Origin of the sequence: Corallococcus sp. AB011P, assembly GCF_003611605.1 — a bacterium.
Lineage (GTDB): Bacteria > Myxococcota > Myxococcia > Myxococcales > Myxococcaceae > Corallococcus > Corallococcus coralloides.
The window spans coordinates 279378-337048 of the sequence record NZ_RAVX01000005.1; the positions used below are offsets into that span (position 1 = coordinate 279378).

General features: G+C 68.8%; 31 protein-coding genes (1 of these 31 only partly in view). 20 read left to right on the top strand and 11 right to left on the bottom strand.

Annotated elements, in window-relative coordinates:
- From D7X30_RS16950 to D7X30_RS16965, 4 genes are all read left to right on the top strand, one after another.
- Positions 1 to 21342 (top strand): non-ribosomal peptide synthase/polyketide synthase (locus D7X30_RS16950; protein WP_120563968.1); only part of this gene is annotated, 21342 nt, incomplete at its 5' end.
- On the top strand, positions 21339 to 21788 hold the full coding sequence (locus D7X30_RS16955; RefSeq protein WP_120563969.1) for a hypothetical protein: 450 nt from the start codon (positions 21339 to 21341) through the stop codon (positions 21786 to 21788). The genes D7X30_RS16950 and D7X30_RS16955, both read left to right, overlap by 4 nt.
- Positions 21789 to 21966: 178 nt before the next feature.
- A complete protein-coding gene (gene rpmE / locus D7X30_RS16960) occupies positions 21967 to 22215 on the top strand; it encodes a 50S ribosomal protein L31 (protein ID WP_120563970.1) in 249 nt (82 codons plus the stop codon).
- 232 nt (positions 22216 to 22447) lie between these two features.
- Entirely contained in the window at positions 22448 to 23326 is an 879-nt protein-coding gene (locus tag D7X30_RS16965; protein WP_120563971.1) for a site-specific DNA-methyltransferase, read from the top strand.
- Between the two features lie 9 nt (positions 23327 to 23335).
- Here D7X30_RS16965 and D7X30_RS16970 read toward each other — a convergent pair whose 3' ends face one another.
- Complete coding sequence (locus tag D7X30_RS16970; RefSeq protein ID WP_120563972.1) at positions 23336 to 25090, bottom strand: M1 family metallopeptidase; 1755 nt, start codon at positions 25088 to 25090, stop codon at positions 23336 to 23338.
- Positions 25091 to 25218: 128 nt separating this feature from the next.
- Here D7X30_RS16970 and D7X30_RS16975 point away from each other — a divergent pair, with 128 nt between their 5' ends.
- Together D7X30_RS16975 and D7X30_RS16980 are read left to right on the top strand one after the other, a co-directional pair.
- A complete protein-coding gene (locus D7X30_RS16975) occupies positions 25219 to 27609 on the top strand; it encodes a 3-hydroxyacyl-CoA dehydrogenase/enoyl-CoA hydratase family protein (RefSeq protein WP_120563973.1) in 2391 nt (796 codons plus the stop codon).
- 81 nt (positions 27610 to 27690) lie between these two features.
- The gene (locus D7X30_RS16980; RefSeq protein ID WP_120563974.1) at positions 27691 to 28863 is read left to right on the top strand and encodes a thiolase family protein; all 1173 of its coding nucleotides are present in this window, start codon (positions 27691 to 27693) and stop codon (positions 28861 to 28863) included.
- Between the two features lie 53 nt (positions 28864 to 28916).
- Here D7X30_RS16980 and D7X30_RS16985 read toward each other — a convergent pair whose 3' ends face one another.
- Positions 28917 to 31382 (bottom strand): SIR2 family protein, encoded by a 2466-nt coding sequence (locus D7X30_RS16985; protein ID WP_120563975.1) that lies wholly within the window; start codon positions 31380 to 31382, stop codon positions 28917 to 28919.
- A 41-nt stretch (positions 31383 to 31423) separates the two neighbouring features.
- The gene (locus D7X30_RS16990) at positions 31424 to 33262 is read right to left on the bottom strand and encodes a DNA mismatch repair protein MutS (protein ID WP_120563976.1); all 1839 of its coding nucleotides are present in this window, start codon (positions 33260 to 33262) and stop codon (positions 31424 to 31426) included.
- A 405-nt stretch (positions 33263 to 33667) separates the two neighbouring features.
- Between D7X30_RS16990 and D7X30_RS16995 the strand changes: the two genes are divergently transcribed.
- Together D7X30_RS16995 and D7X30_RS17000 are read left to right on the top strand one after the other, a co-directional pair.
- Positions 33668 to 35227, top strand: coding sequence for a DUF4215 domain-containing protein (locus D7X30_RS16995; protein ID WP_233591631.1), 1560 nt, complete (start codon positions 33668 to 33670; stop codon positions 35225 to 35227).
- Positions 35228 to 35330: 103 nt separating this feature from the next.
- Positions 35331 to 36248, top strand: a complete 918-nt coding sequence (locus D7X30_RS17000) for a hypothetical protein (protein WP_120563977.1) — start codon at positions 35331 to 35333, stop codon at positions 36246 to 36248.
- Between the two features lie 97 nt (positions 36249 to 36345).
- On the opposite strand, the gene mrpC is transcribed toward D7X30_RS17000, so the two are convergent.
- From mrpC to D7X30_RS17015, 3 genes are all read right to left on the bottom strand, one after another.
- On the bottom strand, positions 36346 to 37092 hold the full coding sequence (gene mrpC, locus D7X30_RS17005) for a Crp/Fnr family transcriptional regulator MrpC (RefSeq protein WP_014395195.1): 747 nt from the start codon (positions 37090 to 37092) through the stop codon (positions 36346 to 36348).
- Between the two features lie 265 nt (positions 37093 to 37357).
- Positions 37358 to 38827, bottom strand: a complete 1470-nt coding sequence (locus D7X30_RS17010) for a sigma-54 dependent transcriptional regulator (RefSeq protein WP_120563978.1) — start codon at positions 38825 to 38827, stop codon at positions 37358 to 37360.
- A gap of 7 nt (positions 38828 to 38834) precedes the next feature.
- On the bottom strand, positions 38835 to 39821 hold the full coding sequence (locus D7X30_RS17015; protein ID WP_120563979.1) for a sensor histidine kinase KdpD: 987 nt from the start codon (positions 39819 to 39821) through the stop codon (positions 38835 to 38837).
- 76 nt (positions 39822 to 39897) lie between these two features.
- On the opposite strand from D7X30_RS17015, the gene D7X30_RS17020 reads away from it, so the two are divergent.
- From D7X30_RS17020 to D7X30_RS17030, 3 genes are all read left to right on the top strand, one after another.
- Complete coding sequence (locus D7X30_RS17020; RefSeq protein ID WP_233591616.1) at positions 39898 to 42747, top strand: fused MFS/spermidine synthase; 2850 nt, start codon at positions 39898 to 39900, stop codon at positions 42745 to 42747.
- Between the two features lie 174 nt (positions 42748 to 42921).
- Positions 42922 to 43185 (top strand): hypothetical protein, encoded by a 264-nt coding sequence (locus tag D7X30_RS17025; protein WP_120563981.1) that lies wholly within the window; start codon positions 42922 to 42924, stop codon positions 43183 to 43185.
- Positions 43186 to 43317: 132 nt separating this feature from the next.
- On the top strand, positions 43318 to 44199 hold the full coding sequence (locus D7X30_RS17030) for a hypothetical protein (RefSeq protein ID WP_233591632.1): 882 nt from the start codon (positions 43318 to 43320) through the stop codon (positions 44197 to 44199).
- On the opposite strand, the gene D7X30_RS17035 is transcribed toward D7X30_RS17030, so the two are convergent.
- Together D7X30_RS17035 and D7X30_RS17040 are read right to left on the bottom strand one after the other, a co-directional pair.
- Positions 44166 to 45674, bottom strand: a complete 1509-nt coding sequence (locus tag D7X30_RS17035) for a hypothetical protein (protein WP_120563982.1) — start codon at positions 45672 to 45674, stop codon at positions 44166 to 44168. The genes D7X30_RS17030 and D7X30_RS17035 overlap by 34 nt on opposite strands.
- Positions 45675 to 45690: 16 nt before the next feature.
- Positions 45691 to 46896 carry a hypothetical protein gene (locus D7X30_RS17040; RefSeq protein WP_120563983.1) on the bottom strand — a complete coding sequence of 402 codons (1206 nt, stop codon included), beginning with the start codon at positions 46894 to 46896 and terminating at the stop codon, positions 45691 to 45693.
- An 86-nt stretch (positions 46897 to 46982) separates the two neighbouring features.
- On the opposite strand from D7X30_RS17040, the gene D7X30_RS17045 reads away from it, so the two are divergent.
- From D7X30_RS17045 to D7X30_RS17085, 9 genes are all read left to right on the top strand, one after another.
- A complete protein-coding gene (locus tag D7X30_RS17045) occupies positions 46983 to 47372 on the top strand; it encodes a hypothetical protein (protein ID WP_120563984.1) in 390 nt (129 codons plus the stop codon).
- A 247-nt stretch (positions 47373 to 47619) separates the two neighbouring features.
- Complete coding sequence (locus D7X30_RS17050) at positions 47620 to 47967, top strand: hypothetical protein (protein ID WP_120563985.1); 348 nt, start codon at positions 47620 to 47622, stop codon at positions 47965 to 47967.
- A gap of 61 nt (positions 47968 to 48028) precedes the next feature.
- Positions 48029 to 48598 (top strand): hypothetical protein, encoded by a 570-nt coding sequence (locus tag D7X30_RS17055; RefSeq protein ID WP_120563986.1) that lies wholly within the window; start codon positions 48029 to 48031, stop codon positions 48596 to 48598.
- A gap of 1 nt (position 48599) precedes the next feature.
- Entirely contained in the window at positions 48600 to 49208 is a 609-nt protein-coding gene (locus D7X30_RS17060) for a hypothetical protein (protein ID WP_120563987.1), read from the top strand.
- An 85-nt stretch (positions 49209 to 49293) separates the two neighbouring features.
- Entirely contained in the window at positions 49294 to 50622 is a 1329-nt protein-coding gene (locus tag D7X30_RS17065; protein WP_120563988.1) for an amidohydrolase family protein, read from the top strand.
- Between the two features lie 14 nt (positions 50623 to 50636).
- Positions 50637 to 51623 (top strand): class I SAM-dependent rRNA methyltransferase, encoded by a 987-nt coding sequence (locus D7X30_RS17070; RefSeq protein ID WP_120563989.1) that lies wholly within the window; start codon positions 50637 to 50639, stop codon positions 51621 to 51623.
- Between the two features lie 33 nt (positions 51624 to 51656).
- Positions 51657 to 52877 carry a serine/threonine-protein kinase gene (locus D7X30_RS17075; protein ID WP_120563990.1) on the top strand — a complete coding sequence of 407 codons (1221 nt, stop codon included), beginning with the start codon at positions 51657 to 51659 and terminating at the stop codon, positions 52875 to 52877.
- 25 nt (positions 52878 to 52902) lie between these two features.
- Positions 52903 to 53700, top strand: a complete 798-nt coding sequence (gene truA / locus D7X30_RS17080; protein WP_120563991.1) for a tRNA pseudouridine(38-40) synthase TruA — start codon at positions 52903 to 52905, stop codon at positions 53698 to 53700.
- A 22-nt stretch (positions 53701 to 53722) separates the two neighbouring features.
- Entirely contained in the window at positions 53723 to 54394 is a 672-nt protein-coding gene (locus D7X30_RS17085; RefSeq protein WP_233591617.1) for a hypothetical protein, read from the top strand.
- A gap of 4 nt (positions 54395 to 54398) precedes the next feature.
- Here D7X30_RS17085 and argC read toward each other — a convergent pair whose 3' ends face one another.
- The 3 genes in view from argC to argG are tightly spaced (at most 4 nt apart) and all read right to left on the bottom strand, a layout consistent with a single transcriptional unit that may run on beyond the window.
- Positions 54399 to 55469, bottom strand: a complete 1071-nt coding sequence (gene argC / locus D7X30_RS17090; RefSeq protein ID WP_120563992.1) for an N-acetyl-gamma-glutamyl-phosphate reductase — start codon at positions 55467 to 55469, stop codon at positions 54399 to 54401.
- Positions 55466 to 56527 carry a DUF1611 domain-containing protein gene (locus D7X30_RS17095; RefSeq protein ID WP_120563993.1) on the bottom strand — a complete coding sequence of 354 codons (1062 nt, stop codon included), beginning with the start codon at positions 56525 to 56527 and terminating at the stop codon, positions 55466 to 55468. Before D7X30_RS17095 ends, argC begins: the two co-directional genes overlap by 4 nt.
- A 4-nt stretch (positions 56528 to 56531) precedes the next feature.
- Positions 56532 to 57671, bottom strand: the 3' portion of a protein-coding gene (argG, locus tag D7X30_RS17100) for an argininosuccinate synthase (protein WP_120563994.1). 48 nt of this gene lie beyond the right edge of the window; the window shows 1140 of its 1188 coding nt (coding positions 49–1188); the start codon falls outside the window, past its right edge; it ends in the stop codon at positions 56532 to 56534.

The following is a 57671-nucleotide window of genomic DNA, read 5'->3' on the forward strand; positions in this document are numbered from 1 at the left end:
CTGGACGCGAAGGCGAACCAGTTGGCGCATCACCTGCGGAGCCAGGGCGTGAAGCGCGGCACGCGAGTGGGCGTGTACGTGGAGCGCTCGCTGGAGATGGTGGCGGGGCTGCTGGCCATCCTGAAGGCGGGAGGCGCGTACGTGCCGGTGGACCGCAACTACCCGGCGGAGCGCATCGCGCTGCTGCTGGGGGATGCGGGCGTGGGCGTGACGCTGACGCAGCGGTCGCTGGTGGAGAAGCTGCCAGCGAGCGCGGGCACGCCGCTGCTGCTGGACACGGTGTGGGCCGAAGCGGCCCGGCATCCGGAGACGGCGCCGCGAGTGGAGGTGACGGGAGAGGACCTGGCGTACGTGATGTTCACGTCGGGAAGCACGGGCCGCCCGAAGGGCGTGAGCGTGCCGCACCGGGGCATCACGCGGCTGGTGGTGGGCAACGACTTCCTGCGCTTCGGGCCGGAGGAGGTCTGGCTGCAACTGGCGCCGGTGGCCTTCGACGCCTCGACGCTGGAACTCTGGGGCGCGTTGCTGCACGGAGCGAAGCTCGTGCTGGCGCCGCCGCACGCTTTGGCGCTGGAGGAACTGGGCGCGCTGCTGCGCAAGGAGCGCATCAGCACGCTGTGGCTGACGGCGGCGCTGTACGAGCAGATGGCGCTGCATCAGGTGGACGCGCTGGCGGAGGTGTCGCGGGTGCTGGCGGGTGGCGACGTGCTGCCAGCGCAGCGAGTGCGCGAGCATCTGAAGCGCCTGCCACAAGGCGCGGTGCTGGTGAACGGGTACGGCCCGACGGAGAACACCACCTTCTCCACGACGCACGCGCTCACACGCGACACGGACCTCACCGCTTCAGTGCCCATCGGCAAGCCGATTGGGAACTCGACGGCGTACGTGCTGGAGCCGCACGGTGACGTGGCGGGCGTGGGTGTACCGGGTGAGCTGTTCGTGGGCGGCGAAGGCCTGGCGTGGGGCTACCTCCACCGCGCGGACCTCACGGCCGAACGCTTCGTGCCGAATGCCTTCAGCACGGAGCCGGGAGCCCGGCTGTACCGGACGGGAGACAAGGCGCGCTGGAAGGAAGACGGGACGCTGGAGTTCCTGGGGCGCACCGACTTCCAGGTGAAGGTGCGTGGCTTCCGAATCGAGCTGGGCGAAGTGGAGGCGGCCCTGCTCCAGCATCCGGACGTGGCGGAAGCCGTGGCGGTGGTGCGTGACGTCGGCGGAGACAAGCGGCTCGTCGCGTGGCTCGTGGCGAAGCCGGGGCAGAACATCGATCCGAAGGCAGTGGAAGCGGAGCTGCGGCAGCGGTTGCCGGAGTACATGGTGCCGTCGGCGATGGGCGTGTTGGACGCGCTGCCGCTCACGGCCAACGGCAAGGTGGACCGCAAGGCGCTCATGGCGCTGGAGGCGCAGGAGGCAGGAACCGCCTTCGAGGCGCCCCGCACGGAGGTGGAGAAGAAGCTGGCGGCCATCTGGGCGGAGGTCCTGCGGGTGCCCTGGGTGGGGGTGAGGGACAACTTCTTCTCGCTCGGTGGCCACTCGCTGCTGGCGACGCAGGTGGTGTCACGGATCCGCTCGGAGCTCGGAGTGGAGATCTCGTTGCGAGTCCTCTTCGAGGCACCCGTGCTCGAAGTCCTGGCCCAGCGGTTGGGAACGGCCGCGAGTCACCAGCCCACGGCGCTGAAGTCCGTCGCGAGTGATGAAGCGCCGCCCCTGTCGTTCGCGCAGCAGCGCCTGTGGTTCATCGACCAGATGGAGCCGGGAAGCGCGATCTACAACGTGCCCGTCGCTGTCCGGCTGCGGGGCACGTTGAAGCGCGGAGCGCTCGTGCGAGCCCTGGACGAAATCGTCCGGCGCCACGAAGCCCTCCGCACGACGTTCGAGCTGCACGAGGGCCAGCCCGTCCAGCGCATCCATCCCCACGCGCGACTGCCGGTGGCGGACGTCGACCTGGAGGAAATCGACAGCGAGCAGCGGGAGGCGGAAGTCCGGCGCCGGCTCGGAGTGGAGCTGGCGGAGCCCTTCGACCTGCACAAGGGCCCGCTCATCCGGGCGAGCCTGTTGAAGCTGGGATCCGCCGAGCACGTGCTGCTCATCACGATGCACCACATCGTGTCGGACGGCTGGTCGTTGGGAGTGCTGATTCGAGAAGTGGGAGCGTTGTACGCGGCCTTCACGGAAGGGCGACCGTCGCCGTTGCCGGAGCTGTCGTTGCAGTACGCGGGCTATGCGGCATGGCAGCGCGGCTGGTTGCAGGGAGAGACGCTCCAGAAGGAAGTGGATTTCTGGAAGGGGAAGCTCGCCGGGACGCCGCCCGTCCTGGAGCTGCCGACGGACCATCCGCGTCCGGCGGTGCGAGGCAACGCGGGAGCGGTTCATTCTTTCGTGCTGCCGTCGTCGCTGGAGCAGCGCATTCGTGCGCTCGCGCAGAGCGAAGGTGCGTCGCTGTACATGGTGCTGCTGGCGGCGTGGCAGGTGCTGCTGTCGCGCTACAGCGGGCAGACGGACATCAGCGTGGGTTCGCCCATCGCGGGGCGGACGAGGGCGGAGCTGGAAGGGCTCATCGGCTTCTTCGTCAACACACTGGTGCTGCGTGCGCAGGTGGACGGAGAGAAGTCCTTCCGTGAGCTGCTGACGCAGGTGAAGGGCACGGTGCTGGAGGCGTACGAGCACCAGGACGTGCCGTTCGAGAAGCTGGTGGAGGCGCTCCAGCCCGAGCGCAGCCTGAGCCACACGCCCCTGTTCCAGTCACTGCTGGCGTTGCAGAACATGCCGGAGGGAGAGGCACGGCTGCCCGGGCTGACGATGAAGCCCTTGGAGCTGGAGATCCGCACGTCGAAGTTCGACGTGAGCGTCTTCTTCACGGAGACGGCGCAGGGCCTGAGCGGGGCGGTGGAGTACAGCACCGAGTTGTTCGAAGCGGCGACGGTGCAGCGGATGGTGGATCATCTGCGCGTGCTGCTGGAAGGCGTGGTGGCGAAGCCGGAGGAAGCGGTTGGCCGGCTGCCCATGCTGACGTCCGAGGAGCGCCAGCAGGTGCTGGTGACGTGGAACCCGACGGCCACGCAGTCCCCTCGTGGCATGTCGGTGCACGCCCGCTTCGAGGCGCAGGCGAAGCGGACGCCGGACGCGGTGGCGCTGAAGCTCGCGGAAGGTGGCGGCACGCTGACGTACGGCGAACTGGACGCGAAGGCGAACCAGTTGGCGCATCACCTGCGGAGCCAGGGCGTGAAGCGCGGCACGCGAGTGGGCGTGTACGTGGAGCGCTCGCTGGAGATGGTGGCGGGGCTGCTGGCCATCCTGAAGGCGGGAGGCGCGTACGTGCCGGTGGACCGCAACTACCCGGCGGAGCGCATCGCGCTGCTGCTGGGGGATGCGGGCGTGGGCGTGACGCTGACGCAGCGGTCGCTGGTGGAGAAGCTGCCGGCGAGCGCGGGCACGCCGCTGCTGCTGGACACGGCCTGGAGCGAGATCGCACACCAGCCGATGTCGGCGCCGCAGGTGGAAGTCAGCGCCGAAGACCTGGCGTACGTGATGTTCACGTCGGGAAGCACGGGCCGCCCGAAGGGCGTGAGCGTGCCGCACCGGGGCATCACGCGGCTGGTGGTGGGCAACGACTTCCTGCGCTTCGGGCCAGAGGAGATCTGGCTGCAACTGGCACCGGTGGCCTTCGACGCCTCGACGCTGGAGTTGTGGGGCGCGCTGCTGCACGGAGCGAAGCTGGTGCTGGCGCCACCGCACGCGCAGACGCTGGAGGAGCTGGGCGCGCTGCTGCGCAAGGAGCGCATCAGCACGCTGTGGCTGACGGCCGCGCTGTACGAGCAGATGGCGCTGCATCAGGTGGACGCGCTGGCTGGGGTGTCGCGAGTGCTCGCGGGCGGCGACGTGCTGCCGGCGCAGCGCGTGCGCGAACACCTGAAGCACCTGCCACAAGGCGCGGTGCTGGTGAACGGGTACGGCCCGACGGAGAACACGACGTTCTCCGCGACGCACGTGATCACGCGCGACACGGCCATCACGGCTTCAGTGCCCATCGGCAAGCCGATTGGAAACTCGACGGCGTACGTGCTGGACACGCACGGCGATGTGGCCGGCGTGGGCGTGCCCGGGGAACTGTACGTGGGAGGCGAAGGCCTCGCCTGGGGCTACCTCAACCGTGCGGACCTGACGGCGGAGCGCTTCGTGCCGAACGCGTTCAGCCCGGAGCCCGGTGCACGGCTGTACCGGACGGGAGACAAGGCGCGCTGGAAGGAAGACGGGACGCTGGAGTTCCTGGGGCGCACCGACTTCCAGGTGAAGGTGCGCGGCTTCCGAATCGAGCTGGGCGAGGTGGAAGCGGCCCTGCTCCAGCATCCGGACGTGGCGGAATCCGTGGCGGTGGTGCGCGACGTTGGCGGAGACAAGCGGCTCGTCGCGTGGCTCGTGGCGAAGCCGGGACAGAACATCGATCCGAAGGCAGTGGAAGCGGAGCTGCGCAAGCACTTGCCGGAGTACATGGTGCCGTCGGCGATGGGCGTGTTGGACGCGCTGCCGCTCACGGCCAACGGCAAGGTGGACCGCAAGGCGCTGCCTGGAGTCGAAGCGGCCCTTTCGGAGCACGAGTACGAAGCGCCTCGCACGGAGTCGGAGCAGAAGCTGGCGGCCATCTGGGCGGAGGTCCTGCGGGTGCCCAGGGTGGGGGTGAGGGACAACTTCTTCGCGCTGGGCGGGCACTCGCTGCTGGCGACCCAGGTGGTGTCGCGGATCCGGAAGGAGCTGGGCGCGGAGCTGCCACTGCGGACGTTGTTCGAGGCTCCGACGCTTGAAGCCCTGGCCCGACGGCTGGAAACGGCCGCGCGTCCGCTGTCCATGGCGCTGGAGTCGATCGCCAGCGGTGGGCCGCCGCCTCTGTCGTTCGCGCAGCAGCGCCTGTGGTTCATCGACCAGTTGCAGCCGGGCAGCCCGCTCTACAACGTGCCCGTCGCGGTGCGTCTGGAAGGCGAACTGGACGTGGGAGCCCTGGACTGGGCCCTGCGTGAAATCGTCCGGCGCCACGAGGCCCTCCGCACGACGTTCGCGCTGCACGAAGGTCAGCCCGTGCAGCGCATTCAGTCCGAAGCGCGCCTCCCCATGGCGCACATCGACCTGGGGGCATTGGACAGCGAGCAGCGGGAGGCGGAAGTCCGGCGCCGGCTCGGAGTGGAGCTGGCGGAGCCCTTCGACCTGCACAAGGGTCCGCTCATCAGGGCGAGCCTGTTGAAGCTGGGATCCGCCGAGCACGTGCTGCTCATCACGATGCACCACATCGTGTCGGATGGCTGGTCGCTGGGAGTGCTGATCCGAGAAGTGGGAGCGTTGTACGCGGCTTTCACGGAAGGGCGGCCGTCGCCGCTGCCGGAGCTGTCGTTGCAGTACGCGGGCTATGCGGCGTGGCAGCGCGGCTGGTTGCAGGGAGAGACGCTCCAGAAGGAGGTGGATTTCTGGAAGGGGAAGCTCGCCGGGACGCCGCCAGTCCTGGAGCTGCCGACGGACCGTCCGCGTCCTGCGGTGCGAGGAAACGCGGGAGCCGTTCATTCCTTCGTGCTGCCGTCGTCGCTGGAGCAGGGGCTGAAGGCGCTGGCGCAGCGCGAGGGCGCATCGCTGTACATGGTGCTGCTGGCGGGCTGGCAGGTGCTGCTGTCGCGCTACAGCGGGCAGACGGACATCAGCGTGGGTTCGCCCATCGCGGGCCGGACGCGCTCGGAGCTGGAAGGGCTCATCGGCTTCTTCGTCAACACGCTGGTGCTGCGTGCCCGGGTGGACGGGGAGCAGTCCTTCCGTGAGTTGCTGACGCAGGTGAGAGGCACGGTGCTGGAGGCGTACGAGCACCAGGAGGTGCCCTTCGAGAAGTTGGTGGAGGCGCTGCAGCCGGAGCGCAGCCTGAGCCACACGCCCCTGTTCCAGTCACTGCTGGCAGTGCAGAACACGCCGGAGGGAGAGGCGCGGCTGCCCGGGCTGACGATGAAGCCCTTGGAGCTGGAGATTCGTACGTCGAAGTTCGACGTGAGCGTCTTCTTCACGGAGACGCCGCAGGGCCTGAGCGGGGCGGTGGAGTACAGCACCGAGTTGTTCGAAGCCGCGACGGTGCGCCGGATGGTGGAGCACCTGCGCGTGCTGTTGGAAGGCGTGGTGGCGAAGCCGGAGACGGCCGTGGGCCGACTGCCCATGCTGACGGAGGCGGAGCGCCAGCAGGTGCTGGTGACGTGGAACCAGCAGCAGGCGGAGTACGACCGCGACGCGACGATTCCGCAGCTCTTCGAGGCGCAGGCGAAGCGGACGCCGAATGCCGTAGCCGTGGTGAGTGGCAAGCAACGGCTGACGTACCGGGAGGTGGAGGCGAAGGCGAATCAGTTGGCGCACCGGCTGCGCAAGCTGGGAGTGGGCCCGGAGTCCCGCGTAGGCCTGTGCGTGGAGCGCACGGCGGACGTGGTGGTGGGGACGCTGGGCATTCTCAAGGCCGGCGGCGCGTACGTGCCGTTGGATCCGAGCTACCCGAAGGAGCGACTGGGCTGGCTGCTGGAGGACGCACAGGGCCCGGCGCTGGTGGCGCACTCGCACCTGTTGGAGTCGCTGCCCGCCTTCAGTGCGCAGGCGGTGTGCCTGGACCGTGAAGAGGAATGGGCGGAGGAGTCCTGCTGCCCCGTGACGCCGGAAGTGCGCCCGGAGAACGTGGCGTACCTCATCTACACGTCGGGAAGCACGGGCCGCCCGAAGGGCGTGGCAGTGACGCACCGGAACGCGGTGGCCTTCCTGTCGTGGGCAACGGAGACGTTCACGGAGGAAGAGACAAAGGCAGTGCTCGCGGCGACGAGCCTGAACTTCGACCTCTCCGTCTTCGAACTCTTCGCGCCGCTGGTGAGGGGCGGCAGCGTGGTGGTGGTGCGCAATGCCCTGCATCTGGCGGAGGAGAAGCCGGACGCGGCGGTGACGCTCATCAACACGGTGCCGTCGGCGATGGCGCAACTGGTCCGGCTGAACGCCGTGCCGCCGTCGGTGCGCGTGGTGAATCTCGCAGGCGAAGCACTGCCTGAGACGTTGGCGAAGGCCGTGTACGCAGTGCCGACGGTGCAGAAGCTCTACAACCTGTATGGCCCGTCGGAAGACACGACGTACTCGACATGGTCGCTGGTGGGGCGGAATGAAGCGCCGAACATCGGCCGGCCGCTCACCAACACGAGGGCATACGTGTTGGACAAGTACCTCCAGCCAGTGCCGGTGGGCGTGGCGGGAGAGCTGTTCCTGGCGGGCGAAGGACAGGCACGGGGCTACCTGCTGAGGCCGGAGCTGACGGCGGAGAAGTTCCTGCCAGAAGTCTACGGCCCGGAAGGCAGCCGCATGTACCGCACGGGAGACCGGGTGCGGTACCGGGCGGACGGCGTGCTGGAGTACCTGGGCCGAGTGGACTTCCAGGTGAAGGTGCGAGGCTTCCGCATCGAGCTGGGCGAGGTGGAGTCCGCGCTGCGCCAGCAGGAGGCAGTGAAGGACGCCGTGGTGGTGGCGAAGGGGGAGGGCGCGGACAAGCGCCTCGTGGCGTACGTGGCGCCGAAGGCAGGCGCGACACTGGAAGCGGAGGCGCTGAAGGCCAGTCTGCGCCAACGGCTGCCGGAGTACATGGTGCCCGGGGCGGTGGTGGTGCTGGAGGCACTGCCGCTCAACTCCAACGGCAAGGTGGACCGCAAGGCTTTGCCGGATCCAGAGGCACCGGCAGCCATCCTCACCTACGTGCCACCGCGCACGGAAACGGAAGCGAAGCTGGCGGCCATCTGGGCGGAAGTGCTGCGGGTTCCGCGGGTAGGCATGAAGGACGACTTCTTCGCGCTGGGGGGCCACTCGCTGCTCGCGACGCAGGTGGTGTCGCGGGTGCGCGCGGAGCTGGGCGCGGAGCTGCCGCTGCGCGCGCTGTTCGAGGCTTCCACCCTCGAGGCCCTGTCCCGGCGCATGGAGACGGCGAGCCGCGCCCAGGACGCCCTGCCAGGCGACACGTTCATGGACACGGCGCCGCCGCTGTCCTTCGCGCAGCAGCGGCTGTGGTTCATCGACCAGATGGAGCCTGGGACGGCGCTCTACAACGTGCCCGTCGCGGTGCGGCTGGCGGGCTCGCTGGACGTGTCGGCCCTGGAGCGGGCCCTGCACGAAGTCGTGCGCCGGCATGAATCCCTGCGGACCACCTTCGAGGAGCGCGGCGGTCAGGCCGTCCAGGTCATCCAGCCGGCCCTGTCACTGGAGCTGGGCCAGGTGGACCTGCGGACCGTCGACGAGGCCCACCGCGAGGCGGAGGCCCATCGGCAGGTGGAGCAAGAGATGCTCCGTCCCTTCGACCTGGGCCGTGGGCCGTTGATCCGCACCCGGCTGGTCACGCTCGGAGAGCGCGAGCACGTCCTGGTGGTGACGATGCACCACATCGTGTCGGACGGCTGGTCGTTGGGCGTCCTGATCCGTGAGGTGGGCGCGCTGTACGCGGCCTTCTCCTCGGGGCAGCCGTCACCCCTGCCCGAGCTGCCCACCCAGTACGCGCGCTACGCCGCCTGGCAGCGCGGCCGGCTCCAGGGCGACGTCCTGGCGCGGCAGGTGGACTACTGGAAGCGGAAGCTCGCCGGTGCGCCGCCGGTCCTGGAGCTGCCGACGGACCGCCCGCGTCCCCCCGAGCGGGGCATCGCGGGCGCGACGCTCAACTTCACCCTGTCCCGGTCGCTCACCGCGGACCTCAAGGCGCTGGCCCAGCGGGAGGGGGCCTCGCTGTACATGGTGCTGCTCGCCGGGTGGCAGGTGCTGATGGCGCGCTACAGCGGCCAGCAGGACATCAGCGTGGGCTCACCCATCGCGGGCCGCATGCGCGCGGAGCTGGAGGCGCTCATCGGCTTCTTCGTCAACACGCTCGTGCTGCGCTCGAACGTGGACGGCGGCCTGTCCTTCCGGAGGCTGCTCGCCCAGGTGCGCGAGACGGTGCTGGATGCGTACGAGCACCAGGAGGTCCCGTTCGAGAAGCTTGTGGAGGTCCTCCAGCCGGAGCGCAGCCGCAGCCACACGCCGCTCTTCCAGACGATGCTCGCCCTGCAGAACATGCCGCTGGGCGAGCTGCGGCTGCCGGACCTGGCGCTCCAGCCGGTGAGCGTGGAGAGCCCCATCGCGAAGTTCGACCTGAGCGTGACGTTCGTGGAGGTGCCTCACGGCATCTCCGGCACGCTGGAGTACAGCACGGAGTTGTTCGACGCGAGCACCCTCCAGCGGATGGTCTCGCACCTGCTCACGCTGCTGGAAGGCGCGGTGGAGCGCCCGGACACGCGCGTGTCCCGGCTGCCCCTGCTGACCGCCGCCGAGCGCGCCCAGGTGGTCTCCGCCTGGAACGACACGGCCCTGGCCGCGGCCTGGGATGGCTGCTTCCACGAGTGCGTGGAGACGCAGGCGGCGCTCAGGCCGGAGGCGCTCGCCGTGCTGGACGGGGCGCGCCAGATGGACTTCGCGCAGCTCAACGCGCGCGCCAACCAGCTCGCCCACTGGCTGCGCCAGCGTGGGGTGGGGCCGGAGGTGCGCGTGGCGCTCTTCGTGGAGCGCTCGGTGGAGATGATGGTCGCCGCGCTGGGCGTGATGAAGGCCGGCGGCGCCTACGTGCCGTTGGATCCCGCCTGGCCGTCCGAACGGCTGGGCTGGCTGGCGAAGGACTGCGGCGCGCGCTGGGTGCTCACCCAGCGGCGGCTCGCCGGGGCGCTCCCGGAGGGGCTCGACGTGCTGTGCCTGGATGACGCCGGTCCGCTGGAGGAGCTGGCGCGGCAGCCGAGGGAGAACCCGGCCCGCGTGAGCCTCCCGACGCACCTGGCGTACATCATCTACACGTCGGGCAGCACGGGCCGTCCCAAGGGCGTGATGGTGCAGCACGCCTCGATGATGAACCTGCGCGCCGCGCACAAGGTGACGACGTTCGCCGGAGTCACCGCGCCGGTGCGGGTGAGCTTCAACGCGCCGCTGGCCTTCGACGCATCGGTGCAGCAGTTGGTGCAGCTGGCGGACGGCCACGCGCTGTGCATCGTGCCGGCGGACGTGCGCGAGGACGTGGCCCGCATGGCGGCGTGGCTGGAGGCGCAGCAGGTGGACGTGCTCGACTGCACGCCCGCGCACCTGCGCCTGCTGCTGGACGAAGGGCTCGGCACGCGCCGGCCCATGCGCGTCCTCGTGGGCGGCGAAGCGGTGGACGAGGCGCTGTGGGCGAGGCTCGCGGCGCTCCCGGGCCTCAGGGGCTTCAACGTGTACGGCCCCACCGAGTGCACGGTGGACGTCACCGTGCGTCCCATCGTGGCGGACACGCCGCGCCCGGTGCTGGGGCGGCCCATGGCCAACCAGCAGGGCTACGTGCTGGACCCCGAGCTCCAGCCCGTCCCCGTGGGTGTGCCGGGCGAGCTGTACGTCGGCGGCGCGGGGCTCGCGCGCGGCTACCTGGAGCGGCCGGAGCTGTCGGCGGAGCGTTTCATCCCGGACAGCCTGGGCGCGCAGCCGGGCGGACGGCTCTACCGCACGGGCGACCGCGTCCGCTGGCTGGCCACGGGCGAGCTGGAGTACCTGGGCCGCCTGGACTTCCAGGTGAAGGTGCGAGGCTTCCGCATCGAACTGGGCGAGGTCGAGACCGCGCTCGCGCAGCAGCCTGGCGTCAGCGAGGCCGTGGTGCTGGTGCGGGGCGACGGCGCGGACAAGCGGCTCGTCGGCTACGTCGTGGCGAAGGAAGGCCACGCGCTGGACGTGGAGACGCTGCGCACGGGCCTGCGCCAGGGGATGCCTGAGTACATGATCCCCTCGGCGCTGATGGTGCTGGACGCCCTGCCGCTCAACGCGAACGGCAAGGTGGACCGCCGGGCGCTGCCGGAGCCGGAGGCCGCGAATGTGGCCGACGCCTACGTGGCCCCGCGCACGGTGACGGAGGCGAAGCTCGCGGCCATCTGGGCGGAGGTGCTGCGCCTGGAGCGCGTGGGCGTGAAGGACAACTTCTTCGCGCTGGGCGGCCACTCCCTGCTGGCGACGCAGGTGGTGTCGCGGCTGCGCACGTCGCTGGGTGTGGAGATGCCGTTGCGCCTGTTGTTCGAGGCGCCCACGGTGGAGGCGCTGTCGCAGCGGATCGCGCAGTTGGGGCGCTCCGGCGTGCCCATGCTGCGCGCCGGGGTGCGTCCGGCGTCGCTGCCGCTGTCCTTCGCGCAGCAGCGGCTGTGGTTCATCGACCAGTTGGAGCCGGGCAGTCCGCTCTACAACGTGCCCAGCGTGGTGCGGCTGGAGGGCGACCTGGACGCCGCGGCGCTGGAGCGGTCGCTGCGGGAGCTCGTGCAACGGCACGAAGCCCTGCGCACGACGTTCGAGGAGGAGTCGGGCCAGCCCGTCCAGCGCATCCACGCGTCCGTGGACGTGCCGCTGAACACCGTGGACCTGTCGGCGTCCGGGGCCACGCGAGAGGACGAGTCCAGGCAGCGGGTGCTGGAGGAGATGGCGAAGCCCTTCGACCTGATGCGGGGCCCGCTGCTGCGGACGCTGCTGCTGCGCCTGGACGCGCGCGACCACCTGCTGGTGCTCACGATGCACCACGCCGTGTCCGACGGCTGGTCCGTGGGGGTCCTGCTCCGCGAACTGGGCACGCTGTACAGCGCGCTGGCGCGGGGACAGGCGTGGACACTGCCGGAGCTGCCGGTGCAGTACGCGGACTACGCGGCGTGGCAGCGCGACTGGTTGCAGGGGGCGACGCTCCAGCAGGAGGTGGACTACTGGAAGCAGTCGTTGACGGGAGCGCCGCCGGTGCTGGAGTTGCCGACGGACCGTCCGCGTCCGGTGGTGCGCACCAACGCCGGCACGACGCTGGGTTTCATGCTGCCGAGGGAGCTGTCCCAGAAGCTGAGCGCGCTGGCGCAGCGCGAGGGCGCGTCGCTGTTCATGGTGTTGCTGGCCGGGTGGCAGGTGCTGCTGTCGCGCTACAGCGGCCAGACGGACATCAGCGTGGGTTCGCCCATCGCGGGGCGGACACGGGCGGAGCTGGAAGGGCTCATCGGCTTCTTCGTCAACACGCTGGTGCTACGGACGCAGGTGGACGGGGAGTCGTCCTTCCGTGCGCTGCTGGATCAGGTGAGGGGCACGGTGCTGGGCGCGTACGAGCACCAGGAGGTGCCCTTCGAGAAGCTGGTGGAGGCGCTCCAGCCCGAGCGCAGCCTGAGCCACACGCCGCTGTTCCAGACGTTGATGTCGCTCCAGAACGTGCCCACCGAGGAGTCCAAGCTCCCCGGCCTGGTGCTCAAGCCGGTGGACTTCGAAGGCCGCACGTCGAAGTTCGACGTGAGCCTCTTCTTCACGGAGACGGCGCAGGGCTTGAGCGGAGGAGTGGAGTACAGCACCGACCTGTTCGAATCGGCGACGGTGCGTCGGATGGTGGAGCACCTGCGGGTGCTGTTCGAAGGCGTGGTGGCGAGGCCGGAGGACTCAGTGGGCCGGCTGCCCATGCTCACGTCCGAGGAGCGCCAGCAGGTGCTGGTGACGTGGAACCAGCAGCAGGCGGAGTACGCGCGCGACGCGACGATTCCCCAGCTCTTCGAGGCGCAGGCGAAGCGCACCCCGAATGCCGTGGCCGTGGTGAGCGGCAAGCAGCGGCTGACGTACCGGGAGGTGGAGGCGAAGGCGAACCAACTGGCGCACAAGCTGCGCAAGCTGGGAGTGGGCCCCGAGTCGCGAGTAGGCCTGTGCGTAGAGCGCACGGCGGACGTGGTGGTGGGAACGCTGGGCATCCTGAAGGCCGGCGGCGCGTACGTGCCGTTGGATCCGAGCTACCCGAAGGAGCGACTGGGCTGGCTGTTGGAGGATGCGCAGGGTCCGGCGTTGGTAGCGCACTCGCACCTGCTGGAGTCGCTGCCCGCCTTCAGTGCGCAGGCCGTGTGCCTGGACCGTGAAGAGGAATGGGCGGAAGAGTCCTGCTGCCCCGTGACGCCGGAGGTGCGCCCGGAGAACGTGGCGTACCTCATCTACACGTCGGGAAGCACGGGCCGTCCGAAGGGCGTGGCAGTGACGCACCGGAACGCCGTGGCCTTCCTCGCGTGGGCAACGGAGACGTTCACGGAGGAAGAGACAAAGGCAGTGCTCGCGGCGACGAGCCTGAACTTTGACCTCTCCGTCTTCGAACTCTTCGCGCCGCTGGTGAGGGGCGGCCGCGTGGTGGTGGTGCGCAACGCCCTGCACCTGGCGGAGGAGAAGCCGGACGCGGAAGTGACGCTCATCAACACGGTGCCGTCGGCGATGGCGCAACTGGTGCGGCTGAACGCCGTGCCGCCGTCGGTGCAGGTCATCAACCTCGCCGGTGAAGCGTTGCCGGAGACGCTGGCGAAGGCCGTGTACGCGGTGCCTACGGTGAGGAAGCTGTACAACCTGTACGGCCCGTCGGAGGACACGACGTACTCGACGTGGTCTCTGGTGGGGCGCGCAGAGGTGCCGAACATCGGCCGCCCCCTCACGAACACACGGGCGTACGTGCTGGACAAGTACCTGCAACCGGTGCCCGTGGGAGTGGCGGGAGAGCTGTTCCTGGCGGGCGAAGGTCAGGCACGGGGCTACCTGCTGAGGCCGGAGCTGACGGCGGAGAAGTTCCTGCCAGAGGTGTACGGCCCCGAAGGCAGCCGGATGTACCGCACGGGGGACCGCGTGCGGTACCGGGCGGACGGCGTGCTGGAGTACCTGGGCCGAGTCGACTTCCAGGTGAAGGTGCGAGGCTTCCGCATCGAGCTGGGCGAAGTGGAGTCCGCGCTGCGCAAGCAGGAGACGGTGAAGGACGCCGTGGTGGTGGCGAAGGGGGAGGGCGCGGAGAAGCGCCTCGTGGCGTACGTGGCGCCGAAGGCCGGCGCGACACTGGAAGCGGAGTCGCTGAAGGCCAGTCTGCGCCAACGGCTGCCGGAGTACATGGTGCCCGGAGCGGTGGTGGTGCTGGATGCGCTGCCGCTTAACTCCAACGGCAAGGTGGACCGCAAGGCGCTGCCGGAGCCGGATGCCCCCAAGGCCGGAAGCACCTACGAAGCGCCGCGCACGGAAACGGAAGCGAAGCTGGCAGCCATCTGGGCCGAAGTGCTGCGGGTGCCCCAGGTAGGCGTGAAGGACGACTTCTTCGCGCTGGGAGGCCATTCGCTGCTCGCGACGCAGGTGGTGTCGCGGGTGCGCGCGGAGACGGGCGCGGAGCTGCCGCTGCGCGCACTGTTCGAAGCGCCCACGGTGGAGGCGCTCGCCCGCCGGCTGGAGAAGGCCGGACGTGCGCAGGCACCGGCCCTCGTGCCTGTGTCGGGGGAAGCTGTGTTGCCGCTGTCGTTCGCGCAGCAGCGGCTGTGGTTCATTGATCAGCTGGATCCGGGCACCGCCCTCTACAACGTGCCTGTCGCCATCCGTCTGGAAGGCGACTGGGATGCGGGGGCCTTGGAACGGGCTCTGCACGAGGTCGTGCGCCGTCACGAGGCCCTGCGCACGACGTTCGTCGCGGGCAACCCCGAGCCAGTCCAACAGACCGTGCCTGACAGCGCCTTCACGCTGGCAGTGGACGACCTGACGGCGAACACCGCCGAGGTCCGGCGACGCGTGGAACAGGAAGTGCTGCGGCCCTTCGATTTGGCACAGGGGCCCCTGATCCGGGCGTTGCTGCTGAAGCTCGGCGCGCGCGAGCACGTGCTCGTCGTCACGATGCACCACATCGTGTCGGACGGATGGTCGCTCGGGGTTTTTGTCCGCGAGGTCGGCGCGCTCTACGCGGCGTTCGTGCGGGGCCAGCCCTCACCGCTGCCGGAGCTGCCGGTGCAGTACGCGGGCTACGCGGCGTGGCAGCGCGGCTGGTTGCAGGGCGCGACGCTCCAGCGGGAGGTGGACTACTGGAAGCAGCAACTCACCGGTGCGCCGCCGGTGCTGGAGTTGCCCACGGACCGCCCGCGTCCCGCGGTGCGAGGAAACGCGGGAGCGACCCAGGGCTTCCTCTGGCCGCAATCGCTGGTCCAGGACCTGCGAGGCCTCGCGCAGCGCGAAGGGGCCTCGCTGTACATGGTGCTGCTGGCGGGCTGGCAGGTGCTGCTGTCGCGCTACAGCGGGCAGACGGACATCAGTGTGGGTTCGCCCATCGCGGGCCGTACGCGCGCGGAGGTGGAAGGCCTCATCGGCCTCTTCGTCAACACGCTGGTCCTGCGTGCCCAGGTGGATGGAGATCAGTCCTTCCGGACGCTGCTGAAGCAGGTGCGAGGAACGGTGCTGGGCGCGTACGAGCACCAGGACGTGCCGTTCGAGAAGCTGGTGGAAGCGCTGCAGCCGGAGCGCAGCCTGAGCCACACGCCGCTGTTCCAGACGCTGCTGGCCCTCCAGAACGTGCCCGAGGGAGACGCGCAGCTACCAGGGCTGACGATGACGCCGCTGGAGCTGGAGAACCGCATGTCGAAGTTCGACGTGAGCGTCTTCTTCACGGAGACGGCACAGGGCTTGAGCGGAAGCGTGGAGTACAGCACCGATCTGTTCGAAGCGGCGACAGTGCAGCGGATGGTGGAGCACCTGCGCGTGCTGATGGAAGGCGTGGTGGCGAAGCCGGAGGAAGCGGTGGGCCGGCTGCCCATGCTGAAGGACGAGGAGCGCCAGCAGGTGCTGGTGACGTGGAACCAGCAGCAGGCGGAGTACGCGCGCGACACGACGATTCCGGGGCTCTTCGAGGCGCAGGCGAAGCGGACGCCGAATGCCGTGGCGGTGGTGAGCGGCAAGCAGCGGCTGACGTACCGGGAAGTGGAGGCCAAGGCGAACCAACTGGCGCACCGGCTGCGCAAGCTGGGAGTAGGCCCGGAGTCACGGGTGGGTCTGTGCGTAGAGCGCACGGCGGACGTGGTGGTGGGAACGCTGGGCATCCTCAAGGCGGGCGGCGCGTACGTGCCGTTGGATCCGAGCTACCCGAAGGAGCGACTGGGCTGGCTGCTGGAGGACGCACAAGGGCCAGCGTTGGTGGCGCACTCGCATCTCTTGGAGTCTCTGCCCGCCTTCAGCGCGCAAGCAGTCTGCCTGGACACGGACGCGACGTTGGCCACGGGGCCGAACGAGGCACCGGAAGCAGGGCCCCGTCCTGAAAACGTGGCGTACCTCATCTACACGTCGGGAAGCACGGGCCGCCCGAAGGGCGTGGCGGTGACGCACCGGAACGCAGTGGCCTTCCTGTCGTGGGCAACGGGGACGTTCACGGAAGAGGAGACGAAGGCAGTGCTCGCGGCGACGAGCCTGAACTTCGACCTCTCCGTCTTCGAACTCTTCGCGCCGCTGGTGCGAGGAGGCAGCGTGGTGGTGGTGCGCAATGCCCTGCACCTGGCGGAAGAGAAGCCAGACGCGGAGGTGACGCTCATCAACACAGTGCCGTCGGCGATGGCGCAATTGGTGCGGCTGAACGCCGTGCCTCCGTCGGTGCGCGTGGTGAATCTCGCGGGCGAAGCGTTGCCAGAGACGCTGGCGAAGGCCGTGTACGCAGTGCCGACGGTGCGCAAGCTCTACAACCTGTATGGCCCGTCGGAAGACACGACGTACTCGACGTGGTCGCTGGTGGGACGCGGAGAGGTGCCGAACATCGGCCGCCCTCTCACCAACACGCGGGCGTATGTGTTGGACAAGTACCTCCAGCCGGTGCCGGTAGGCGTGGCGGGCGAGCTGTTCCTGGCGGGCGAAGGTCAGGCACGGGGCTACCTGCTGAGGCCGGAGCTGACGGCGGAGAAGTTCCTGCCGGAAGTCCACGGCCCGGAAGGCAGCCGGATGTACCGCACGGGGGACCGGGTGCGGTACCGGGCGGATGGAGTGCTGGAGTACCTGGGGCGAGTGGACTTCCAGGTGAAGGTGCGAGGCTTCCGCATCGAGCTGGGCGAGGTGGAGTCCGCACTGCGCCAGCAGGAAGCGGTGAAGGACGCAGTGGTGGTGGCGAAGGGGGAGGGCGCGGACAAGCGCCTCGTGGCGTACGTGGCGCCGAAGGCAGGCGCGGTGCTGGAAGCGGAGGCGCTGAAGACCAGTCTGCGCCAACGGCTACCGGAGTACATGGTGCCCGGAGCGGTGGTGGTGCTGGAGGCACTGCCGCTCAACTCCAACGGCAAGGTGGACCGCAAGGCGCTGCCGGAGCCGGAGGCACCGGTCTCCACCCATACGTACGAAGCACCGCGCACGGAAACGGAAGCGAAGCTGGCAGCCATCTGGGCCGAAGTGCTGCGGGTGCCCCAGGTGGGCGTGAAGGACGACTTCTTCGCGCTGGGAGGCCACTCGCTGCTCGCGACGCAGGTGGTGTCGCGGGTGCGCGCGGAGACGGGCGCGGAGCTGCCGCTGCGTGCACTGTTCGAAGCGCCCACGGTGGAGGCGCTCGCCCGCCGGCTGGAGAAGGTCGGACGCGCGAAGGCACCGGCTCTCGTGCCCGTGTCTCGGGACGCACCGCTGCCGCTGTCGTTCGCGCAGCAGCGGCTGTGGTTCATCGATCAGCTGGAGCCGGGAACGGCGCTCTACAACGTGCCGGTGGCGGTGCGGCTGGAAGGCGACCTGGACGTGGGGTCCCTGGAACGGGCCCTCCGTGAAGTCGTGCGCCGTCACGAGGCCCTGCGGACGACGTTCGTCGCGGGCAACCCCGAGCCGGAGCAGCGGACCACGACCGATAGCTCCTTCACGCTGGCGGTGGATGACCTGACGGCGAACACCGCCGGCATCCAGAAGCGCGTGGAGCAGGAGGTGCTGCGGCCCTTCGAGCTGGCTCATGGTCCGCTCCTTCGCGCGCTCCTGCTGAAGCTCGGCGCGCGCGAGCACGTGCTCGTCGTCACGATGCACCACATCGTGTCGGACGGATGGTCGCTCGGGGTGTTGGTGCGCGAGGTCGGTGCGCTCTACGCGGCGTTCGTGCAGGGCCAGCCCTCGCCGCTGCCGGAGTTGCCGGTGCAGTACGCGGACTACGCGGCGTGGCAGCGCGGCTGGTTGCAGGGCGCGACACTCCAGCGGGAAGTGGACTACTGGAAGCAGCAACTCACCGGTGCGCCGCCGGTGCTGGAGTTGCCCACGGACCGCCCGCGTCCCGCGGTGCGAGGAAACGCGGGAGCGACCCAGAGCTTCCTCTGGCCGCAATCGCTGGCCCAGAGCTTGCGAGCTCTCGCGCAGCGGGAAGGCGCGTCGCTCTACATGGTGCTGCTGGCGGGCTGGCAGGTGCTGCTGTCGCGCTACAGCGGCCAGGAAGACATCAGCGTGGGTTCGCCCATCGCGGGCCGCACGCGCGCGGAGGTGGAGGGGCTCATCGGCTTCTTCGTCAACACGCTGGTGCTGCGCACGAACCTGTCCGGAGACCCCAGCTTCCGGGGCCTGCTCCAGCAGGTGCGCGAGACGGTCCTGGAGGCGCAGGAGCACCAGGCGGTGCCGTTCGAGAAGCTGGTGGAGGCGCTCCAGCCCGAGCGCAGCCGCAGCCACACGCCGCTGTTCCAGACGCTGCTGGCGCTCCAGAACATGCCCGTCGGTGAAGCCCGGCTGCCCGGCATGACGCTCAAGCCCGTGGAGATCGCGGGCGGAACGTCGAAGTTCGACCTGAGCGTCTTCTTCATGGAGACACCGCAGGGCTTGAGCGGAACGCTGGAGTACAGCACCGACCTGTTCGACGCCGCGACGGTGCGCCGGATGGTGGAGCACCTGCACGTGCTGCTGGAAGGCATGGTGGCGAAGCCGGAGGAAGCGGTGGGCCGGCTGCCCATGCTCACGTCCGAGGAGCGCCAGCAGGTACTGGTGACGTGGAACCAGCAGCAGGCGGAGTACGCGCGCGACGCGACGATTCCCCAGCTCTTCGAGGCGCAGGCGAAGCGCACCCCGGATGCCGTGGCGGTGGTGAGCGGCAAGCAGCGGCTGACGTACCGGGAGGTGGACGCGAAGGCGAACCAACTGGCGCACCGGCTGCGCAAGCTGGGCGTAGGCCCGGAGTCGCGAGTGGGCCTGTGCGTGGAGCGCACAGCCGACGTCGTGGTGGGGACGCTGGGCATCCTCAAGGCTGGCGGCGCGTACGTGCCGTTGGATCCGAGCTACCCGAAGGAGCGACTGGGCTGGCTGCTGGAGGACGCACAAGGGCCAGCGTTGGTGGCGCACTCGCATCTCTTGGAGTCTCTGCCCGCCTTCAGCGCGCAAGCAGTCTGCCTGGACACGGACGCGACGTTGGCCACGGGGCCGAACGAGGCACCGGAAGCAGGGCCCCGTCCTGAAAACGTGGCGTACCTCATCTACACGTCGGGAAGCACAGGCCGCCCGAAGGGCGTGGCGGTGACGCACCGGAACGCAGTGGCCTTCCTGTCGTGGGCAACGGAGACGTTCACGGAGGAAGAGACGAAGGCAGTGCTCGCGGCGACGAGCCTGAACTTCGACCTCTCCGTCTTCGAACTCTTCGCGCCGCTGGTAAGGGGCGGCAGCGTGGTGGTGGTGCGCAACGCCCTGCATCTGGCGGAGGAGAAGCCAGAGGCAGACGTCACGCTCATCAACACGGTGCCGTCGGCGATGGCGCAGTTGGTGCGTCTGAATGCGGTGCCGCCGTCGGTGCGCGTGGTGAATCTCGCGGGCGAAGCGTTGCCGGAGACGCTGGCGAAGGCCGTGTACGCGGTACCGACGGTGCAGAAGCTCTACAACCTGTACGGCCCGTCGGAGGACACGACGTACTCCACATGGTCGCTGGTGGGTCGGAATGAAGTGCCGAACATCGGCCGGCCGCTCACGAACACGCGGGCATACGTGTTGGACAAGTACCTGCAACCGGTGCCGGTAGGCGTGGCGGGCGAGCTGTTCCTGGCGGGCGAAGGTCAGGCACGGGGCTACCTGCTGAGGCCGGAGCTGACGGCGGAGAAGTTCCTGCCGGAAGTCCACGGCCCGGAAGGCAGCCGGATGTACCGCACGGGAGACCGAGTGCGGTACCGGGCGGACGGAGTGCTGGAGTACCTGGGCCGGGTGGACTTCCAGGTGAAGGTGCGAGGCTTCCGCATCGAGCTGGGCGAGGTGGAGTCCGCTCTGCGCCAGCAGGAGGCAGTGAAGGAAGCAGTGGTGGTGGCGAAGGGGGAGGGCGCGGACAAGCGCCTCGTGGCGTACGTGGCGCCGAAGGCAGGCGCGGTGCTGGAAGCGGAGGCGCTGAAGACCAGTCTGCGTCAGCGGCTGCCGGAGTACATGGTGCCCGGAGCGGTGGTGGTGCTGGAGGCGCTGCCGCTCAACTCCAACGGCAAGGTGGACCGCAAGGCCCTGCCGGACCTGGACGTCACCACGTCCCAGGCCGGGAACTTCGTCGCACCCCGTGACGCGCTGGAGTCCCAGCTCGTGGCGGTGTGGGAAGAGGTCCTGGGCGTGAAGCCCATCGGTGTGCGCACCAGCTTCTTCGCGCTGGGAGGACACTCGCTGCTCGCGGTCCGCCTGATGGCCGCGCTGCGCGAACAGCTGGGCCGCGAAGTCCCCCTGGCCGCGCTCTTCCAGCACCCCACCGTGGAGGACCTGGCGAACCTGCTGCGCGCGGAGACGGAGACATGGTCGCCGCTCGTCCCGCTGGAGAAGGGCGACGCGGGCCGCCGGCCCCTGTTCCTCGTCCACCCGGGTGGCGGCAACGTGCTCGCCTACCCGGAGCTGGCGCGGCTCCTGGGGCCCCAGCAGCCCGTCTTCGGCCTCCAGGCGCGCGGCCTTCAGGCCGGTCATGCCGTGGTGGAGACCGTGGAGGAGATGGCCATCCTGTACGTGGCAGCCATCCGCGCGGAGCAGCCGGAAGGGCCGTACCTCCTCGCGGGCTGGTCGCTCGGCGGCGTCATCGCCTTCGAGATGGCCCGCCAGCTGCGCGCACAGGGCCATGCCGTGGGGCTGCTGGCGCTCCTGGACGCCTACGTCCCCGGCGTCGGAGCGCCTCCCGGCGATGCCCCCAAGAAGGACCCCGACGCCAGCACGCGCGTCGCCTTCGCCCAGACGGTGGCCCAGGCCTTCTCCCTGACCCTGCCCGTGTCGGACGAGGCCCTGGAGCGCATGGATGACGAAGCCATGCTGGGGACGCTCCTCGCCGTGGGCGTCCAGGCCGGCCTCCTGGCGGAAGCAACGGGCCGCGAGCAATTGCGTGCCCTGTTCCGCGTCTACCAGGCCAACCTGCGCGCCATGGACCGCTACGTCCCCAGCCCCTACGACGGACCGGCGCTGCTGCTCGCCGCCACGGAAGCGACCCCCACCTCCGAGGTGCCCCGCCACCGCGGCTGGGAGCCCTTCGTCCGGGGGGGACTGGACGTGAGGGATGTCCCTGGGGGACACCATCAACTCATGCAGGAGCCGTACGTGCGGCACGTGGCCACGCTGTTGCGCGAGGCCCTGGAGGACAAGTCATGACCGTTGAAACATCCAGCGGGGGCTCACCGTGGCCCAACCGCATCATCCTGGCCATCTGGTTCGTGTGCTTCTCCGTGGGCTCCCTGGTCCACATCCTCGTCGTGTCGAAGTACGGCCTCTTCGCGAATGATCCGGCGGACCCGCTGCCCATGCCGTTCGTCGTCGTGAACGAGCTCTTCACGGTGCTCAACCCGCTCACCATCGCGCTGCTCATCTTCAAGCGGCGGGCGGGCATCCTCTCCGCACTGGGCGTGGTGGCGCTCGTCTACGTCCTCAACCTGGCGCTGATGGTGTGGTTCTGGACCGCGAAGCAGCATCTGCACGTCGCGTGGCTGTACCTCAACGGCACCATGGGCGTGTTCATGGCCCTGACCGCGAAGCGCCTGTGGCGGGCCGCCCCCGAGGCGAAGGCCCTCCCACCCGCCACCACCCCGAGCCCAACCTAGCTCCCGCCCCCCTGGCTGGCCGCCAGCCGGTCCCGGGGGAGGCGTCCCCGAGGAGAAACCCCCGGTCCGGACGCGCATCCTTGAGAAAGGCCGGGGCGGTAGCTATAAGCCCCGACCCACTACAACGCTGGACCTCCCTCCCATCCTGGGGGGGGGCAAGGCGCACTGGAGAGAAGCCATGAAGCCCGACATGCACCCGGTCTACCCGCCCTCCCGCATCACCTGCGCGTGCGGCAACATCGTCGAGACCAAGTCCACCCGCGGCTCGTTCAGCGTGGAAGTCTGCTCGAACTGCCACCCGTTCTTCACCGGCAAGTACAAGCTGCTGGACACGGCCGGCCGCATCGACCGCTTCAAGAAGAAGTACGCGAACAACGCGCCGGCCGCCAAGAAGGGCGCCAAGGCCGCCGAGCCCGAGAAGGCGTAGTCCTTCGGCTCCACAGCATCCGCAGCACCCCACGAGCAGGGTCGTGGAGGGCCTCGAAAGACAGAGGCGCTCCCCGCCCTGCTCGCGGTGTTTCAACCTCGGGCGCTCGTCAAATTTTCACGCGCGCTTTCGGTGCTACAGCCAATTACAGGCCAGAAATTCGACGTAGCACCCAACTGACCGCACAGTCCGCCGCGTCCCTGAAGACGTCTGTCCCAAAGACGGAGGCGTGATGTTCGCGGAAGCTGCTGCCCCTGCCCTGAAGATTGTCCGACGCTCCCAGAACGACAGCGTCTTCGCGAAGCGCGGGGAGGCCTACACACTGCTGCAGGGCGACAGCCTGGAGCTGATGGCCCAGCTGCCCGAGCAGTCCTTCGACCTCATCTTCGCGGACCCGCCGTACTTCCTCTCCAACGGCGGCACCACCTGCAAGGGCGGCAAGCGCGTCTCCGTGGCGAAGGGCCAGTGGGACGTGTCCCGCGGAGTGGAGGAGGACCACGCCTTCACCACCAAGTGGCTCGCCGCCTGCCAGCGCCTGCTGCGCCCCACCGGCACGCTGTGGGTGAGCGGCACCCAGCACGTCATCTTCAACGCCGGCTTCGCCATGCAGAAGCTGGGCTACAAGCTGCTCAACACCGTCACCTGGTACAAGCCCAACGCGAGCCCCAACCTGGCGTGCCGCTACTTCACGCACTCCACGGAGCTGCTCATCTGGGCCTCGCCGTCGTCCGGCGGCAAGCTGAAGCACGTCTTCAACTACCAGCGCATGAAGGCGGAGAACGGCGGCAAGCAGATGCGCGACGTGTGGAACCTGCCGCGCAACGGTGACGAGGAGCTCACCGCCGACGGCGCCGGCCGCATGTGGACGCAGACGGCCCCGCGCGGCGAGGAGAAGGCCTTCGGCAGCCACCCCACGCAGAAGCCGGTGGCCCTGCTGGAGCGCATCCTGGAGGCGAGCTGCCCGGAGAACTCGCTCATCCTGGACCCCTTCAACGGCAGCGGCACCACCGGCGTGGCCGCCCTGAAGCACGGCCACCGCTACGTGGGCATCGACATGAACCCGGAGTACCTGGCCCTGTCCAAGAAGCGCCTGGACGCGACCCTCAAGTAGCCCCGCCTCTCACGCGCGGGTGAGGATGAGCTCGACTCCCTGCCGCGCGATGGGGTGATACCTCGCCCCGTTCTTCTCGAACGCCGCGCGCGCCACCTTGTGGTGGTCGCGCGACGAGGCGAGCACGCTGTAGAGCGGCTTCAGGTACTTCATCCGGCCCACCTCGCCGAGGAACTCCTCGGCCCGGCCGAGCGGAGCATCGAAGCCCGCGCGCAGCGCCGCCACCAGCCACGCCACCAGCACCTCCGAATTGCGGCTGCCCGTGAGCGAGTACCTCGCGTCCAGCTCGCGGAAGACGTCCTGGGACGTGTCCGCCGGCATGGACTCCAGGAAGAGCTGCCACTCGGTGGGCGTCCAGTCCTTCGTGTCCTGCCGCGAAGGCACCGTCCCGCGCAGCTTCTCCAGCGCCTCCAGCCGCGCGGAGGTGGGCCGGGGCGCGCCTGGCGGCACGCCGGGCCGGTTCAGGTACGCGTCCGCGTCCACCTTCGCCAGGGCACCCGGCAGCTCGGCTTCCGTGAAGCGGACGAACTCCTCCGTGGTGAGCGCCTGGAAGCGGTACTTCGCCAGGTAGCGGCGCAGGAAGCCGTCGAACATGGGACGGCCCACCGCGTCCTCCATCGCGCGCAGCAGCAGGTAGCCCTTCTCGTAGGGAATCTGGGAGAAGGCCTCGTCCGGATCCACGCCGGACAGGTGCGTGCGCAGCGCGGTGAGCTGCGGGTGCGCGCGGAAGTGGTGCAGCGCTTCATCCAGCGAACGGCGCCCCAGGGCCGCGTGCAGTGCCGCGACCTCCGGCCCCGCCAGCGCCTCCAGGATGCGGCGCTCCGCGAAGACGGTGAAGCCTTCGTTCAGCCAGAAGTGCTCCGCGGACGCGTTCGTCACCAGGTTGCCCGTCCACGAGTGCGCCAGCTCGTGCGCCACCACGTTCACCAGGCTCTTGTCCCCCGCGATGAGCGTGGGCGTGAGGAACGTCAGGCGCGGGTTCTCCATGCCGCCGTAGGGGAACGACGGCGGCATCAGGAGCAGGTCGAAGCGCTCCCAGTCGTAGGGCCCGAAGAGCGACTCCGCGGCCTTGAGCATGTCGTCCACGCCCGCGAACTCGTCCGCCGCGTCCTCCAGCGCCTCCGGCTCCGCCCACACGCGCGAGCGCGGCCCCAGCTCCTTGGACGTGAGGCTGCCCACCGCGAACGCCAGCAGGTACGGAGGCACCGGCTGCGGCATCTCGTAGTGCTCCTCCGCCTCCACGCCGTGCTCCTCGCGCGCCACGAACGACGCCGCCATCACGGACTTGAGCTGCTTGGGCACCCGCAGGGACGCGCGGTAGCGGATGCGGATGCGCGGCGTGTCCTGCAGCGGCACCACGCTGCGCGCGTGGATGGCCTGGCACTGGCTGAACAGGAACGGCTGCTGCCCGCCCGCTGTCTGCGACGGCGTCAGCCACTGCAGCGCGCTCGCCTCCGGTGACGTCCGGTAGCGCACCGTCAGCTGCTTCACCCCCGCGGGCAGCTCGATGCGAAGCCGGCTGCCGAGGATGGGTTCAGGAGGGGAGAGGATGTAGGGCAAGGGGCGACCCTGGGCATCCACCACGCCGCGGATGTCCAGGTCGCGGGTGTCCAGGTCGAGGGGACCTGCTGACGCCTCCTTGAGCGTCAGCGTGGCCTCCGCGTGCAGGCGGCGCGTCCGGAAATCGACGCGGGCCTTCCAGTCCAGCGTTTCGGTCTCAGGCTGCGTGCTGTCGTTGTACGAGTGCGGGTCGAGGCGAGCCATGGGGCCCGACTTGTAGTCGGGGAGCCGACCTCCTGGCGAGCACACCCGACGGCAATGCCGGTTGACTTCCGGGTCAATCGCCTACATTTGTGCAGTCCCCTACTTCCTTTCATGGGAGCCGATTTCCGATGACGACCCGGATCCGAAAAGTGGCGGTGCTTGGCGCTGGCGTGATGGGCAGCGGCATCGCCGCGCATCTGGCCAACTCCGGCGTGCGCGCCCTGTTGCTGGACATCGTTCCGCCCCAGGCTGCTCCGGGCGAGGACACCGCTTCCAAGGCGTTCCGCAACAAGTTCGCACAGGGCGCCATCGCGAACCTGCGCAAGGCGAAGCCCAGCCCCATCGTGTCCGAGCAGGTGCTCGCGGCCATTGAAGTGGGCAACCTGGAAGACGACCTCGCGCGCCTGGGCGAGTGCGATTGGATCATCGAGGTGGTGAAGGAGGACCTGTCCGTCAAGCAGGCCCTGTTCGCCAAGGTGGAGAAGCACGCCCGCAAGGACGCCATCATCTCCTCCAACACCTCCGGCCTCTCCATCGTGGGCATGACCGAAGGCCGCGGCGCGGAGTTCAAGAAGAACTTCCTCGTCACGCACTTCTTCAACCCCGTGCGCTACATGAAGCTCCTGGAGCTCGTGGCGGGCCAGGAGACGAGCGCGGAGGTCGTGAAGACCATCCACAAGTTCGGTGAAGAGGTCCTGGGCAAGGGCATCGTCTACGGCAAGGACACCACCAACTTCATCGCGAACCGCATTGGCGTGTACGGGATGATGCGGACCATCTCCGAGATGCAGAAGACGGAGATGACCATCGAAGAGGTGGACAAGATCTTTGGCCCGGCCATGGGCCGTCCCAAGTCCGCCGTGTTCCGCACCGCGGACATCGTGGGCCTGGACACGTTCACCCACGTGGCGAAGAACTGTTACGACACGCTGACGCACGACGAAGAGCGCAACGTCTTCGCCGCCCCGGACTTCCTCCAGAAGATGGTGGAGAAGAAGATGCTGGGCGACAAGAGCGGCGGCGGCTTCTACAAGAAGGACCGCTCCTCCGGTGGCAAGGACATCCTCGCGCTGGACCTGAAGACGCTGGAGTACCGGCCGCAGGCCAAGGTGCGCTTCGACTCGCTGGGCGCCGCGAAGGACATCGAGAACGTCAAGGAGCGCGTGGCGTCCGTGATGAACGCGGACGACAAGGCCGGCAAGTTCGCCGAGCGCGTCACCCTGGACGTGCTGGCGTACTCCAGCCGCCGCATCCCTGAGATCGCCGACGACCTGGTCAACGTGGACCGCGGCGTGCGCTGGGGCTTCGGCTGGGACCTGGGGCCCTTCGAGGTCTGGGACGCCTACGGGGTCCAGAAGGGCGTGGAGCGCATGAAGGCGCTGGGCCTCAAGCCCGCCGCCTGGGTGGAGGAGATGCTGGCCAAGGGCCGCACGTCCTTCTACGGCGTGCAGGACGGCCGCGACACCTACTGGGACATCCCGTCCAAGTCCGTGAAGCCGGTGGTGGAGAACGCGCGCACGTCCCGCGTGGAGTACCTCAAGCGCGGCAACAAGAAGATCACCGGCAACGACAGCGCGTCGCTGTGGGACATGGGCGACGGCGTCACGCTCTTGGAGTTCCACTCCAAGATGAACTCCATCGACGATGACATCATCGCGATGATGAACACCGCGCTGGATGAGACGGAGAAGAACTTCAAGGGCCTCGTGATTGGCAATGACGGCTCCAACTTCTCCGCCGGCGCGAACATCATGGCCATGCTGATGGCGGCCAAGAGCGAGGACTTCGACTCCATCCGCAAGATGGCGTCCGCGTTCCAGGCGGCCAACCAGCGCATGCGCTACAGCCCCGTGCCCGTCGTGACGGCGCCCTTCAACCTCACGCTGGGCGGCGGCGCGGAGGTCACCATGGGTGGCAACGCGGTGCAGGCCAGCGCGGAGCTGTACATGGGCCTCGTGGAAGTGGGCGTGGGCCTCATCCCGGGCGGCGGCGGCACCATGATGCTGCTGCGCAACGTGTTCGGCGGCTACGCGGCGGACAAGGACTTCGACTCGCTGCCCTTCCTCAAGAAGGTGTTCCTCGCCATCGGCATGGCGAAGGTGGCCACGAGCGCGGAAGAGGCTCGCGAGATGGGCTTCCTGTCTCAGCAGGACGGCATCACGGGCAACCGCGACTTCCTGCTGTCAGACGCGAAGTCGCGCGTGCTGGGCCTCGCGAACGGCGGCTTCCGCCCGCCGCGTCCCACGCGCTTCCGGCTGCCGGGCCCCAACGGCGCGGCCACCATCGACATGATGCTGTACGACATGCAGCTCAATAATCAGATCAGCGCCCACGACCGGAAGATCGCCCAGAAGCTGGCGCGCGTGCTGTCCGGTGGTGACACGAGCCCCTCCGTGCTGGTGACCGAGGAGAAGCTGCTGGAGCTGGAGATGGAGGCGTTCCTGAGCCTCATCGGCGAGGAGAAGACCCAGGACCGCATGATGTTCATGCTCGAGAAGGGCAAGCCGCTGCGCAACTAGCGCGAGGCGTTTACCCAATGGTTTTCCAGACGCGAATTCCGAAGCACGCCCGGACGCTGTCCGGGCAGGGAGACATCTAAAATGTCCGGTCGAGTCGTGATTGCCAGCGCGGTGCGCACCCCCTTCACCCGCGCCCACAAGGGAGAGTTCAAGGACACGCGGCCGGATACGCTCGCGGCCCTTGCCATCAAGGAGGCCGTCGCCCAGGTCCCTGGCTTGAAGCCGGCGGACGTGGAGGACGTCATCATGGGCTGTGCCATGCCGGAGGCGGAGCAGGGCATGAACGTGGCCCGCAACGCGAGCCTGCTCGCCGGCCTGCCGGACACCGTTCCGGGTCTGACCATCAACCGCTTCTGTTCCTCCGGCGTGCAGTCCGTGGCGCAGGCGGCGCAGGGCATCAAGTCCGGCATGCTCCAGGTGGCCGTGGCCGGTGGCACCGAGTCCATGACCATGGTGCCCATGGGCGGCAACAAGGTCTCCGCCAACCCGGAGATCATGCAGAAGCTGCCGGAGGTCTACACCTCCATGGGCGCGACGGCGGAGAACATCGCCTCCCGCTACAACGTCACCCGTGAGGACGCGGACAAGTTCGCCGCCGAGTCCCAGCGCCGCGCGGCCACGGCCCGCGAGCAGGGGAAGTTCAAGGAGGAGATCTTCCCCGTCACCACCACGATGTTTGACGAGGACGGCACCCAGAAGCAGGTGACCGTCACGGTGGACACCATCCTGCGCCCGGAGACGACGGTGGAGGGCCTGGCCAAGCTGCGCCCGGCCTTCAACGCCAAGGGCGTGGTGACGGCGGGCAACGCGTCGCCGCTGACGGACGGCGCGGCGGCCGCGGTGGTGATGAGCGAGGAGAAGGCGAAGGAGCTCAACATCAAGCCGCTGGGCTACTTCGTGGACTACGTGGTCGCCGGCGTGCCGCCCGAAATCATGGGCGTGGGCCCGGTGCCCGCCATCCGCAAGCTGCTGGAGCGCAACAAGCTGAAGGTGGAAGACATCAGCGTGTTCGAGCTCAACGAGGCCTTCGCGGCGCAGGCGCTGCACTGCATCCGTGAGCTGGGCATCCCCCAGGACAAGGTGAACCCGAACGGCGGCGCCATCGCCCTGGGCCACCCGCTGGGTGTGTCCGGTGCGCGCATGGTGGCCACCATCCTGCGCGAGCTGAAGCGCCGGGACGGCCGCTACGGCGTGGTGAGCATGTGCATCGGCGGCGGCATGGGTGCCGCGGCGCTGGTGGAGCTGGCGAAGTAATCCGCTTCCGCTTCGCGCCCCCTGGTGGCTTCAAGGGGGCGCGGAGGGGACTGTCAGCGGCTGATGAGGTTGAGCAGGCTGCGTGCCTTATCCCGAATCGCCGCGAGGTCGGGGGGAGCTTCAGGGAAATGGGTCTCGATGTATGAAACCCCGGCTTGGTAAGCCTCCCGTGCAGCGTCCCCGTTCTGGAGCCTCATCTGACAGTCTCCGAGGCAGAAGTAGGCGCGTGCGATGCGATCCCAGTCTCGACTGTCGCGGGCCGTACCGTGATGGGTGAACATGGCCTCCAACGAGGTGACGGCCTCCTCGTTCCTCCCAAGTAATTGAAGGCTTACTCCACGCAGGAACATGGCCGTAGCCTGAAAGCTCCGATATCGGTGGGCTTGGTCGGCAGGAATCTGGAGCAGAATCGTGTCGCTGGTGGCGATGGCGAGCTCATGCTGGTTGGTCTGGGCATAGATCAGGCACAGACTAATCAGGGTCTGGAAGTAGACCACTCTGAGGTTGAAAATCTCACTCCCTTGTAGCTCTAGCCGCAAGTCCTGAAGCATGGGAAGGGCCGCGTCCAGACTGCCGGTTTCTCGGAGATGCGTCGCACGGCTGTATCTGGTGATGGTGTGCCAGAAGGCTAATTCCGACTTCGACGTGTCAGCTGTTTCCTTGAGGAGTTGGATGATGATTTTCTCGGCTTCTTGATGTCTGCCCATCATCCTGAGGAGTACCGCCTTTGCATTCAATGCTTGGATGACGAACTCGGCGGAGACTAAATCTAGCGGATGACTAAGCGCGGCATTCAATAGTTGGATGGCCTTGTCGGGTCTTTGGAGTTGAGCCGATGTCTCTGCATAGCCAATGGCAATGTAAAGAGTGAACTCCGGCCAGATTTCCGACTCTATTTCGAATTCGGTCGATAGAACCGTTTCGAAGGCCTGAAGAGAGTCTTCTGCTCTGTCGACGCCTTGAAGTGTAAAACCCCGAAGTATTATTGCCTGCGCAACGTGTTTCTTGACTTTGGGGACTGCACTGGCCCCAAACTGTGAGATGCAGTCGTCCTCCGCTGCGAGTGCCTCCTTGAACTCCGCCCGCCCGTGATGGAGTTGGGCCTTGCTTGCAAGTGCGAAGGAGTGCGCAATCGACACTCCATCATCAAGTGGGGTGTCCGATGGGGCGTTGATTTTGAGGATGGCGTTACAGATGGATAGCTGCGCGGATGGGTTGTCTTCCAGGCCCTCAACTGCAGCGCAGAGTAGCGAAAGGGCTTCCAAGCGCTGTTGGGTAGACATCTCGGCTGGCGCCTTCTCTGCGAGTAGCGCTATGGCTTCGAATTGAGACGTTCGAATGGCCTCGCGCATTTCTTCGAGCAACTGGGCGGCTTGCCCCTTGGGGCGCTCAAGAAGTACGGCGCGGGCCGCGCGAATCTCGCTGACGACAGCTCTGAACTGGTAGAGGTCTTCGCCGTCGGGCAGGTTCGTTTCCTTGGGTAGGTTCTTTTCCATCTGCCTGGCAATGAACTCTAAAGGATCCAGGGAGATGCCCGGAGCCGGGAACGAGAAAGCCTGGCTCAGGCGTTCAAATACCATGTGAGCAGGAAGTTGGTTCTTGGGGGCGGCGCCCGGCGCGAGCGTAGTGCTGACAGGGGTAATGGTTCCGGCAACTCCCTCTGACAGGGGCTGAGCGCTTGGGGTCGCTTGTGAATTCTTGTTGATGACGAATCGGATGTTTTCGTGATGCTTGAGCCAGGCGGGGAGAGTGTCGATATTGCTGGGAGAGAAGCAGAACCAGTAGAGGTTGAAGGGTAACGTCTGGCCATCCAGGCGCCGCTTCAGCGCCGACATGACGATATCCCCTTCCCAACCGGAGTAGCCAACAACGAGCGGAGCCCTGTTCCTGAGCGCGGCGTCCAGCAGGGACGGCATGCTCTGTGATGTCGGGGAAAGAACGGCGGCGTTCGCGATCTCGCTCGCGAGGTTCCGACAATCGTAGAAGTTGTAGGAACCGTGAACATGGACGACCTGTGTAGTCCTCCAGTCGTTCAAGTTGATTCGCGCCGTGGTTTGCGGGTGGTCACAAACAACGTGATGCTTTCCGAAAGTCGTCAGTGCGCGGCTGAGGAAATTATCGAAGTTGAGGGTGAAGACCAGATTCGTGAGCCGCTTGGCTGGGTCTTCATTGAGCAGGAGGTGGGCCAATCGAAGATTGGCTGCCGAGATGTACTCGTTGGAGATGAGCTTCTCGAAGTACTGTGTTCGCTGTTGCGGGTGGGGATAGGCCAGCGAAAACCAGTAGGAGTACTCGTTGAGAGGAGATTGGCTCTGTGGGCTGGCAAGGGCCGGGTGCCCCTTCGCCTTATCCTTGCAGTGCTCGATGATCTGACGGGCAAGAGGAATGGGTGGGTGCGAAATGCCTGCGCCCGTAATGAAGAAGAAGGGCGGCGACTCTCCATTCTCTATGGATGCCAGACAGGCCTGATGAATTTCGAACGCGGCCTCATCGAGAGACAGGATTTGGGGCTCAGTCATGGTCGTTGGGCGAGGAGTGTTGAAAACTCAACGGTGGACTGTCAGGAGGCCGGGGCGTCCGGGTCGTTCACCGGGACGCCCGCCAGGCGCAGCACCCGCAGCGCGTTGGTGGTGTCCACCACCCCCTGCCGGAGCCGGTAGTCGAACACCATCTTCCCTTCCTCCAGGTGGTCGCGGAAGTGGACGTTCACCACGTGCGAGCCCGGCTCGTCCGCGAGCACCGCCAGCGACAAATCGTGCGTCGTCACCGCGCCACACGCGCCGGAGGCGAGCAGGAGCCGCAGCACTTCACGTGAGGCAATCTGGCGCTCGCGGGTGTTGGTGCCCAGCAGGATTTCGTCGAGCAGGAAGAGCGCCTGGCCCTTCGCGGCCGCCGCCGCGTCCAGCACCATCTTCAGCCGCAGCACCTCCGCGTGGAAGTACGACACGCCGCGCTCCAGCGAGTCTTTCACGCGCATGCTGGTGAGCACCTGCACCGGGGACAGCCGGAACGACGCCGCGGCCACGGGCGCACCCGCCAGCGCCAGCACCACGTTCGCGCCCAGCGCACGCATCAGCGTCGTCTTGCCGCTCATGTTGGAGCCGGTAATCAGCAGCGCGTGGCGCGGGCCGGGCAGGGACACGTCGTTGGGCACGGGCGCGTCCAGCAGCGGGTGTCCCAGCGCGGTGGCCTCCACGCTCGGGCCCTCGGCCTGCATCTGGGGCCAGGTGAACGCAGGGCGGTCATGGGCGAGTCCGCCCAGGCAGCAGAGGGCCTCCAACTCCGCGAGCCCCTCGAACCACTGGCGCACGTCGCGGCCGTGGGCGGCGCGCCAGTTCTCCAGCGCGAAGAGGGCGTGGATGTCCCAGAGCGTGAGCCAGTGGACCAGGGGGTGGAACTGGTGCCGCTTGAACTCGATGAGTGAGTACAGCCGGCTGAAGCGCTGGAACAGCGCGGACACCGGAGGCCCACCCTGCGCCGTCAGGCCGGACTGGAGCTGCTTCAGGCGCGGGTGCTCGAAGGTCTGCTTCTCCACGCGCTCGAAGAGGGACGCGTAGCGCACGAAGCCGCGCTCGCCGCGCTCCACGGCTTCGTCCATCTGCCGCAGCGTGCGGCGCGTGGCCACGGCGATGCCCAACTGCGCGAGCAGCCCCACCCAGACGATGCTGTCCGGAATCACGCCGACCGTGCCCAGGATGAAGAGGGTGAGCGTCACCAGGGGCAGCAGGATGGCCAGGGGCCGCGACCAGCGGATGGCGTCCAGCGACGGGCCCGCCTCCGCCCATTGGATGAAGAGGGCCGGGTCCGCCTTGTCCTTCGCCACCACGCGCGCGTCCACGCAGAGGTCCTGGCGGAAGTCCACGCGTGGAGAGAGCTCACGCGCGGCGCCCTGCCGGGTCACCACTGTCTCCGCGGTGGCGGGCGCGGACAGCCACGCCGCCAGCCGCTCCTCGCCCGCGCGGGTCGCAGTCTCATTGATCAGCTGGAAGAGGCTGCCCTGGCCAAAGACATCCAGGTCCGTGGCGTAGAGGTGGTTGGGGGAGAGGAACCGCTCCCCCGTGTCAGTGAACGAATGCCAGCCGCCCTCCAGCCGCGCCAGGCCGCGCTCGTTGAGCAGGACGAAGAGGCGCGCGTGCTGCTCCTTGAGGAACACCTGGTGGTGCAGCACCGCCAGCACGCCATAGACGACGAGCGCCCCGGCCGCCGCCCACCACCAGGGCTTGGGCAGCCGGCCCATCAGCGTCAGCGCGGCCACGACCAGCGCGGCCACGAAGGCTACGGTGCGCAGGTTGGCGTACCTGGCGCTGATGCGGTCCAGCTCCGTCAGGTCCGCCTGGGCGGCGGCGCGGCGGTCGGTGTACGTGCGATGCGGGCTCTGGGACTCGGTGGGGACGGGCACGATGGTCGCGCATGCTGTGCGGCCCCCCGTCCGAGGGCAAGCACGCAACGCGCTCCGTCACGCTTCCGGTGCGGACCGACAACATTTCTTCCCGTTGGAATCGAGTGGAGGCGAACGGGGACGGACAGGGCTCTCGGGGGAGCGCCGTCCTGGCCCGGTGATGGCGGGAGCATCACGCGTCGCATCCCAGATGATATGGATTTGGCGGTGAGCCTCAGGGCGTCACAATGGCTCACGTCCGTGGCAATTGACTCGCTTGGGTGGCTGGGTCAAAACGCGCGGCCTATGTCTCTGTCTACCCATGGCGCGCCCCTCCGGCTCATGAGCGTTTTGCTCATGTCTGTGTCTCTCTTGTTGTCTGCCTGCGGCAAGGATGACCCGTCCGGCCCGGACGGTGGACCGTCGATGGGCCAGCAGGATGGCTCCACCGCGGACAGCGGCACGGATTCGGGGACCGACCCTGTCGCTGACTCCGGGACGGATGCAGGCGCCGACGCTGGGACGGAGGCTGACGCTGGGACGGAGGCTGACGCTGGGACGGAGGCCGACGCTGGGACGGAGGCCGACGCTGGGACGGAGGCCGACGCGGGGACGGATGCGGGGACGGAGGCCGATGCGGGGACTGGACGTTGTGGCGATGGCAGGGTGGATGGCACCGAGTCCTGCGATGACAGCAACACGGCGAGCGGCGATGGGTGCTCCGCCAGTTGCGCCGTGGAGCCCGGGTGGCAGTGCCCGGCGTCCGGTGGCGCTTGCGCCGCGCTGTGCGGTGACGCCATCCTCGCCGGCGAGGAGCAGTGCGACGACGGCAACAGCGACAGCAAGGATGGCTGCGATACCTCGTGCCACCTGGAGCCGGGCTACAAGTGCCCCGTCGCTGGCCAGCCCTGTTCCAAGACCACCTGTGGCGACGGTGTGGCCGAGGGCACCGAGCAATGCGACGACAGAAACAACGACCTCGGCGATGGCTGCACGCCGCAGTGCATGCGCGAGCCTCGCTGCTCCAACGGAGTCTGTGAGAGCGTCTGCGGCGACGGCCAGCTGCTCCCCAACAGCACGACCGAGCAGTGCGACGACGGCAACACGCGAGCGGACGACGGCTGCTCTCCGACATGCCAGTTCGAGCCGGGCTTCGCCTGCGCCGTGGTCGTTTCGCCCCGTCCGGACCTGCTGACCCTGCCCATCGTCTACCGCGACTTCCGTGGGTACGACGTGCCGGCCTCCAGGGGACTGCCGCGGGGGCACATCGACTTCGAGAACGGGAATGGCTCGGAGATGGGCATCGTGGCCGCCACGCTGGATGCCCAGGGCAAGCCTGTCTATGCGAAGGAAGGCGTGAGCTCCCTCACCACCCATGGCCGTGCGGCCTTTGATCAGTGGTTCCGGGACGTGCCGGGTGTGAACCAGACCCTCGTCAAGAGCCTGAACCTCCCACGTGGGTCGGGCGCCTCGTACCAGTTCGACGCCCCGGCCTTCTTCCCACTGGATGACGCGGGCTGGGTGGCCTTGGGTGAGGAACCCCTCCGTGCGGATGGCAGCAGCCCCAGCGTGCTTCGCAACTTCAGCTTCACCAGCGAGACGCGCTACTGGTTCGAATACAAAGGCAACGAGGTGCTCACCTTCAGCGGAGATGACGATGTCTGGGTGTTCATCAACCGCCGCCTCGCGATCGATCTGGGCGGGGTCCATGGCTCTACCACTGGCAGCGTCAATCTGTCGGCCCGGGCCAGCGCGCTCGGCCTCACGATGGGTGGCATCTACGAACTCGTGGTGTTCCAGGCCGAGCGCCACACCATCGCTTCCTCCTACCAACTCACGCTCGACGGTTTCTCGTATCCCTTGCGTCACACCGAATGCGCACGCCTCTGCGGCAATCACGTCGTGGACGTGGGCGAGGAGTGCGACGACGGCAACACCCAGGGGAATGACGGGTGCAGCGCCACCTGTACGCTTGAGCTGGACTGAGTCCGGGGGCTTGCGGAGTTGACTCCCAGTGGGCCCCCGGGATTTGAATGCGGCACGTGAGGGACGGTCGGGCCGGCCGTGTCTCCCCGAGGGGGCTCACCCCATGTCGTTACCCAAGGTCGTGCTGGGCGGAGGGCTCCTCGCGGGCCTGCTCGCCGCGCCGCCCGCCGAGGCCCGCTTCGGCAAGCGCTCGGACTCCCACGAATCGTCGAAGCCCGTCCACGAGGCGACCGCCATCGGTTCGGGCAGGGACGACGATTCGAAGAAGGACGACGACGAGAACAAGAACCGCTCGTCCAAGAGCAAGCGGACGACGGTGGCCTCCACGGATGACAGCTACGAGTACGAGTCCAGCTCGAGCGCATCCGACGATGCCGTCGCCGTCGTCCTGGGCGCCGTCTTCGAGCTGCTGTTCCGGGGCATGGGGGAGGCCATCGCCAACACGGGCACCCACCACGGCCACGACATGGTGGCTCCGGACGCACCGCCCCAGCGCAATTCGCTGCGGCACGCCGTGCCGTTCTCCTTGCGCATGGGCGTGCTGGTGTCACCCCTCAGGGGCGGCACGGGCGTGGACTTCGACCTCGGCTGGGATGCCCAGCGCTTCGGCATGGACCTGCGGCTGTCGCGGCTGTCGGGGACGTGGGACACCTCGGCATACCGCGACACGCGCACCCTGGGGGAGATGCACGTGACGTACTCCCCCCTCGTCCGGGAGGACCTGCGCCTGCGCGTGGAAGCCGGCGTCTCCACCCTGGACGCGCCCGGGCGCGTCTACGTGGCCCCCAGCCTGGGCATGTCCGTGGAGGCGTGCCTCCTGGGCCCCCTGGATGTGGAGGGGCGCCTGCAGATGACGCCCGGGCCCTACCAGCAACTGGACGCGCGCGGAGGGCTCGCGCTGCACCTGGGCGGCCTCATGCTGCGCGGCGGGGTGCGCTACCTCAACCTGGACTCCGAGGTCGCCCCGCTGGGGATGCCCCTCGGCTTCACCCCCGAGTTCGGCCTGGGCTTCACGTTCTGAACAGCGCAGTGCGCTTCAAAACACCACGGGCCCGGCCGCGGATGCTCTCGCGGTCAGGCCCGTTGGACGTCACGTTCCCCTTGAAGGGACGTGGGGTCTACTTCTCCTTGGACGCCAGCTTGCGCAGGGCCTTCTGGTCGCGCACGCAGAGGATGCGGCCGACGTTGCCGAGCACGCCCTCGCGCTTCATCTCGTTGATGAGCGTGGACACGAAGGAGCGCGAGGCGCCCACCAGGTCCGCCAGGTCCTGCTGCGTAATCCCGCGCAGGTCCGTCTCACCGCCGTGCGGGCAGCGCTCGCCGTGCGCCTCCACCAGCGTGAGCAGGGTGTCCGCCAGCCGGGCCGGCACCTCCTTGAAAGTCAGGCCCAGGACGCGCTTGCGCAGCGAGCGCACGCGGTCCGCGTAGGCGCGCACCACGTCCACCGCCAGGGCCGGGCGGGCCTCCAGCTGGGCGCGGAAGTCACGGCCCTCGATGCTCCACACCTCGGCCTCGCCCGCCGCCACGGCCATCTCCTCGATGGGCGTGCCTTCCGGGCGGAACAGCTCGCCGAACAGGTCGCCCGGGCGCAGGATGGACACCACCGAGCGGGTGCTGTTCTTGCCAATGCGCATCAGGCGCACGCGGCCGGACTTCAGCAGGTACACGCGGTCCGACGTGTCGCCGGGGCGGTAGATGGTCGAGTTGTGCGGGAAGGACTCGACCTTGAAGTAGCCCTTGAAGTCGATGGCTTCCTGGCCAGGGACCAGCTTGTTCGCGGTCACCATCATGCCGGACGACGTCGCCTGCAGCGGCGCCACGACGTTGGAACCGATGGGGCCGAGGGGGCGGTTGAAGCCGTGCATGGGAGTCTCCTGGGAAGACGGAAAGGGATGGGGAAGGTTGGTCGCTGCTGCTGCTGCGGACGGACCTTGCCCTTTCCAAGAGGCGTGCCATGAGCACTCGAACTATTCCCAGGGGAACAGTTCGAGGAATGCCGGGTACTTAGCGCTACACCCCGGTTTGCCCCCCCCAACTGTGTCCAAAACCTGAAACAGAACGTTCAAACAGTCTGATCACTTTGAACGAAACGTTCAATAGGGACACCGGTTTGTCCGGGCTGGGACAGTGTCAGGAAGCATCCTTCACCGGATAAGGGTGCACCTGTGGACCCTGCCCCTGTGCGAGACCGAACTTTTGAAGCTTTCGTTCAAGCGTGGGACGGCTGATGCCCAGGATCTGACACGTGCGTCCCTTGTGTCCCTTGGTGACGGCCATTGCCCGGGCAATGAGCTGCCGTTCGGCCTCTTCCAGCGTGGGGATGAGGCTCACGTCGTCCACGGCGGGGGCGGCGAACATGCCGCTGGCGGCGCCCGGTCCTCCCCCGCGCTGGGCGTCCAGGGGGCCTGAGGGGTTCGCCTCCAGGGCGGGCAGGTCGTCACCCCGGAGCACGTCACCGGGTGCCAGCACCACGGCGCGGGTGAGGACGTTCTCCAGCTCGCGCACGTTGCCGCGCCAGGGCAGCAGGGTGAGGCGCTCCATCACCTCGTGGGGCACGCGGGTGACGCGCTTGTGCACCTTCTCGTTGATGCGCTCCAGCAGGTGCTTCACCAGCAGGGAGATGTCCTCGCGGCGCTCGCGCAGCGGCGGAATGACGAGGGTGATGACCTTGAGGCGCTGGTAGAGGTCCTCGCGGAAGCGCCCCTGGGACACCTCGTCCGCGAGGTGTCGGTGCGTGGCGGCGATGACGCGGGCGCGCAGCTTCACGCGCTTGACGCCACCCACGCGCTCGAACTCGCGCTCCTGGAGCACGCGCAACAGCTTCGCCTGGAGCATCAGCGACATGTCGCCAATCTCATCCAGGAACACGGTGCCGTCCTCGGCCAGCTCGAACTTGCCGGGCTTGCCGGACACCGCGCCGGTGAAGGCGCCCTTCTCGTGGCCGAACAGCTCGCTCTCCAGGAGCGTGTCCACGATGGCGGAGCAGTTGATGCCGATGAAGGGGCGGGGCTCGTCGTAGGAGTAGTTGTGGATGACGCGGGCGATGAGCTCCTTGCCGGTGCCGCTCTCGCCGTTGATCAGCACCGTCGCGGTGCTGCCCGTCACCTTGCCAATCTCCTTCACCAACTGCTGCATGGACGGGCTGGTGCCCACGATGTCGCCCAGGCGGACGACGGCGTTCTCGCGGTGGACCTCATCCGCGCGGCGCGACAGCTGGCGGTACTCCAGCGCGCGCTCCACGACGAGGTCCAGGGCGGCCGGGTCCGGGAAGGGCTTGTGGATGTAGTCGAACGCACCGGCCTTCATGGCCCGGATGGTCGTCTCCATGTCGTGGTAGGCGGTGACGAGGATGATGCGCGCGTCGCCGCACAGGGTCTTCATCTCCTCGATGATCTCCAGGCCCGTGCGGTCCGGGAGCATCATGTCCAGGATGACCACGCTGGGCATGTTCTCCTGGGCGGCCTTGAGGCCCGCGGCGGCGCTGGTGGCCGTCACCACCTGGTAGCGCGGCTGCCCGTCGTCCTGCTCGATCTCCTCGAAGTGCATCGTGAGGGTTTCGAGCAGCGACACGTCATCGTCGACGATGAGGAGGGTCTCCATGGGGTCCTCAGGCGGCGAACGTCAGCGTGAACACCATCCCCGGTTCCGCGCTCCCCTGGGCCGCCACGTCGCCCCCCACACCCGTCATCACCCGCCGCAGGGCGGCCAGGGACAGCCCCGCGCCCCGCGCCAGCCGCGAGCCGAAGGGGTCGAACAGCGTGCCCCGGTCCTCCGGAGGCAGGGCCGCGGCCGGATCATCCAGGATGAGGCTGACGTGGCCGGGGTCGTCCTGGCGCAGCGTCACCTGGACGCGGCCTTCTTCTGGCAGGCCCATGGCCACGTTGAGCAGGACTTGAGCGAGCACGGGCCTCAACCGGTTGGGATCCACCCTCACGCGGGGCAGGTCCGCCTCTTCCTTCACATCCACCTCGATGCGGCGCTCGGCCAGCTCCGGGGCCACCATGGCGGTCGCTTCCTGGACGACCGAGCGCAGGGCGTGGGCGTCCAGGTTCGCGACGCTCTCGCGGCCGTACTCGGAGAGCAGCCAGAGCATGCGCTCCATGGTCCGGATCTCACGGTTGGCGATGGTGAGCCGCCGCTTGTCCCGGTCCGACAGGCCGGTGTTCCGGGCCAGCGTCTGCACCGCCATCTTCACGGAGGAGAGCGGGTTGCGGATCTCATGGCTGAGCGACGAGGACAGCTTGGAGATCTGCACCGGCGGGGCGCCCTCCAGCACGGAGCCCAGGTCGAGCACGCCCGCGGCGGCCTCCTCGCCGTCCATGCCCAGCACGAGCCGCAGGTGGATGGGGGGCGGGTTGCCGGCGGGGCCTCCCGCGGAGACGGTGACGAACTCCACCGCGCGGCGGTCCTCGCGCGCTCGCGCATCCAGTTCGCGGGCGCGCTCTTGTGGAACCCCGAGCGCGGTGTGCAGGGGCATGCCCACGAGCACCTTGGCGTCGCGGCGCAGCACCTGGGCGCAGTCACCATCGGCGCGTGTCACCCGGAGGTGGTGAGACCAGGCGAGCTGCGCGGCTTGCAGGAGATGGGCGTTCATTGGTGGACCTGAAACATACCGGTTAACGTCGAGCGCTGTCCTTATGACCAGCACCGCACGTCCTCCGAAGAACCTTGTGGCCGCCCTTCTGTTCCTGTCCGGGGCCACGGCGCTCGTCTACGAGCTGGTCTGGTCCAAATACCTGGGGAACGTGCTGGGCAACAGCGGCCAGGCGCACGCCGTCGTGCTGGCCACGTTCATGGGGGGCCTGGCGCTGGGGGCGTTTGTCTTCGGGCGGACAGCGGACCGGGTGAAGAACCCCCTGGCCCTCTACGGCGTGCTGGAGCTGGGCGTGGGCCTGTACGCGCTGGCGTTCCCGTACGTCCTGGGGGCGCTGGAGCACCTGTGGCTGGCCTTGGCGCCCCACGTGCCGGAGGGCCTGCGGGTGGCGCCGCGCCTGCTCGTGTCCTCGCTGTCCCTGGTGGTGCCCACGCTGCTGATGGGCGGCACGCTGCCGGCGCTGGTGCGCCACTTCGCGGCGAGCCTCGCGGGGGTGCGCAAGGAGCTGGCGCGGCTGTATGCCATCAACAGCCTGGGCGCGGCGGTGGGCGTCTACGTGGCGGGCACGCGGCTGGTGCCGCTGATGGGCCTGTCCGCGTCCGCGAAGCTCGCCGCGGCCATCAACGTGCTGCTCGCACTGGCGGCGTTGGCGCTGGCCCGCCGGCATCCACCGGCGGTGACGGTGGGGGCGGCGGCGGCCGCGGAGGACGTGGCCTATCCCCGGCGGGCGGTGAGGACCGCGCTCGTGGGCGTGATGCTGTCGGGCTTCACGTCGATGCTGTACCAGGTGACGTGGATCCGCCTGCTGTCCATCGTGCTGGGGGCGTCCACGTATGCCTTCACGCTCATCCTGACGGCGTTCATCCTGGGCATCGGCCTGGGCAGCTTCTGGCTGATGACGCGCAAGGAGGGCGGGGACTCGCTGAAGCTGTATGGCTGGACGCAGGTGGGGCTGGTGTTGAGCCTCTGCGTGGCGCTGCCCCTGTACGTGCGGCTGCCGCACCTGTTCCGGTGGTCGGAGTGGATGCTCACGCGCGCGGTGGAGACGTGGCCCGTCTTCCAGGGCATCACCTTCGCGTTCTGCTGCGCGGTGCTGCTGGTGCCCACGTTCATCATGGGCGTGGCGTTCCCTGCGGCGGCGCGCGTGGCCACGGCGAAGGTGTCCGAGGTGGGGCGCCAGCTGGGCGGCGTGTACCTGTGGAACACGGCGGGCACGCTCTCCGGCTCCGTGCTGGGCGGGCTGGTGCTGCTGCCCTTCTGGGGCATGCAGGGCAACTTCATCGCCGGGGCGGTGGCGAACCTGGTGGCCGCGGGGCTGGCGTTCCGCGCGCTGTCCGCGCCGAAGGAAGGGGAGGGCGCGAACGCGGTGCCCGCGTGGCGGACGCTGGCGCCAGTGGGCGCGGCGGCGGTGCTGGCGGCGGTGGTGCTGGGCGGCATGCACGGCTGGCCGCAGCGGCTGTCCAACATCGCGGCGATCCGCGCGCACCAGAAGCCGCCGGACAGCTACGCGCAGCTGGTGGCGGCCACGGAGCAGACCATCATCCCGCGCTTCTACGCGGACGACACCTTCGCCACGGTGATGGTGGGAGACCTGCCGAGCGACAACCTGCGCTTCATGAAGATCAACGGGAAGACGGACGCGTCGAACGGGGGCGACATCGAGACGCAGGTGATGGCGGGCCACCTGGGCGTGCTGCTCCACCCGCGCGACCCGAAGAACGTGCTGGTCATCGGTGCGGGCTCGGCCATCACCGCGGGCAGCGTGCTGGCGCACCCGGTGGAGCGCCTGGACATGGTGGAGATCTCTCCGGCGGTCATCGAGGCGGCGCGCCTGTTCAAGGCGGACAACCGCAACGCGGTGGATGATCCGCGCACGCACGTGTACATCGACGACGCGAAGACGTTCATGGCGCTGGCGCCCCTCCAGTACGACCTCATCGTCAGCGAGCCCTCCAACCCCTGGGTGTCGGGCGTGTCCGGCCTCTTCACGCGCGACTTCTTCCAACTGGTGGACAAGCACCTGACGGACGACGGCGTGATGGTGCAGTGGATCCACACCTACGAGAGCAACCGCGAGCTGGTGCGGCTGGTGATCCGCACGCTGCAGGACACCTTCCCGCACGCCACGACGTGGCTGGGCCCGGATGACCTGGTGCTGGTGGCCAGCCGCAAGGCGCTGTCGTTCGACGCGGCGACGGTGGCCGCGCGCATGGCCCGGCCGGAGGTGAAGGCGGACCTGGAGCGGGTGGAGATCCACGACCTGTTCGGTCTGTTGTCCAAGCAGGTGCACTCCGAAGCCGGACAGAAGGACTTCGCGGGCGAGGGGCCCATCAACACGGACGACCACAACCTGCTGGAGTATGCGTCGCCGGTGGCGTTCTTCCTGGCGGACCTGGACGTGCGCGTGAATGACGAGCGCCGGTCGCCGGAGACAGGGCCCGGGCTGTTGTTGCACCAGTACCTGCGCGAGCATCCGCCCACCGCCGGGCAGGCCGCGGGGCTGTACCGCAACGTGCAGCGCTCCCACTCGGACAAGGATCCGACGGTCCGGGGCGTGGCGGCGCTGTGGCGTTCGCTGGCGCCGGAGGATCCCGCGTCGGCGCTCGCGCTGGGCCGGGCGGTGCTGGCGCAGGGGGACCTGACCCTGGCGGCGTCCCTCTTGGAGCCGGAGATTGCGCGGGGCGGCCGTTCCCCGGAGCTGGTGACGGAGTACCTGAAACTGGTGACGGCCCGGGCCTGGGCCTCGCGCACGGTGTGGACGCCGATGAACGCGGACGGGGCGCTGGCGGTGGGCCTGGAGGTGGCGGCGCGCCACCCCCAGGAGGCGAAGCTGCAGAGGGCGTTCAAGGCATACTGCGAGGCCCTGCCACCGGACGCCTGCGGGAGGACCGCCCTGATGCCCACGGCGGCGCCCGGAGCGCCCTGAAACAGGGGGGATGAAACCTTGAGAGGGGCCAGACCCGCGATATTCCTTGATCCGGCCCCCCCATCCTCCCGATGACGGATGGAGGCGCTTGCCCGCCCGTTGTACTGTCTGTATCGACCCTGACTTCCCGCAGGGTGTGTCTCTCCACCGCTGCAACGACCCCCGGAGTTTCCCATGAACGCGATCGCGAAGGCCCCGAAGAAGCAGTTCCGCAAGAACCGTGGTCAGGGCATGACCGAGTACATCATCATCGTTGCCCTCATCGCGATCGCCGCCATCGGCGTGATCACCCTGTTCGGTGACAACATCCGCCGGCTGTTCGGCGCCTCGGCCGCCGCGCTGGCCGGTGAGGACAACGTGGCCAACGACGGCCAGCTGTCCAACGACCAGCTGAACAAGAAGACCATGAAGTCCTTCGGTCAGAACAACACCTACTGATCCGCCTTCCGGGCTTCGTCCGGGAGGAGCTGACGCCGCGAGGTGTCGGCGGCCCGGTGAATGGCAGGTCCCTCCAACTGGAAGGGCCTGCCATTCGTGTTTCAGGGGGCTGAAGCTGTCATCGTGCGCGCCATGACCGTGTCGTCACCGGAGGTTGTCGCCGGGCTGCGCCGCCGGCTCTGGGTCTACCGGATGCTGGTGGTGGGGCTGTGTGTCGCGTTGTTCGGGCTCCTGCTGGGGCTCCGGCGTGCGCTGACCCCGCTGCCGCCGCCCGACGTGGAGGTCATCGACGTGCGCGAGCGGATGGCGGCACTGGAGAAGGCGCGGCCGGGCGCCTCGGATGTCTCGGAGACGTACTTCGCGTCGGACACCTCCAGCGTGCACCAGCACCTGATGGGACGGGGCCAGACGTGCCCCCTGCACATCCACCGCGCGCCCTTCGAGGCCACCATCATCGTCGCGGGCGAGGCGCACGTGTGGCAGGTCTGGGGTGAGGAGGGGCGCCGGATGGAGCGGCGCGGAGTGCACGGGCCGGGCTGGCTCGTGGCCTCGGCACCCTTCACGGGGCACGAGTGGCGCAACCCCGATGAGGACCGGGTGCTGGGCAACCTGGTGTTCACCGTGCCGGGCTTCGACGGGAACCTCTACGTCTCGGCGGAGGACGCGCGGCTGTTGCGCGGCACGGCACCCTTCGCCCAGGAGCCTCGCGAGGCACTCGCCGGGCTGCGGAATCGAGGCGTGAAGCTGGAGGAGACGCCGCTGCCAGTGCTCCAGGGGCGCATGTCGCGCGTGCTGCTGGAGGGTGGGGAGTGGTCGGTGAAGGCGACGCCCGGCTCGCCGGTGGTGGCCTACGTGGCGGCGGGACGGGGCATCGCGGAGGTCGCGGAGGCCCGCCCCCTGCACGAGGGCCAGCTCTGGGTGCTGCGCCGGGATGCTCGGGTGCGCTCGGAGGAGGGCTCACCCGTGGCGCTGTATGTGTTTCACCCGCCACCGGAAGCGGTCGCGGGGCGCTGAGGCGTTCCGGGAACTGTGGGCGTGCGCTCCCGGGCCCAGAGGACCCAGCCGTTCGCCTTCGTCAGCTCGCGCCAGCCGCCCCGCGCCCGGAGGTGATCCAGCAGGATGTTGCCCGGGCTCTTCGTGTCCCAGACGACGTAGTCGGGGTCGTAGGCCTCCAGCGCCTGCTCCCAGCCAGGCTCGGACCACACGAGCCGCTCGTAGTCCTGGTGGATGGCTGCGGGGAACGGATCATTCCGGCTGTCGATGTAGACCTTGTACGGGGCGCCCGCGAAGTAGGAGATGGGGCCGCCCATGATGAAGCGGTTGAGCACGCGGCCCGGGGGCTGTTGCTTCAGCGTCTGGAGCACGGGCAGGGGGATTCCGGGGTGCGTGCTCTTCTCCACGGGGCGGGGCGAGGTCGCGTTCATCGCGAACAGGCCGGCCAGCAGGATGGTGGGCCACATCGCCAGGGACGTGCCGGTGCTCCAGGAGGCCAGGGGGCGCTCCAGCCAGGACAGGACGCGAGGGAGGGCAGGCGCGTCGCTTGTTCTCGCGTGCTCCACCAGGGTGAGGGCGAGGAGCACGGACGCGAAAGGTGCGTGGCGCTGGACCTTCAGCGCGGCGATGCCCAGCACGAGCGTGGGCAGCAGGGCCGCGGCGCGCCGCACGCGGGCCCGGCCGATGACGAAGAGGAATGCACCGAAGAGCAGGAGGTAGAACCAGCTCCAGCCCATCTCCAGGTCCAGCGGGCGCCACTCGTAGATGCTCTGGGTGGAGGCGAGCAGCGAGTGCTGGAGCGGATACAGGTAGATGCGGGGGCCGTCCGGTGACAGGCCCGCGACGAGGAACATCGCGAGCGCCGCCGCGAGCGCCGCCCCACAGCGCCGGAGCGACGCGGGCGTGCGGTCGTCCAGGGCCGTGCCCATCGCCGTGGACCCGAGCAGCGCCGGGCCCAGAAGCCAGCTGCCGTGCAGATTGGCCCAGGCAAGTCCCAGGAGCGGGAAGGCCCAGAGCACGCGCGTATTGCCCTGGCGCCATGCCTGGACGCCCAGGGCGGCGATGACGAACAGCAGATGTCCCAGGTGGAAGGGCCGCTCCTGGACCCAGGTGGCAGCATGGACGCCTGAGAGCAATCCCAGACAGGCGAGGACGAGGAGATGGGAGGGTTGGGCGGCCGCGCGTCGCAGGGCGACCCAGAGCAGGAGCACGTTGGCCGCCACGAGCGTGGCGACGAGGAGCGCGGGACCGGCGGCGCCCAGGGCCTTGATGAGCAGGACGCAGAGCACGCCGAAGCCCCACTCGTGGGGGACCCAGCCCGCGGTGCCCGTGACGCTGAAGGGGTCCACGCGGTTGAAGCCGTGCTCCAGCACATAGCGGCCGCCCGCCAGGTGGAAGAACAGGTCGTAGTTGCGAAGGGGAAGAAACCCCAGCCAGAGGATGAGCCCCAGCGTGAACAGGGCTACGGGAGCGGGCAGGAGGGCGCGGAGCCGCATGGTGTTCAGGTGGGGCCTACTGAGCGCTGGGAGCGGGCAGGGGCGGCCGGGGGCTGGCGGAGAAGCCCAGGCGGCGCAGCATCACCTGCCGGATGGAGGGGATGCGGAAGCGGAAGATGAAGGCGTCCGCGAAGTAGTGCGCGAGCACGCACGCGAAGCCCAGCGAGGTCAGCGCGCGCAGCAGGGGATGTGCCTGCGCGCCGCCGCCAATGCCCAGCGAGCCGCGCATGGGGCCATCCAGCAGGAAGCCATGCACCACGCCCAGCGCGAACAGCGGGAGCATGGACACGACCATGGCGGGCCAGATGAGCTTCTGGCTGAGGCGGGGAGAGTCGCCCTCGCGAGGCTCCAGCATGCGGGCGCTGAGGACGTAGTACTCCAGGCCGTGCATGCCCGGGAGCATCACGTAGCCCCAGGACGGCGCCACGAGCGCCAGGCCGGTCGCGGTCGCCATGCCCAGCAGGTACAGCACCTTGGGGCCACTGGCGGTGCCGGACCGGAGCACGCTGCGGAAGAGCAGGAGGAAGTAGCCCAGCCAGACGGCGATGAGCAGGGGCAGCGTCTGCCACGGAAGGACGACGCCCTGGCCCACGTCGAGGTAGGCGGGGGCGTTCGGGGCGGCGGACTCGGCGACGAAGAAGATGCGGACGAGGAGGATGGAGAGGAGCAGCGGGACGTAGAGCTGCTGGAGCTTGCGCTCGAGCGGGGAGGGCGCGGGAAGGCCCGCCTGTCCGCCGCGCAGGCCGTGCAGGGACCACAGGCCCCGGTGCTGGGACAGGGTGTGGTGCATGCCGAAGACGTTGAAGATGACGGCCACTGCGAAGGTGTGGATGGAGCGGTCGGCGTAGAAGGTGAAGAACAGCGCCGCGCCCACGGCGAGCATGCCCAGCGCGCCGGCGAAAATGGTGCGCGGCTGGTTGGGCGCGGCGGTGAGCACGTCGCGGTGCACGCCGAAGAGCAGGAACGTGAGGATGACGTGCGTGGCGTTGCCCAGCAGGTTCTGGGCGGTCCAGCCCAGGAGCCGGTGGGCGTTGTCCGCGGCGCCAGGGGCGAGGAACGCGCTGGCGACGGCGGCCACGAGGGTCAGGGCGAGGGGGATGCCCAGGATGGCGAGGTCGGCCCGGGGGGAGAACAGCCACAGGCGGCGAAAGCGCAGGGAGCCGGGCGCGGCCGGCGTGTCCTGCTCCGTGGCGGTGGCGACTCCGGGGCTCAGCGGTGTCATGGGACTGGGAGTATACCGGGTCTCCAAGGGGCCAGAACCCGCGCCCCTCGTGCTGTCCTGCCTGCCGGGCAGGAGGGGGGCTCCCGATGGACACGCCAGAGGCACCCGTTCTGTTTCGCGCGTCGCAGGGAAGACCCCAGGCCTGGTGGGACCGGCTCTTCCTGGGCCTGGTGTCGACGGGCGCCGCGCTGTTCTACGCCGGTTTCGGAGTCCCCTGGTCCGGAAGCCATCTGGCGCCAGGACTCAGCGCGGTGAAGGTCCGCTCCGTGTCCCCGGGCATGTCCGAAGCAGAGGTGATTCAGCGCCTGGGCATGCCCCTGTCGCGGGAGGTGAGTCCATCCGGGAGGCTCTGTTGGGACTACGCGAAGCCGGTTGCCAAGGTCCGGCAGTATCCGAAGGTCTACGTCTCCTTCGAGGCGGGCCGTGTCTCCGCGGTCGAGGCCGGGAGCCAGAGAGGTCCCCGCGGGCACTCTTGAGCGGATGGGTTCGGAGTGTCTGCCAGAGGGGGGCTGCGGCCAGGGGCTGGTGTGTGCCCAACGCACGAACTTTGCTCACGTCGATGCGGGATTTGCCTGTGAGCTTGTTTGTGATGCCAGGAGCGATCCATCGTGTCCCGAGGGGTGGGTCTGCGTGAAGACCTTCGATGGACGCGCTGCTGGGCTTCCCGGACATTGCCTCCGGGCTTCGGAGATGTAACGGAGGTGGGCCATCAACAGGAGCTGGGTGTGGACTCTGGCGGCAATTTTGCTGATCGGCGTGGCGATGATTGCGATTGCCAGCTATCTGATGGGAAGAACGCGCATTGTCCTCGTGAATGAAACCGGAAGGGAGCTGCGTGTCTTGACGGCTCGGATTCCCGGCGAGCAATGTGCTTTTGAGAAGGTCCCGGTTCATGGCCGTGTCGTCTGTCAGGGACGCGCGAACGGGGATGGGGACCTGTTCATTGACCTTGAGTTCACGGATGGCAGCAAGGTCCAGTTGGGAACCGGTGCGTTCGTGAATCCGCTGTTTGGATTGCGAGGAGTCGCCACCGTGAACGCGGACGGTGGAGTCAGCCTGGAGTGGGACTGAGTGCCGCTACAGCGCATCCCGGAGTTGTAAGGGCTTCCGTTGCGCAGCGAGGATCAAGGCCATGGCTTCAGTGAGAAGAGAGGTCCTGGAGGTGGCTGGGGAGTTCTGCTTGCCGCTGGGCAGGACGCAGCACCTGGAGGCATTGCTGGAGCGTGCGTGGCGGTCATCGACGCACTTCGCGCTCATCCGGCGGGGACGGATGCGGGTCGACGGCGCGGACGTCGTCGTGCCCACGCCGGAGTTGAAGCGCCTTCAGCGTGACTTCGAGCGGATCCGGGGGGCGGCGGTGGAGTCGCGGTGGGTTTCGTCCTGGCCGGGGACGACGTCTGGCTCCAGTGCCACGCTGTGGGTCCGGTGCCGGACGGATGGCGGCGTGCGCCTGCCCCTGAACGACGAGAGCCTCTGGAAGGGAATCGACGGCTGGGACGACTTCCAGTTGTTCGAAGGCCCCAAGCTGAAGCTGTTCGTCTGCAGCCATGAGGGGTTTGGCACCGTCTGGGGAAACGAGCGATTCTTCCGGGACCTGGGGATGGCTCCCTCGCGGTGGAAGCCCGAGACGCATGAACTGGTAGGTGAACCCATGGCACCTGCTGCCTGGTCACTGCTCACGCAGGGAACATCGCGACACTGAAATGAAAACATCTACCCGGCTGGGGATCATCGGATTGCTGTGCTGGTTCGTGCCGTCGGTGGGCGTCTTGGTCGTGCTGAGTCTCCTGGGGCTGGGCGAGCTCCTGTTGGCGGATTCACACCCCTTTCCCGGCGATCCACCTGCCGCGGACCTGCTCGCGGAGGTTGCGCTCTGCGGATGGTTGTTCATCCTGGTTGGCTATTGTTTCTTCTTCCTCGCCCGAAGGGAGTCCGACCGGATCGTCCGGCTCTGGCGAAGGGTGCTCCCTCCACTGACCCTGCTGTCACTTCTCGCGATGTCGTCGTCCCTGTCTCAGGTTGCCGGCAGGCATTGGGGGGAATGGGGCCGTCTCAAGGCCATGCTTCAGGACAACGAGCCCCGGGTTCGGGCATTTTCGAGCCGGGCCGATGGGGTCTTGTCGGAGGAGGAGTACGCGCGGGCGAAGGCGTGGCTGCTGGAGCAGCCCGTTACCTTCCAGTTCAAGACAGAACCTGATCCCGTCAGGATTCGCCTCATGATGCCCATCCCTCCCTACGTGGGGGTCGATTTCGGCCAGGGACAGAATGCGGTCTTCGATCCGGTGACGATGCACTGCCTCTACTCGGACTGAGCCCTGCATGGATCCGCCCCTCGGGGACTCTCCGTAGGAGACGGGGTTCATCCTCCACCCACCCCGTGCTAAAACGGGAAGGTCCATGGAAGGCCGACTGCTTCTGAAGAACTGCGCCGTGTTCCGTGCGGACGGTCGCGTCCGCCACGGCATGGCCGTCGTGGTCGAAGAGGGCATCATCCGCCGCGTCGCTCCGGACGCCGAGGTGCCCGTGCTCCCCGGTGACTGGGAAGTGGCCTGTCGAGGCCGCCTCGTCGCCCCCGGGCTCGTGGACTGTCACTCGCACATGGTCAACGGGCAGCTCTTGCCCCCCAATGGCGACTTCCTCCTGCGCCAGCCCCGCTCGCGACTGGAGCGCATGCGCTCGGTGGCCAACCTCCTCACCGCCGAGGACGTGGAGGTCCTGACCCGCTTCGCCGCCGCCCGCGCGCTGCTCGACGGCGTCAGCCTCGTCGTGGACCACCTGTCGTGCCCCACTGATGTCGCCGGTGGCCTGGAGGCCCAGGCCCGCGCCGCGAACACGCTGGGCCTTCGCCTCGTCACGTCCCACTCCACGCACAGCCTGGACGGCGCTGATGTGGCCAACGCCCAGGCGGACGCCAACGCCGACTTCGTCCGCCGCTACCGCGAACACCCCCGCGTCCGTGGCGCGCTCGGCTTCCATGCGTCCTACACCTGCGAGGACCCGCTCCTGTCCCGCATCGCGCGGCTGCGCGAGGAGCTGAACGCGTCCGTCGTGTTCCACCTGGCGGAGAACGAGGACGACCTCTCCACCACCTACGCCACGCACGGCCGCCGCGTCGTGCCGCGCCTGGACGCGCTGGGCCTGCTGGGCCCCCACGCCATCGCCGGCTACCCGCGCGCCGTGGAGCGCTCCGAGTCCGAGCGGCTGGCCGCCTCCGGCACCTTCATCGCCCTCACGCCCCGCGCCACGCGCTCCATGGACCGCGCGGCCGAATCCGCCGACGGCGCGCTCTCCAGCCTCCACCTCGTGGGCCTGGGCACCGGCGGTCATGGCACCCTCCAGGAGGAGCTGGCCGGGGCGCTCGTCAGCATGCTGTCCCTGGCGCGCTCCGGCCGCATGCCGGACCTGGATGACTCGCTGGCGCACCTGTTCGTCAGCGGTCCCGCGGAGCTGTGCACCCGCCTGTACGGCAAGCCGTCGGGCGGCGTGGAGGAGGGCAGCATCGCGGACCTCGTCGTCTACGACGCCATCCCCGCCGCGGATCCGGAGACGGGCTACTCGCCCTTCCTCCTGGGGCAGCTCACCGCCGCCCGCGTGGCGTGGACCATCGTGGATGGCCGCGTCTGCGTCCGCGAAGGACAGCTGCTGGGCACCGACTTCGTGGACCTGGCCCGGGACGCCGCCGCCGCGCTCGGCCACGTCTGGTCCCGCGCGCGGCTGGGTTCGTAGGGTAGAAGGGGCGCGTGAGTGCCCTGCCTCCCCGCCTCGTGGACCTGCTGCGCGCCTCCCGCGCCCGCCGGGGTCCGCTGCTCTCGGACCCCGCCACCTCCGCCTTCCGCCTCCTGAACGGCGCCGCGGACGGCGTGCCCGACGTGACGGCGGACCTCTTCGGCGACGTCGTCGTGGTCAGCCTCTACCGTGACCTGACCGATGCCGAGGAGGTCACGCTGCTCGACGCCGCCGTCTCCGCGTGGACGCCTCGGAGCGTCTACCTGAAGCGCCGTCCCCGTGAGGCGCGCGTGCTCGCCAACGTGGCGAAGGACTCGCTCGCTCCGGAGTCCGCCGCTCGGGGCGAACCCGTGGAGGACTTCGTCGCGAAGGAGAACGGCCTGTCCTTCCACATCCGTCCGGGGCAGGGCCTCTCCGTCGGCCTCTACCTGGACATGCGCGACACCCGCGCGTGGCTCCAGGCCCAGGCCTCCGGCCTCACCGTCCTCAACCTCTTCGCGTACACCTGCGCCTTCGGTGTCGCCGCGACCGCCGGGGGCGCGAAGCGCGTGCTCAACATGGACGCCAGCCGCCGCGTGCTCGAATGGGGCGAGGAGAACGCGCGCCTCAACGGCCAATCCGTGGAGCGCTACGACTACGTGGCGGGCGATGTCTTCGATTGGCTCGGGCGGCTCGCGAAGAAGGGGGAGTCCTTCGACGTCGTGGTCGCGGACCCTCCGTCGTTCTCCACCACCAAGACGACGCGCTTCTCCGCCGCTCGCGACTACGCCCGGCTGGCCGAGGCCGCAGCGAAGGTGGTGGCCCCGAGGGGCCGTCTGGTCGCCTGCTGCAACCTGGCGGGACTGCCTTCGCGCCGCTTCGAAACCATGGTGCTGGAAGGTGTGACGCGGGCTGGCAGGACGGGGAAGACAGTGGGGACGCTCGGTCCCTCGGGGCTCGACTTTCCGACACCTCCAGGTGAGGAACCGGCACTCAAGGTGCACGTCGTCCAACTTCGTTAGCGCCTCCGGGCGGGGCGCGGCTACATTGCTTCCATGGCTCCCGCCGCCTCCTCGCCCCCGCGCGATGCGTTCCGCTTCGGCAACTACCGGCTCATCGATCGGATCGCCGTGGGGGGCATGGCGGAGATCTTCCTCGCGCACCAGTTGGATGCCAGCGGCGAAGAGACGCCCATCGTCATCAAGCGCATCCGTCCGCATCTGTCCAAGCACGCGGCCTTCGTGAAGATGTTCCTCAACGAGGCGCGGCTGGCCGCCCAGCTCAACCACCCCAACATCGTGCAGATCCACGACCTGGGGAAGATCGTCGACAGCTACTTCATCGCCATGGAGTACGTGTCCGGCCGGGACATGCGCCGCGTCGTGCCCAAGGCCGAGTCCCTGGGGATTCCCTTCCCCATGGTGTACGCGCTGAAGATCGCCTCCTGCGTCTGCGCGGGCCTGCACTACGCGCATCAGAAGAAGGATCGCTACGGTAATCCGCTCAACATCGTCCACCGTGACGTGACGCCGGAGAACATCGTCGTCGCCTTCGACGGCTCGGTGAAGGTGCTGGACTTCGGCATCGCCAAGGCCGCCAACCAGGTGGAGGAGACGCGGTCGGGGGAAATCAAAGGCAAGCTCAGCTACCTGTCCCCGGAGCAGTGCCTGGGCCGGCCGCTGGACTGCCGCAGCGACATCTTCTCGCTGGGCACCGTCCTCTACGAGTGGCTCACCGGCTTCAAGCTCTTCACCGGCGACTCCGACGTCGCCGTCATGCGCAGCATCACGGAAGCCAAAATCTACGCGCCGTCGTACTTCCGCGAGGACCTGCCGGAGCGCGTGGAGGCCATCCTGATGCGCGCGCTCGCCCGCGACCGGGAGCGCCGCTACCAGACGGCGCTGGAAATGCAGCGCGACCTGGACGCCTTCCTGGAGTCCTACGACTTCACGCCCTCGCCGCTGCACCTGGCCAACTTCGTCAAGCAGCTCTTCGAGGACGAACGTCCGCAGGAATTGAAGCGCCTGTCCACGCGCCAGTCCTCCGCGCCCACGTCGGAGATGGCGCTGGAGCTGTCGGAGGTGGCGGCGTCCATGGACGGCCCGCCCACGGAGGCCATGCGCATGGACGACCTCCCCGCCACCGAGCCGCGCCTGCTCGCGCTGACGGTGGACCCGGCGCTGTACGAGAAGCTGGAGGCCCAGGCGCGCAAGGCGAACGTCTCCCTGGCGAAGCTCGCGGCGGATGTGTTGGAGGGGTGGCTGAAGACGCGCTGACCGCGTGCCTTTGCTTGCCTTGCCCATGCCCCGGCTGAAGTTGACGCTCGAATACGAAGGCACCCGGTACGTGGGCTGGCAGGTGCAGCCCAATGGCCCGTCCATCCAGTCCACGCTCCAGGACGCGCTCCAGAAGCTCCTGGGGGAACGCGTGTTCGTGGCCTCCGCAGGCCGCACCGACTCGGGCGTGCACGCGACGGGGCAGGTGGCCAGCTTCGACACACAGCGCGTGCTGCCAATGAAGGCCTACACCATGGGCCTCAACGGCATCCTCCCGCCAGACATCGCGGTGGTGGCCGCGGAGGAGGTGTCGCCGGAGTTCGACCCGCGCCGCTGGTCTCGCGGCAAGCGCTACCGCTACCGGGTGAGCAACCGGCGCACGCGGTCTCCGCTGTTGCGCACGACGCACTGGGAGGTGTTCGCCCCGCTGGACGTGGAGGCCATGCGCCGCGCGTCCCAGGCCCTGGTGGGCCGGCACGACTTCTCCGCGTTTCGCGCCGCGGACTGCCAGGCGAAGCACGCGGTGCGCGAGATCCGGCAGGTGCGCGTGGAAGGCACGTCCGGAGACACCGTGGCCTTCGTGGTGGAGGGCACCGCCTTCCTCAAGCACATGGTGCGCAACCTGGTGGGCACGCTGGTGGAGGTGGGCAAGGGCCGCCGCCCCGAGGCCTGGGTGGCCGAAGTGCTGGCCTCGCGCGAGCGCAAGCTGGCCGGGGCCACCGCCCCGCCGCAGGGGCTGGTGATGGAGGAGGTCTTCTACGGCGACGGCCCGCCTCCTCGCTCGGCGGGGGACGCGGCTGTCGGGGAAGAGGACGAAGGGTGAGAGTGCGGTAGGCTTTCGGGCCGTGAGCTCCAAACCCAGTGCCCTCGAGCCCCTGCGCGTCCGCGTCCGCCGCTTCCAGTTCATCGTCGGACTGGGCTTCCTGTCGCTGGTGGTGGGCGCCATGCTCAGCGTGTCGCTGGTGCTGCGCCTGCACGCGCGGGTGAACGCGCTGCCGTCCGACTTCCTGCGCATCCCGGTGGCGGTGGCGCTGGAGAACCTGTGGGTGCTCGCGGTGCTGCCGACGCTCTGTTACGGCGCCGCGCGCATCGTCGCGCTGCGCACGTGGACCACCGCAGTGGGGGCCGCGCTGTCTGGTGGCGTGTTCGTGATTGCGCTCAACTTCGTGCGCGATGGCTTTGAGGGGCTCTCCACGGGCTGGAGCTTCGCGTCGGCGTTGCGGGTCGTGGCCTTCGTGGGCGGCATCCTGCTGAGCGCCCGGGCCATCCGCGCGGGCCGCGCCGCCGCCGAGAAGGGCTCCGCGGATGCCGAGGCGAAGGCCGCCGCCCGAAAGTCGGAGTACGACGAGTTCCTCAAGGCCGCGGAGGCCGGGGGCGCTCGCCTGGAGCAGCGCGAGGGTGGCGCCGCCGTCGAGGCTCCGGCCATGACGCAAGAAACACCAGCGGCGGGTGAGCCCGCCACGCCCGAGGGGAGTGCTTCCCCCCCGGGCGACGTGCCGAAGACGCCCGCGGCCTGAGGGCCTACGGGTAGCAGGCCGCCTGGCGCAGGCCGGTGTCCTCGGGGAAGCCGAGGGCCACGTTGAAGTTCTGCACGGCCTGGCCGGCCATGCCCTTCACCAGGTTGTCCAGCGCCGCCATCACCGCCACGGAGCGACCCTTCGTCGCCACGGAGATGTCGCAGAAGTTGCTGCCCGCCACCGCCGCCACGCGCGGCGTGCCCTCCACGATGCGCACGAACTTCGAGCCCTCGTAGTACCGGCGGTACTTCTCCGTCAGCGACTGCGTCACCACCGCGCCGCCGTGCTCCGGCCACTCGAACTGCACCGTGGCGAAGATGCCGCGCACCATGGGCGCCGAGTGCGGCACGAAGGCCAGCCGGTGCCGCTGCGCGCCGTGCGCCACCAGCATCACCTCCACCTCCGCCTCGTGCTGGTGCTCCAGCGGCTTGTACGCGCGGAAGTCATGCGCGCGCGTCGGGTGGTGCGTGCCCTCGCCCGGCAGCGACCCGGAGCCGGACGAGCCCGTCACACCCGACACCGCCAGGAGCCCCAGCCCCGGCGTGGCCGCGATGGGGAGCAGCGCCAGCTGCACCGCCGTGGCGAAGCAGCCCGGGTTGGCGATGCGCTTCGCCGTCTTCACCTGCTCACGCTTCCACTCCGTGAGGCCGTAGGTGAACGTGCCCAGCAGGTCCGGGGACGGGTGCGGCCGGCCGTAGGCGCCCGCGTACCGGCCCGGGTGGTCCAGGCGGAAGTCGGACGACAGGTCCACCAGCAGCATCCGGTCCGTGAGGCCCGCGTCCGCCCACTGCTTCTCCAGCCCGGCGAACTGCGACGCCAGCTCGCCGTGCCCCAGCGCGCTGAACACCACCGGGCGCTGCGAGTCCGCCAGCCAGCGCCAGTCGGGCTCCGCCTCGAAGCGGCCGTCCACCAGGCCGCGCAGGTGCGGGTGCACCTTGTGGATGGGCGAGCCCGCGTGGTGCCGGGACACCACGCGGATGCCGGCGTTGCCAGGGTGGCCCGCGAGCAGCCGCAACAGCTCGCCTCCGCCGAAACCGGAGGCCCCCAGGATGTAGATGTTCGCAGGCGACGTCATGACTTCCTCCCCGCTCCCAGCTTGGGCGCGAGCTTCTCCACGATGAGATTCCCCAGGGCGTTCGGATCCGCGCGCGCGTTGCGAGCGGGCAGCCCCACCACCTGCTCCACGAAGCGCACGCCCACCGCGTTGTCCGTGGCGGGCCCGGCCACCATGTCCATCTCGATGCCGTACACCTCGCGCAGGTGCCGCACGCCGCCGGCCGCGCCCACCGGGTCGTTCGCGCACAGGATGAACGCGCCGCCCAGCGCCTTGAGCTCCGGGTCCGCCAGGATGGCCTGCACGCCGTACTCGCCCATGATGCCGTCGCCCGTCTCCGCGACGATGACGTCCACGTCCTGGGCCGCCATCTCCGAAAAGACAATCCGCGCCACCTTGGACGCAGTGCGCGCGCCGGTGCACACGACGCCCGCGTCGGTGAAGTCCATCACCACGTCCGCGCCGCTGTCCTGCATGGACAGGGTGTCGCGCATCAGCGACACGCCCGTGAGCTTCGCGCCGCCCACGCGGTATCCCGCCTGGGAGAGCTTCCGCACCACCACGCTGGCCGCGTACGTCTTGCCCGCGTTCATGCAGGTGCCGACCACGTACACCACCGGGCACGTCACCGCCCGCGACGTGCCCTTGAGCGCGCCGGTGGAGATGTGCGCGTGCTGCCCCGCGCGCGACTGGAACTCCGGGAAGGTGAGGACCTGGCCCAGCACCTCCGCCTCGAACGGCGCGCCCACGCCCGGGTTGTGCGACGTGCACTTCCCGATGACGCCGCCCATGTTGAGGATGTGGAGCCTGTCGCCCACCGTGACGGACGAAGGCACGATGCCCTCGTAGCCGTGGAGCGCGTTGCGGTGACCCAGCGCGCCCACGACGATGTCGCCCGCGTGGAGCGTGACGAGCCGGCCGTTCACGTCCTCCAACTGGTTGTAGACGCTCTTCTCCCCGTGGATGCGCACCGCGATGACGGCGCCCTCTTCGCACTTCACCTCATCCGTGAGGTGCACCGTGCGCCCCACCTGGAGGTTGCGCGTGACACTTCCCACCTTGTCGACGTGGATCTTCATGTCGTCACTTCGCTTTCTGCGAGAGCATCTGCGCGACGCCGTAGAGCTTGGCGAACCCCGCCGCTTCCGTCCCCGTCCACAACACGTTGGCCTCTCCGTACGTCGCCACCTTCGCGTCCATCAGCGAGTGCGGCGAACGCACGCCTTCCACGACGTGGGCGCGCGGGGTGAGCACCAGCTTCACCTCGCCCGTCACGCGGTCCTGCGAGGAGGCGAGGAACGCCTCCAGGTCCTTCACCACCGGGTCGAAGAAGTGCCCCTCGTGCAGCAGCGACCCGTACAGGTTGCCCACCGTCTCCTTCCAGAAGAGCTGCTTGCCCGACAGCACCAGCTTCTCCAGCTCGCGGTGCGACGCGATGAGCAGGTGCGCCGCCGGAGCCTCGAAGCCCACGCGGCCCTTGATGCCCAGGATGGTGTCGCCCAGGTGCACGCCCCGGCCGATGCCGTACGGCCGGCCCAGCGCGTTGAGCTTCTCCACCACGTCCACCGCGGACAGCGCCTTGCCGTCCAGCGCCACCGGCACGCCCTTGTCGAAGGAGATGATCAGCGGCATGGGCTTCAGGTCGGTGGGGATTTCACCACCGGGGAAGGCCGCCTCCGGCAGGGTGCTCCACGAGTCCAGCGTCTCGCGGCCACCCACGGACGTGCCCCACATGCCCTCGTTGACGGAGTACGTGCCCGTCTTCGCCGGCATGTGGAAGCCGCGCTCCGCGAGGAAGGAGATCTCCTGCTGACGGGAGAGCGCCAGGTCGCGGATGGGGGTGATGAGCTGGAGCTGCGGCGCGAGCGTGCGGAAGGCCACGTCGAAGCGGACCTGATCATTCCCCGCGCCGGTGCTGCCGTGGGCCACGGCCTGCACGCCCAGCTTCTCCGCCATTCGCACGGCCTCCACGGCCTGGCAGGCGCGCTCGGCGGAGACGCTCAGGGGGTAGAGCTGGCCGCGCAGCACGTTGCCGGCGATGAGGAAGCGCAGGTAGCCCTGGAACAGGGTGTCGCGCGCGTCCACCGTGTGGTGCGCCACCGCGCCCAGCTTCTGGGACAGGGCCTGGATGCGCTCCAGCTGCTCGGGCGGGAAGCCGCCCGTGTCCACGGTGACGGTGGTGACGTCCCAGCCCTGCTCGCGCAGGTACACCGTGCAGAAGGC

Bases quoted from the DNA above. Each gene is read 5' to 3' on its own strand.
- D7X30_RS16955 (WP_120563969.1), top strand. From the start codon at position 21,339: ATGACCGTTGAAACATCCAGCGGGGGCTCACCGTGGCCCAACCGCATC.
- rpmE (WP_120563970.1), top strand. From the start codon at position 21,967: ATGAAGCCCGACATGCACCCGGTCTACCCGCCCTCCCGCATCACCTGC.
- D7X30_RS16965 (WP_120563971.1), top strand. From the start codon at position 22,448: ATGTTCGCGGAAGCTGCTGCCCCTGCCCTGAAGATTGTCCGACGCTCC.
- D7X30_RS16970 (WP_120563972.1), bottom strand. From the start codon at position 25,090: ATGGCTCGCCTCGACCCGCACTCGTACAACGACAGCACGCAGCCTGAG.
- D7X30_RS16975 (WP_120563973.1), top strand. From the start codon at position 25,219: ATGACGACCCGGATCCGAAAAGTGGCGGTGCTTGGCGCTGGCGTGATG.
- D7X30_RS16980 (WP_120563974.1), top strand. From the start codon at position 27,691: ATGTCCGGTCGAGTCGTGATTGCCAGCGCGGTGCGCACCCCCTTCACC.
- D7X30_RS16985 (WP_120563975.1), bottom strand. From the start codon at position 31,382: ATGACTGAGCCCCAAATCCTGTCTCTCGATGAGGCCGCGTTCGAAATT.
- D7X30_RS16995 (WP_233591631.1), top strand. From the start codon at position 33,668: ATGGGCCAGCAGGATGGCTCCACCGCGGACAGCGGCACGGATTCGGGG.
- D7X30_RS17000 (WP_120563977.1), top strand. From the start codon at position 35,331: ATGTCGTTACCCAAGGTCGTGCTGGGCGGAGGGCTCCTCGCGGGCCTG.
- mrpC (WP_014395195.1), bottom strand. From the start codon at position 37,092: ATGCACGGCTTCAACCGCCCCCTCGGCCCCATCGGTTCCAACGTCGTG.
- D7X30_RS17010 (WP_120563978.1), bottom strand. From the start codon at position 38,827: ATGGAGACCCTCCTCATCGTCGACGATGACGTGTCGCTGCTCGAAACC.
- D7X30_RS17015 (WP_120563979.1), bottom strand. From the start codon at position 39,821: ATGAACGCCCATCTCCTGCAAGCCGCGCAGCTCGCCTGGTCTCACCAC.
- D7X30_RS17025 (WP_120563981.1), top strand. From the start codon at position 42,922: ATGAACGCGATCGCGAAGGCCCCGAAGAAGCAGTTCCGCAAGAACCGT.
- D7X30_RS17030 (WP_233591632.1), top strand. From the start codon at position 43,318: ATGACCGTGTCGTCACCGGAGGTTGTCGCCGGGCTGCGCCGCCGGCTC.
- D7X30_RS17035 (WP_120563982.1), bottom strand. From the start codon at position 45,674: ATGCGGCTCCGCGCCCTCCTGCCCGCTCCCGTAGCCCTGTTCACGCTG.
- D7X30_RS17040 (WP_120563983.1), bottom strand. From the start codon at position 46,896: ATGACACCGCTGAGCCCCGGAGTCGCCACCGCCACGGAGCAGGACACG.
- D7X30_RS17045 (WP_120563984.1), top strand. From the start codon at position 46,983: ATGGACACGCCAGAGGCACCCGTTCTGTTTCGCGCGTCGCAGGGAAGA.
- D7X30_RS17055 (WP_120563986.1), top strand. From the start codon at position 48,029: ATGGCTTCAGTGAGAAGAGAGGTCCTGGAGGTGGCTGGGGAGTTCTGC.
- D7X30_RS17060 (WP_120563987.1), top strand. From the start codon at position 48,600: ATGAAAACATCTACCCGGCTGGGGATCATCGGATTGCTGTGCTGGTTC.
- D7X30_RS17065 (WP_120563988.1), top strand. From the start codon at position 49,294: ATGGAAGGCCGACTGCTTCTGAAGAACTGCGCCGTGTTCCGTGCGGAC.
- D7X30_RS17075 (WP_120563990.1), top strand. From the start codon at position 51,657: ATGGCTCCCGCCGCCTCCTCGCCCCCGCGCGATGCGTTCCGCTTCGGC.
- truA (WP_120563991.1), top strand. From the start codon at position 52,903: ATGCCCCGGCTGAAGTTGACGCTCGAATACGAAGGCACCCGGTACGTG.
- argC (WP_120563992.1), bottom strand. From the start codon at position 55,469: ATGACGTCGCCTGCGAACATCTACATCCTGGGGGCCTCCGGTTTCGGC.
- D7X30_RS17095 (WP_120563993.1), bottom strand. From the start codon at position 56,527: ATGAAGATCCACGTCGACAAGGTGGGAAGTGTCACGCGCAACCTCCAG.